The sequence below is a fragment of the Amphritea sp. genome, assembly GCF_016744155.1.
Lineage (GTDB): Bacteria > Pseudomonadota > Gammaproteobacteria > Pseudomonadales > Balneatricaceae > Amphritea.
Genome location: NZ_JADGEW010000013.1, coordinates 1 through 57,671 on the forward strand (window position 1 = coordinate 1; position 57,671 = coordinate 57,671).

53 protein-coding genes are annotated in these 57,671 nt (G+C 48.4%); 12 read left to right on the plus strand and 41 right to left on the minus strand.

The genetic code is table 11. The features are described from left to right. Nucleotides 1-553, plus strand: a 553-nt coding sequence (locus QZZ54_RS11250) for an alpha/beta fold hydrolase (RefSeq protein WP_290702782.1), incomplete at its 5' end; no start/stop codon positions are given. A gap of 6 nt (nt 554-559) precedes the next feature. On the opposite strand, the gene QZZ54_RS11255 is transcribed toward QZZ54_RS11250, so the two are convergent. Further along, a complete protein-coding gene (locus QZZ54_RS11255) occupies nt 560-1,504 on the minus strand; it encodes a LysR family transcriptional regulator (RefSeq protein ID WP_290702783.1) in 945 nt (314 codons plus the stop codon). Between the two features lie 178 nt (nt 1,505-1,682). Between QZZ54_RS11255 and QZZ54_RS11260 the strand changes: the two genes are divergently transcribed. After that, nucleotides 1,683-3,002 carry an aminotransferase class III-fold pyridoxal phosphate-dependent enzyme gene (locus QZZ54_RS11260; RefSeq protein ID WP_290702784.1) on the plus strand — a complete coding sequence of 440 codons (1,320 nt, stop codon included), beginning with the start codon at nt 1,683-1,685 and terminating at the stop codon, nt 3,000-3,002. 159 nt (nt 3,003-3,161) lie between these two features. On the opposite strand, the gene QZZ54_RS11265 is transcribed toward QZZ54_RS11260, so the two are convergent. The 4 genes from QZZ54_RS11265 to QZZ54_RS11280 all read right to left on the minus strand — a co-directional run bounded on the left by QZZ54_RS11265 (nt 3,162) and on the right by QZZ54_RS11280 (nt 8,197). Further along, nucleotides 3,162-3,704: a cupin domain-containing protein gene (locus QZZ54_RS11265; protein ID WP_290702871.1), complete on the minus strand. Its 543-nt coding sequence runs from the start codon at nt 3,702-3,704 to the stop codon at nt 3,162-3,164. A gap of 493 nt (nt 3,705-4,197) precedes the next feature. Beyond that, on the minus strand, nt 4,198-5,655 hold the full coding sequence (locus QZZ54_RS11270; RefSeq protein ID WP_290702785.1) for an NAD-dependent succinate-semialdehyde dehydrogenase: 1,458 nt from the start codon (nt 5,653-5,655) through the stop codon (nt 4,198-4,200). Between the two features lie 149 nt (nt 5,656-5,804). Then, nucleotides 5,805-7,010, minus strand: coding sequence for a CaiB/BaiF CoA-transferase family protein (locus QZZ54_RS11275; RefSeq protein WP_290702786.1), 1,206 nt, complete (start codon nt 7,008-7,010; stop codon nt 5,805-5,807). Then, nucleotides 7,010-8,197: an acyl-CoA dehydrogenase gene (locus tag QZZ54_RS11280; RefSeq protein WP_290702787.1), complete on the minus strand. Its 1,188-nt coding sequence runs from the start codon at nt 8,195-8,197 to the stop codon at nt 7,010-7,012. Before QZZ54_RS11280 ends, QZZ54_RS11275 begins: the two co-directional genes overlap by 1 nt. Before the next feature lie 321 nt (nt 8,198-8,518). On the opposite strand from QZZ54_RS11280, the gene QZZ54_RS11285 reads away from it, so the two are divergent. From QZZ54_RS11285 to QZZ54_RS11295, 3 genes are all read left to right on the plus strand, one after another. Continuing rightward, nucleotides 8,519-8,914 (plus strand): YbaN family protein, encoded by a 396-nt coding sequence (locus tag QZZ54_RS11285; protein WP_290702788.1) that lies wholly within the window; start codon nt 8,519-8,521, stop codon nt 8,912-8,914. 188 nt (nt 8,915-9,102) lie between these two features. Further along, nucleotides 9,103-11,400 (plus strand): 5-methyltetrahydropteroyltriglutamate--homocysteine S-methyltransferase, encoded by a 2,298-nt coding sequence (metE, locus tag QZZ54_RS11290; protein WP_290702789.1) that lies wholly within the window; start codon nt 9,103-9,105, stop codon nt 11,398-11,400. Nucleotides 11,401-11,530: 130 nt separating this feature from the next. Then, entirely contained in the window at nt 11,531-12,100 is a 570-nt protein-coding gene (locus tag QZZ54_RS11295) for a pyridoxamine 5'-phosphate oxidase family protein (protein ID WP_290702790.1), read from the plus strand. Nucleotides 12,101-12,102: 2 nt separating this feature from the next. Here QZZ54_RS11295 and murI read toward each other — a convergent pair whose 3' ends face one another. Then, nucleotides 12,103-12,894, minus strand: coding sequence for a glutamate racemase (gene murI, locus QZZ54_RS11300; protein WP_290702791.1), 792 nt, complete (start codon nt 12,892-12,894; stop codon nt 12,103-12,105). Nucleotides 12,895-13,257: 363 nt separating this feature from the next. Here murI and QZZ54_RS11305 point away from each other — a divergent pair, with 363 nt between their 5' ends. Together QZZ54_RS11305 and QZZ54_RS11310 are read left to right on the plus strand one after the other, a co-directional pair. Next, nucleotides 13,258-13,599, plus strand: coding sequence for a 5-carboxymethyl-2-hydroxymuconate Delta-isomerase (locus QZZ54_RS11305; protein ID WP_290702792.1), 342 nt, complete (start codon nt 13,258-13,260; stop codon nt 13,597-13,599). 9 nt (nt 13,600-13,608) lie between these two features. Beyond that, on the plus strand, nt 13,609-14,277 hold the full coding sequence (locus QZZ54_RS11310) for a hypothetical protein (RefSeq protein ID WP_290702793.1): 669 nt from the start codon (nt 13,609-13,611) through the stop codon (nt 14,275-14,277). Between the two features lie 88 nt (nt 14,278-14,365). Here QZZ54_RS11310 and QZZ54_RS11315 read toward each other — a convergent pair whose 3' ends face one another. The 7 genes from QZZ54_RS11315 to QZZ54_RS11345 form a co-directional block, all read right to left on the minus strand. Continuing rightward, nucleotides 14,366-14,716, minus strand: coding sequence for a RidA family protein (locus QZZ54_RS11315; RefSeq protein WP_290702794.1), 351 nt, complete (start codon nt 14,714-14,716; stop codon nt 14,366-14,368). Between the two features lie 28 nt (nt 14,717-14,744). Then, a complete protein-coding gene (locus tag QZZ54_RS11320) occupies nt 14,745-16,154 on the minus strand; it encodes an FAD/NAD(P)-binding oxidoreductase (RefSeq protein ID WP_290702795.1) in 1,410 nt (469 codons plus the stop codon). Then, entirely contained in the window at nt 16,151-16,471 is a 321-nt protein-coding gene (locus QZZ54_RS11325; RefSeq protein WP_290702796.1) for a (2Fe-2S)-binding protein, read from the minus strand. Before QZZ54_RS11325 ends, QZZ54_RS11320 begins: the two co-directional genes overlap by 4 nt. After that, nucleotides 16,449-17,579, minus strand: coding sequence for an FAD-dependent oxidoreductase (locus tag QZZ54_RS11330; RefSeq protein ID WP_290702797.1), 1,131 nt, complete (start codon nt 17,577-17,579; stop codon nt 16,449-16,451). The genes QZZ54_RS11325 and QZZ54_RS11330 overlap by 23 nt, the downstream gene beginning before the upstream one ends. Nucleotides 17,580-17,653: 74 nt before the next feature. Beyond that, nucleotides 17,654-18,655, minus strand: a complete 1,002-nt coding sequence (dctP, locus tag QZZ54_RS11335) for a TRAP transporter substrate-binding protein DctP (RefSeq protein ID WP_290702798.1) — start codon at nt 18,653-18,655, stop codon at nt 17,654-17,656. 58 nt (nt 18,656-18,713) lie between these two features. Then, nucleotides 18,714-20,012: a TRAP transporter large permease gene (locus tag QZZ54_RS11340; protein WP_290702799.1), complete on the minus strand. Its 1,299-nt coding sequence runs from the start codon at nt 20,010-20,012 to the stop codon at nt 18,714-18,716. Beyond that, entirely contained in the window at nt 20,005-20,592 is a 588-nt protein-coding gene (locus QZZ54_RS11345; RefSeq protein WP_290702800.1) for a TRAP transporter small permease subunit, read from the minus strand. Before QZZ54_RS11345 ends, QZZ54_RS11340 begins: the two co-directional genes overlap by 8 nt. Nucleotides 20,593-20,727: 135 nt before the next feature. Between QZZ54_RS11345 and QZZ54_RS11350 the strand changes: the two genes are divergently transcribed. Further along, a complete protein-coding gene (locus QZZ54_RS11350) occupies nt 20,728-21,660 on the plus strand; it encodes a LysR family transcriptional regulator (RefSeq protein WP_290702801.1) in 933 nt (310 codons plus the stop codon). A 58-nt stretch (nt 21,661-21,718) separates the two neighbouring features. On the opposite strand, the gene QZZ54_RS11355 is transcribed toward QZZ54_RS11350, so the two are convergent. The 14 genes from QZZ54_RS11355 to QZZ54_RS11420 form a co-directional block, all read right to left on the minus strand. Beyond that, the gene (locus tag QZZ54_RS11355) at nt 21,719-22,300 is read right to left on the minus strand and encodes a HupE/UreJ family protein (protein ID WP_290702802.1); all 582 of its coding nucleotides are present in this window, start codon (nt 22,298-22,300) and stop codon (nt 21,719-21,721) included. Between the two features lie 28 nt (nt 22,301-22,328). Continuing rightward, a complete protein-coding gene (gene ureG, locus QZZ54_RS11360) occupies nt 22,329-23,000 on the minus strand; it encodes an urease accessory protein UreG (protein ID WP_290702803.1) in 672 nt (223 codons plus the stop codon). A gap of 37 nt (nt 23,001-23,037) precedes the next feature. Next, nucleotides 23,038-23,718, minus strand: coding sequence for an urease accessory UreF family protein (locus tag QZZ54_RS11365; RefSeq protein WP_290702804.1), 681 nt, complete (start codon nt 23,716-23,718; stop codon nt 23,038-23,040). Next, nucleotides 23,696-24,142, minus strand: a complete 447-nt coding sequence (locus tag QZZ54_RS11370; RefSeq protein WP_290702805.1) for an urease accessory protein UreE — start codon at nt 24,140-24,142, stop codon at nt 23,696-23,698. Before QZZ54_RS11370 ends, QZZ54_RS11365 begins: the two co-directional genes overlap by 23 nt. Nucleotides 24,143-24,155: 13 nt before the next feature. Next, nucleotides 24,156-25,862, minus strand: a complete 1,707-nt coding sequence (ureC, locus tag QZZ54_RS11375; RefSeq protein ID WP_290702806.1) for an urease subunit alpha — start codon at nt 25,860-25,862, stop codon at nt 24,156-24,158. Next, nucleotides 25,859-26,185, minus strand: coding sequence for an urease subunit beta (locus QZZ54_RS11380; RefSeq protein ID WP_290702807.1), 327 nt, complete (start codon nt 26,183-26,185; stop codon nt 25,859-25,861). Before QZZ54_RS11380 ends, ureC begins: the two co-directional genes overlap by 4 nt. 12 nt (nt 26,186-26,197) lie before the next feature. Then, the gene (locus tag QZZ54_RS11385) at nt 26,198-26,500 is read right to left on the minus strand and encodes an urease subunit gamma (protein ID WP_019620281.1); all 303 of its coding nucleotides are present in this window, start codon (nt 26,498-26,500) and stop codon (nt 26,198-26,200) included. 105 nt (nt 26,501-26,605) lie between these two features. Continuing rightward, on the minus strand, nt 26,606-27,532 hold the full coding sequence (locus QZZ54_RS11390) for an urease accessory protein UreD (RefSeq protein ID WP_290702808.1): 927 nt from the start codon (nt 27,530-27,532) through the stop codon (nt 26,606-26,608). 3 nt (nt 27,533-27,535) lie between these two features. Continuing rightward, complete coding sequence (urtE, locus tag QZZ54_RS11395; protein ID WP_290702809.1) at nt 27,536-28,231, minus strand: urea ABC transporter ATP-binding subunit UrtE; 696 nt, start codon at nt 28,229-28,231, stop codon at nt 27,536-27,538. Then, nucleotides 28,228-29,061: an urea ABC transporter ATP-binding protein UrtD gene (gene urtD, locus QZZ54_RS11400; RefSeq protein WP_290702810.1), complete on the minus strand. Its 834-nt coding sequence runs from the start codon at nt 29,059-29,061 to the stop codon at nt 28,228-28,230. The genes urtE and urtD overlap by 4 nt, the downstream gene beginning before the upstream one ends. Further along, nucleotides 29,058-30,230 carry an urea ABC transporter permease subunit UrtC gene (urtC, locus tag QZZ54_RS11405; RefSeq protein ID WP_290702811.1) on the minus strand — a complete coding sequence of 391 codons (1,173 nt, stop codon included), beginning with the start codon at nt 30,228-30,230 and terminating at the stop codon, nt 29,058-29,060. Before urtC ends, urtD begins: the two co-directional genes overlap by 4 nt. 8 nt (nt 30,231-30,238) lie before the next feature. Further along, nucleotides 30,239-31,846 carry an urea ABC transporter permease subunit UrtB gene (gene urtB, locus QZZ54_RS11410; RefSeq protein ID WP_290702812.1) on the minus strand — a complete coding sequence of 536 codons (1,608 nt, stop codon included), beginning with the start codon at nt 31,844-31,846 and terminating at the stop codon, nt 30,239-30,241. A gap of 153 nt (nt 31,847-31,999) precedes the next feature. Next, the gene (gene urtA / locus QZZ54_RS11415; RefSeq protein WP_290702813.1) at nt 32,000-33,286 is read right to left on the minus strand and encodes an urea ABC transporter substrate-binding protein; all 1,287 of its coding nucleotides are present in this window, start codon (nt 33,284-33,286) and stop codon (nt 32,000-32,002) included. A gap of 280 nt (nt 33,287-33,566) precedes the next feature. Further along, nucleotides 33,567-34,043, minus strand: a complete 477-nt coding sequence (locus tag QZZ54_RS11420; protein ID WP_290702814.1) for a YHS domain-containing (seleno)protein — start codon at nt 34,041-34,043, stop codon at nt 33,567-33,569. Nucleotides 34,044-34,178: 135 nt separating this feature from the next. Between QZZ54_RS11420 and QZZ54_RS11425 the strand changes: the two genes are divergently transcribed. Together QZZ54_RS11425 and QZZ54_RS11430 are read left to right on the plus strand one after the other, a co-directional pair. Continuing rightward, nucleotides 34,179-35,060, plus strand: coding sequence for an AraC family transcriptional regulator (locus QZZ54_RS11425; RefSeq protein WP_290702815.1), 882 nt, complete (start codon nt 34,179-34,181; stop codon nt 35,058-35,060). Nucleotides 35,061-35,182: 122 nt separating this feature from the next. Continuing rightward, the gene (locus QZZ54_RS11430) at nt 35,183-36,049 is read left to right on the plus strand and encodes a DMT family transporter (RefSeq protein WP_290702816.1); all 867 of its coding nucleotides are present in this window, start codon (nt 35,183-35,185) and stop codon (nt 36,047-36,049) included. A gap of 654 nt (nt 36,050-36,703) precedes the next feature. Here QZZ54_RS11430 and nadS read toward each other — a convergent pair. From nadS to QZZ54_RS11465, 7 genes are all read right to left on the minus strand, one after another. Continuing rightward, nucleotides 36,704-36,994, minus strand: a complete 291-nt coding sequence (gene nadS / locus QZZ54_RS11435) for a NadS family protein (protein ID WP_290702817.1) — start codon at nt 36,992-36,994, stop codon at nt 36,704-36,706. Then, on the minus strand, nt 36,991-37,308 hold the full coding sequence (locus QZZ54_RS11440) for a type II toxin-antitoxin system RelE/ParE family toxin (RefSeq protein ID WP_290702818.1): 318 nt from the start codon (nt 37,306-37,308) through the stop codon (nt 36,991-36,993). Before QZZ54_RS11440 ends, nadS begins: the two co-directional genes overlap by 4 nt. A gap of 470 nt (nt 37,309-37,778) precedes the next feature. Next, nucleotides 37,779-39,260 carry a GGDEF domain-containing protein gene (locus QZZ54_RS11445; protein WP_290702819.1) on the minus strand — a complete coding sequence of 494 codons (1,482 nt, stop codon included), beginning with the start codon at nt 39,258-39,260 and terminating at the stop codon, nt 37,779-37,781. A gap of 533 nt (nt 39,261-39,793) precedes the next feature. Beyond that, on the minus strand, nt 39,794-40,714 hold the full coding sequence (locus tag QZZ54_RS11450; protein WP_290702820.1) for a DNA-binding response regulator: 921 nt from the start codon (nt 40,712-40,714) through the stop codon (nt 39,794-39,796). A gap of 13 nt (nt 40,715-40,727) precedes the next feature. Next, nucleotides 40,728-44,201, minus strand: a complete 3,474-nt coding sequence (locus QZZ54_RS11455; RefSeq protein WP_290702821.1) for an ATP-binding protein — start codon at nt 44,199-44,201, stop codon at nt 40,728-40,730. Nucleotides 44,202-44,792: 591 nt separating this feature from the next. Further along, entirely contained in the window at nt 44,793-47,645 is a 2,853-nt protein-coding gene (locus QZZ54_RS11460) for an EAL domain-containing protein (RefSeq protein ID WP_290702822.1), read from the minus strand. A gap of 9 nt (nt 47,646-47,654) precedes the next feature. Further along, nucleotides 47,655-48,650, minus strand: a complete 996-nt coding sequence (locus QZZ54_RS11465; protein WP_290702823.1) for a substrate-binding domain-containing protein — start codon at nt 48,648-48,650, stop codon at nt 47,655-47,657. Between the two features lie 277 nt (nt 48,651-48,927). Here QZZ54_RS11465 and QZZ54_RS11470 point away from each other — a divergent pair, with 277 nt between their 5' ends. Then, nucleotides 48,928-49,215 carry a DUF1330 domain-containing protein gene (locus tag QZZ54_RS11470; RefSeq protein WP_290702824.1) on the plus strand — a complete coding sequence of 96 codons (288 nt, stop codon included), beginning with the start codon at nt 48,928-48,930 and terminating at the stop codon, nt 49,213-49,215. 194 nt (nt 49,216-49,409) lie between these two features. Here QZZ54_RS11470 and QZZ54_RS11475 read toward each other — a convergent pair whose 3' ends face one another. The 7 genes from QZZ54_RS11475 to QZZ54_RS11505 form a co-directional block, all read right to left on the minus strand. After that, nucleotides 49,410-50,297 carry a LysR substrate-binding domain-containing protein gene (locus QZZ54_RS11475; RefSeq protein WP_290702825.1) on the minus strand — a complete coding sequence of 296 codons (888 nt, stop codon included), beginning with the start codon at nt 50,295-50,297 and terminating at the stop codon, nt 49,410-49,412. 11 nt (nt 50,298-50,308) lie between these two features. Beyond that, the gene (locus QZZ54_RS11480; protein WP_290702826.1) at nt 50,309-51,610 is read right to left on the minus strand and encodes an amidase; all 1,302 of its coding nucleotides are present in this window, start codon (nt 51,608-51,610) and stop codon (nt 50,309-50,311) included. After that, nucleotides 51,607-52,791, minus strand: a complete 1,185-nt coding sequence (locus QZZ54_RS11485; protein WP_290702827.1) for a DUF1116 domain-containing protein — start codon at nt 52,789-52,791, stop codon at nt 51,607-51,609. The genes QZZ54_RS11480 and QZZ54_RS11485 overlap by 4 nt, the downstream gene beginning before the upstream one ends. 113 nt (nt 52,792-52,904) lie before the next feature. Next, on the minus strand, nt 52,905-53,516 hold the full coding sequence (locus tag QZZ54_RS11490) for an NAD-dependent dehydratase (protein WP_290702828.1): 612 nt from the start codon (nt 53,514-53,516) through the stop codon (nt 52,905-52,907). 54 nt (nt 53,517-53,570) lie between these two features. Next, nucleotides 53,571-54,440: an NAD(P)-dependent oxidoreductase gene (locus tag QZZ54_RS11495; RefSeq protein ID WP_290702829.1), complete on the minus strand. Its 870-nt coding sequence runs from the start codon at nt 54,438-54,440 to the stop codon at nt 53,571-53,573. Between the two features lie 78 nt (nt 54,441-54,518). Beyond that, nucleotides 54,519-55,508 carry a PDR/VanB family oxidoreductase gene (locus tag QZZ54_RS11500; RefSeq protein ID WP_290702830.1) on the minus strand — a complete coding sequence of 330 codons (990 nt, stop codon included), beginning with the start codon at nt 55,506-55,508 and terminating at the stop codon, nt 54,519-54,521. 137 nt (nt 55,509-55,645) lie between these two features. Beyond that, nucleotides 55,646-56,854, minus strand: coding sequence for an aromatic ring-hydroxylating dioxygenase subunit alpha (locus tag QZZ54_RS11505; protein ID WP_290702831.1), 1,209 nt, complete (start codon nt 56,852-56,854; stop codon nt 55,646-55,648). Nucleotides 56,855-57,197: 343 nt separating this feature from the next. Between QZZ54_RS11505 and gloA the strand changes: the two genes are divergently transcribed. Continuing rightward, nucleotides 57,198-57,608, plus strand: a complete 411-nt coding sequence (gene gloA, locus QZZ54_RS11510) for a lactoylglutathione lyase (protein ID WP_290702832.1) — start codon at nt 57,198-57,200, stop codon at nt 57,606-57,608. Nucleotides 57,609-57,671: the final 63 nt, after the last annotated feature.

A 57,671-nucleotide genomic window follows, 5' to 3' on the forward strand; every position in this document is an offset into this window, starting at 1 on the left:
TCGTCGTCATCGACCTGAACAACCAGTCTACCTGCTCGGCTTATCTATGGGAGGGATCATCGCATACCACTGGATGCAGGAGTACCCGGATGACCTACAAGGCATTGTTATGGTCAACAGCAGCCTCTCCCCCTGGAACAAACCACACATGCGCTTGCAACCCGGCGCGATGCCAAAACTATTTCGAGCAATGCTCAGTAGCGGCTATCAACGAGAAGCGGCTATTTACGATCTAACCTGCACGGAGCAAAGCCATAGGGAAGAGACCCTCTCTTTTTGGCAGATGTATCAACTAGAATACCCGGTTAGCTTCAGCAATTTCCGCCTCCAGTTACAATTAGCCATGAAGTGTGGCGGACAGCCCTATCCACCAAAGAAACCATTATTATTGGCCAGTAGCGCGAAGGATCAGCTGGTCAACCCACGCTGCTCTCAACAGTTGGCAGAAGCCTGGAATATGCCACATATCCAACATGCTGATGCGGGGCATGATCTACCCCATGACCAACCCGAATGGCTGATCCAACAGATAAGCCAGTGGTTAAAAGATTAAAGCTGTCTACTCCTGCTCCTTATCCGTTGCTTCAATATGCTGGGTCAACAACTCCATAAACAGGTCTCTGGGTTTATTCAGCGGCCCTGATCGACGACTGATGGCAGCAACCTGCAGGTTATAGGAGCGGGTCTCGGGTAATAATGCTCGCATCCGACCTCTATCCACCCACTGCTGAGCAAACTTCTCCGCCATAAAGCCCACATACACTCCAGATAGAATCATCGTTGCACGGGTCTCATAGTAATACGCTTCCGCTGCTTTATTCATCTCAGCCAGCTGCAGAATTGACTCTGGACTGGTCTGCACACCTGCATGAACCAGCTTACACTCTTTCAATGTGTCATTAATGAGCTGCTCATCCTGCTCGTTAAATAGCGGATGACGATCACCACAATAGAGCAGTGATTTATCTTTATACATCAGCAGAAAATTCAGCCCCTCAAGGTCCCGGTGGTGAGGTATAAATCCCACATCTGCATCGCCGTTAATTACCCGCCGCTCGATCTCCCCCAGAGGAGCTGTATCAAAACTGATATAGACGTCTGGAGCCAACGCCGCAAACTCTGCCAGCACCTCATCCATGCCGCAACGCTCATCCAAACTAATGGTATCCGAGGTCAGAATCCGAACCTCTCCGGTCATCTGCTGATGCAAGGCATTAACAGTAGAACGAAACTCAGCCAACCGGGAAAACAGCTGGCGAGTGGCGTTATAGATGGTCAACCCCTCCTCTGTCAGCGAAAAACCAGAGCGTCCACGCTGACAAAGCTTAAGTTTCAACCGCGCTTCCAGATTAGACATATGTACAGAGATAGTTGAGCGACTGATATTCAGTTCAACCTCAGCGGCCGAAAAACCACCGCACTCAACAACGGTTTTAAATACCCGCAGCAGGCGAATCTCGTAATCCCCTACTTTGCCCATGCTTTGCAACGCTTTACTGACCATATCATGACCTTGCATTAAGTTTGATGAACATCAAAGTAAGCATTCAATGTTTGTTATTTATAAGACTTTAACACTAGCGCTAATATGAGGCTATAAGGCCACTTACTTAAAAGTAAGAATTCTATGCTGACCTGACTGTACAGCAGGCCATTACTAATAACTTAAACAAGGTTTTCTCATGAGCACAAACATAAATATGGATGCGTTCTGGATGCCATATACGGCTAACCGGGACTTTAAAAGCGATCCACGAATCATCGAGCGCGCTGAAGGTGTTATGTACTACACCAAAGAAGGCCAGGAGATTCTGGACGCCACCGCTGGCCTCTGGTGTGTAAATGCGGGTCACGGTCGTAGCGAAATCGCCGATGCGGTTAGCAAACAGTTACGTGAACTGGATTACGCTTCACCTTTTAACTTTGGCCATGATATCGGTTTTGAATTTGCCAACCGACTGATTAAGCACACCCCTGCGCAATTAAATAAAGTGTTCTTTACTAACTCCGGTTCTGAAGCCGTTGAGACAGCACTAAAGATCGCTCTGCAATACCAGAATTCACGCGGTAAAGCAGGTAAAACAAAATTCCTCGGCCGGGAACTGGCTTACCACGGCGTTAACTTCGGTGGTATCTCAGTGGGTGGCCTGACACCAAACCGGGTCGGTTTTGGCCCACTGTTACCGGTTGACCATCTACCCCATACGCTGGATATCGCGAACAACGCATTCAGCAAAGGCCTGCCAGAACAGGGAATAGATAAAGCTGAAGCCTTAGAGCAGCTGATCCACTTCCACGGTGCAGACAGCATCGCGGCAGTTATTATCGAGCCGATGAGTGGCGCGGGTGGTGTTATCATGCCTCCTCAGGGCTACCTGAAGCGTATGCGTGAGATCTGTGACCAGCACGATATCCTGCTAATTTTTGATGAAGTTATTACTGGCTGGGGCCGTCTTGGCGCAGCCTTTGCTTCTGAAGAGTTTGATGTCGTACCAGACATGATCACTTCCGCTAAAGGTATCACCAACGGCGTTATCCCACTGGGCGCGGTATTTGTTAAGGACGAGATCCACGATCAGATCGTTAATAATGTTGCTGTCGGCGGTATCGAGTTTTACCACGGCTATACCTACTCTGCCCACCCAGTTGCTTGTGCAGCCGGTTTGGCAACCCTGGATATTTATGAAAAGGAAGGTCTGCTGACCCGCGCAGCTGGCGACATCGGCACTCACTTCGAGACCTCGTTGCATAACCTGAAAGACGCACCTAAAGTGATCGATGTCCGTAACTACGGCCTAGTCGGCGCAATCCAGTTTGATGCCTCTGTCGCAGCCAACGGACCAATAGGTCTGGACTTCCAGAAGGGCTGTTACAAACGTGGTGTTATGGTGCGAACTATGGGCAACATCGTCGCCTTCTCTCCACCGTTGACGATTGAAGCGAATCATATTGATCGTCTGGTAAACGTACTGCGCGAAACCGCTGAAGACATGTTCGGCTAAACCGAACCCTGATGCCTGCAAAAACCGGGTAACCCGCCCCCCAGCGAGCCCGGCCATTTTATACGGACCTTAAATACATGCTTTAAGGTCCGTTTTTTTTTGCGCGTAAATCTAGTCACCGAAGCTCTGTCAGAGGGGAAATTAAGCCGAATCTACATTTTAAACAGAAGGGTTAGCGCTGATTATTTCGCACACTTCATCTGAAATATTACGAAACCGGTGAGGCCGATTACTATTAAAATAGTAACCATCACCCGTCTTGAGCTGATAAACCTGAAAGCCAACCGTCAATTCAATCTCGCCACTGACGACAACCCCACCCTCTTCACCCGGATGTTGCAGCATCTCAGGACCTGTTTCTGCGCCTGGCGCATAACACTCTTTCAACAGATCCATAGAGCGCCCCTTACTACGAGCTCCAATCAAATAAAGACTGAGGTTATTAGAGCCAATATCCGGCATATCTTCAGGCTTGTAGACCACGCTCTCCGTCTCGATTTCCTCAGTTTCCATGGTAAAAAAATCACCGATGGAGATAGGTATACCAGACAAAACTTTTTTCAGAGAACTGACCGATGGGCTGACATTATTCTTCTCGATCATTGATATTGTACTATTGGTAACCCCGACACGCTTAGCCAGCTCTCGTTGCGAAAGCCCCTTCATCTTGCGAATCATTTGTAACCGCCCGCCAACATCCATATTTTCCACAGTACTTCCCGCCGTCTGATGTTCAGTTAATAAAATAACCACCCGCTTAACAGAACCAAAACAGGACGCAAGGTGTGCAGAATATTTTATACAAAGAACAAAGGAAGGGAAAGAGAGGGGGTTACTCGTTACTCGTTGCTCGTTGCTCGTTGCTCGTTGCTCGTTGCTCGTTGCTCGTTGCTCGTTGCTCGTTGCTCGTTGCTCGTTGCTCGTTGCTCGTTGCTCGTTGCTCAGAATTATCAGCCCCTGCTCAACCAACACGACAACTTCCTTACAAAGTCATAAACTCTCTAATTATCAATCACTAATAAAAGAAGGCTTTTAGCGAGCAACGAGCAAGTCACGCCTTTTGTGACGTTCGAACCACGAACAACGGCTCTTATACGTTCGAACAACGAGCTACGGCTTTTAAAGCTTTTTTGCCACGAACAAAAAAAAACGCATCTATATAGATGCGTTTTTAGACTAAATTCGCTTCGCGGCTTTATAGCCCACCAATCAACGTATATTTAATCTCTAGATAATCATCCATTCCGTATTTGGAACCTTCACGGCCGGTACCTGACTCTTTTATACCGCCGAAAGGTGCTACTTCAGTGGAGAGTATACCGTCATTCACCGCTACCATACCGTACTCAAGCGCTTCAGATACGCGGAACACACGAGCATAGTCACGGGTAAAGAAGTACGCCGCAAGACCAGACTCGGTATCGTTTGCAATCTGCACCGCTTCCTCTTCAGTTTCAAAACGGAACAGAGGTGCTACCGGGCCGAAGATCTCTTCACGGGCCAGACGCATATCATTAGTGATGTCAGCAACAATCGTTGGCTGATAGAAGTTACCACCCAGCTCGTGAGGCTTACCACCAGCAATAATACGGGCACCTTTAGCAACCGCATCGTCAACCATTAAGGTTACCTTCTCTACTGCGGCACGATTGATCAGTGGCCCTTGCTGGAACTCACCTTCCGAACAGTTACCTACTTCCAACTTCGCCACTTCTGCTGCGTAACGCTGTGCGAACTCTTCGAAAATACCACTCTGAATCAGCAGACGATTAGCACAGACACAAGTCTGACCTGAGTTACGATATTTTGAAGCCATCGCTGCTGGAATTGCTTTATCCAGATCCGCATCATCAAAGATGATCAACGGGGCGTTACCACCAAGCTCCATAGAGGTCTTCTTAACAGTATCCGCACACTGACGCATCAACTGCTTACCCACCGGCGTCGAACCGGTAAAGGAGAGCTTGCGAACAATCGAGCTATCGGTCAGCGTCTTACCAACTTCAATCGGACGCTTAGTTGTCACTACGCTGATAACACCAGCGGGAATACCCGCTCGATCAGCCAGTTCCATTAAGGCCAGGGCAGACAACGGCGTATCTTCAGCAGGCTTAATGATCATTGTGCAACCTACCGCTAGTGCCGGAGCACATTTACGGGTGATCATCGCATTAGGGAAGTTCCAAGGCGTTATCGCCGCGGTCACACCGATAGGCTCTTTCGTCACAATAATACGCTTATCAGCGGCGTGAGTAGGTATCACATCACCATAAGCCCGCTTACCTTCTTCTGCATACCATTCAATAAAGGAAGCGCCATAAAGCACTTCACCTGCAGATTCAGCAATAGGTTTGCCCTGCTCTGCAGTCATCAGAATAGCCAGATCATCTTTATTGGCAACAATCAGCTCAAACCACTTACGTAACAGTACGGAGCGTTCTTTCGCCGTTTTCTTTTTCCAACTTTTGAAAGCGACCTCAGCGGCAGCGATGGCAGCTTCAGTTTCCTCTGCTCCCAGATCTGGCACCGTGGCGATCTGCTCACCTGTTGCCGGATTGAGTACCGGATTAGTTTCACCGTTCAGTGCATCTATCCACTGACCATTTACGTAGGCTTGTTGCTTTAACAGGGAGGGATCTTTCAGGGTAATCATGTGTGACTCCAAAAACAGCATTACCGCCCGTTTAAAACTAAACCAGGCGGTAACTATTCAGTAGAACAATTCAGTAGAACTTTTTAGTAGCGTTTTTTAGTATAACGTTTTCGCGGGGCAGATATGCCTCACAAAGACTGCTGCCTATTTCAGGCAACAACCTTTTCTGCTTTCAGCTGGGCAATCTCTTCTTCACTCAATCCAATACCTGCGAGCACACCATCAGTATGCTGCCCCAACATTGGAGGTGCAGAGCTATATTCGATCGGAGTTTCTGAAAACTTAACCGGGTTTGCCACCGACGGGACAGTGCCCGCTTTGGGATGAGGCAATTCGATCTGCATCTTCCGATGCTTTACCTGCTGGTCATCAAAGACTTTATCCAGAGTATTTATTGGGCCACAGGGCACTCCACACTCAGACAAATTTTCCAGCCACCAATCACTACGTTGGCCTTTCATCAACTCTGCCACCAAGGGTGTCAGGTCATCACGGTTTTCAACCCGTAGTGAATTAGTTGCAAAAGCCGGGTTATCAGCTAGATCAGAAACACCCGCCAGCTTACAGAATCGTGCAAACTGCCCATCATTACCCACCGCCAGAATGATGTGACCATCGGCAGTAGGAAAAGCTTCATAAGGAACGATATTAGGATGAGCATTACCCAAACGAGCCGGAGGCTTGCCGCCTACCAGGTAGTTCATCGCCTGATTAGCCAGGGTTGCCACCTGAACATCCAGCAGCGCCATATCAATATGCTGGCCTATACCTGTTTCAGTACGGTGCAGCAGCGCAGCCTGAATCGCATTACAGGCATAGAGCCCGGTCATTACATCCACCAGGGCGACGCCTACTTTCATCGGCTGACCATCCGGGTCACCGGTAACACTCATCAAGCCACCCATGGCCTGAATCATGAAGTCATAACCAGCACGTTCCGCGTAGGGGCCATCCTGACCAAAACCAGTTACAGAGCAGTAGACCAATCCAGGATTAACCGATTTGAGGCTATCGTAGTCGAGGTCATACTTCTTCAGACCGCCGACTTTATAGTTTTCAATAACCACATCAACATCTGCAACAAGGCGCTTGATCAACTCCTGCCCTGCTGCTGTCGTCATATCGATGGCAATCGATTGCTTACCCCGATTTGCAGAGTGAAAGTACGCTGCATCGGTGGGGTTACCTTCTTCGTCTTTAACAAAGGGAGGCCCCCAGCCACGGGTATCATCACCGCAGCCAGGACGTTCCACCTTAATCACTTCAGCACCAAAATCTGCCAGCATCTGACCGGCCCAGGGGCCCGCCAGAATACGACTCAGATCTAGTACTTTGATGTGAGACAAGGCACCCATCAGAAGAACGCCTGAATGCCCGTCATCGCACGACCCAAAATCAGAGCGTGAATATCATGGGTTCCTTCGTAGGTGTTAACCGCTTCAAGGTTCATCACGTGGCGGATAACGCCAAACTCATCGGAGATACCGTTGCCGCCATGCATATCACGTGCAACACGAGCGATATCCAGAGACTTACCACAGTTGTTTCGCTTCATCAGAGAGATTAGCTCAACAGGACAACGATTATCATCCATAAGACGACCCATCTGCAGACAACCCTGCAAGCCCAGAGAGATCTCGGTTTGCATATCTGCCAGTTTCTTCTGTACCAGCTGATTAGCCGCCAGAGGACGCTGGAACTGGATACGATCTAAAGTGTACTGACGAGCAGAGGTCCAGCAGTATTCAGCGGCACCTAAAGCACCCCAAGCGATACCGTAACGAGCTTTGTTAAGGCAGCCGAAAGGACCCGCAAGACCCTCAACACCTGGCAACAGGTTTTCGTCTGGAACAAATACATCTTCCATTACGATCTCACCCGTCACAGAAGCACGTAGCGAGAACTTACCTTCAATCTTCGGTGCGCTCAGGCCTTTCATTCCTTTTTCAAGAACAAAGCCGCGAACAACGCCGTCCAGTTTCGCCCAAACAACAAAGACGTCTGCTACCGGTGAATTGGTAATCCACATCTTCGCGCCCTTAACGATGTAACCACCGTCAACTTTGGTCGCGCGAGTTTTCATATTATTTGGATCAGAACCAACATCAGGCTCAGTCAGACCGAAACAACCGATCCACTCACCGGACGCCAGCTTAGGCAGGTACTTCATTCGCTGCTCTTCGCTACCATATGCATAGATAGGGTGCATAACCAAAGAGGACTGTACTGACATAGCAGAACGGTAACCACTATCAACACGCTCAACCTCACGGGCAACCAGACCGTAACAAACGTAATTTACTTCAGAACCACCGTACTGCTCTGGCAGAGTTGAACCCAACAGGCCCAGTTCACCCAGCTCCTGCATGATCTCAGTGTGGAAAATTTCGTGACGGTTTGCTTCCAATACCCGCGGTAGCAACTTGTCCTGACAGTATTCGTGAGCAGCGTCACGTACCATCCGCTCTTCTTCTGTCAGTTGAGTTTCAAGGGAAAAAGGATCTTCCCAGTTAAATGCAGGCTTAGTAGAAGATTTGCTCATAGAACAGGCCTCTTGCTTCTCAGGTTATATGCAATTACCGCCGACAGGTAATGATTATCAGCAGCACATTGTTCATTATTTTTTACAAAACCAAGGAACCAGCAACTTAAAAACTGGCCCAATTTCGTCCTAAGCAGATAATAAACTCTCGCTTCACTAATCGTATATGCCCCTTCGGGGGGAGTTCATCACAGTATCACTAATCAAAGCGACTCCGTCGCTCATCATTTCAAACTAATTCTTAGCCTTAAAAGATGTCCACCTGGCAGTAACCTATCTGCTAGGATAGAAACATTAGAATAACCATAAAAGGATGACTTAGTGCGTAGCACATTGATACGGGCACTCTATCTCACCGCAGGTCTGCTGTTTGTTCTGCTAGCAATCATCGGTGTGGTCCTTCCTCTGTTACCCACAACCCCTTTTCTCCTGGTGGCTGCTTTCTGTTTCTCCCGCAGTTCCGAAACACTACATCAATATCTGCTTAACCACCGTCTGTTCGGTCATCTTATTCGGGACTGGGAAGCATACGGTGTCATCCCGCTTAAAATCAAAATTCTCTCCACAACCCTGATGCTCATCATGATTAGCTACCCGCTATTCTTCCTCCCTTTTCATCCTGGACTCAAAGCGCTGGCAGCTGGCTCTGTTATATTTGCGCTTTGGTATATCTGGAGCCGGCCATCAGAGCCCCTTATTTCTTCGGACAATAACTAATAACCGCATCAGTTAACTCTTGGCATCATCTTAAATTCAGATCAAGTTGAGAATGTAGTTAACACATCACTATTAATTTAATTCAACAAAATTTGATTTAATATCAATTTACCTCATACAGATTCATCACCATAATCCTCTCCTCTTTCGGGACAACACTTGTCTCACTTACCTATTAATTGGAGAAAATGGTGAAAACACATATTCCGGGCTTTCCCCGTATCGGCGCCCAGCGTGAGTTGAAATTCACACTGGAAAGTTACTGGCATGGAAAATCCAGCCGCGAACAGCTGGTAGAAACGGCAAAGACACTGCGAATGCAAAACTGGAATATACAGGCCGAAAGCGGCATGGATCTGGTCACCGTTAACGATTTCTCTCTGTATGATCAGGTGCTTGATCATTCTGTATTACTCGGCGCTATCCCCGAACGATTCAACGATGGTAGTTGCGATAGCTTTGATAACTATTTCCGTATGGCCCGGGGTCGTGCCCCCTCTGGTGAAGCTACCCGAGCCTGCGAAATGACCAAATGGTTCGATACCAACTATCACTATATGGTGCCTGAACTTTCTCCAAACCAGAGCTTTATCCTCAACCCGGAGAAGCTGCTGGCAGAGATCGCCGAAGCCCAACAACTGGGCCACCAGGTTAAACCTGTTATTCTTGGCCCGGTTAGCTATCTGTGGCTGGCCAAATCCGCTGGCGATGAGTTCGACAGATTAAGTCTGCTGCCTGCATTACTTGATAGCTATAAAGGTTTGTTGAAACTGCTTGCCCGCAAAAATATCGACTGGGTACAAATTGACGAACCCGCTCTGGTATTAGAACTTGATACTCGCTGGCAGGAAGCTTACCGCGAGACTTACCAGTCACTAAGCAGTTGCGGCGCCGACCTGAAAATCCTGCTGACCACATACTTCGGTGCATTAGAAAAGAACTTCGACCTGACCAACTACCTACCGGTCGATGGCTTTCATCTGGATGCGGTACGTGGCGGAGATGAATTTATCCGTTTCAGCGAATGCCTGAGGTCTGATCAGGTGCTGTCCGTTGGTGCCATTGATGGTCGTAATATCTGGAAAGCTGATATTACAGCACTGAAAGAAAGACTAGCGCCGGTTGCTGAACGGTTAGGAGATAACCTCTGGCTTTCCAGTAGCTGCTCTCTGCTACATGTACCGGTCGATCTGGAACAGGAAAACGGGTTTGACTCAGAGCTCTGCAGCTGGCTGGCCTTTGCCCGTCAAAAACTAGCTGAGATAGCCCTACTGAAACAAGTACTGTTAACTCAACCACAGCTAGCTGATACCGCTGAACGTCTGGCCCAAAACCTGCGCGATGTTACCGCTCGAACTCAATCTCAACGGGTGCACCGTATCGAAGTTAAAAGCCGGGTACACACTCTGACGCCGGAAGATGGTGAGCGCGGACTAGCCTATGCGGAGCGCGCCGTAAAACAGCAGCAAAAATTGCAGCTCCCCGCCTTTCCAACCACCACCATCGGCTCCTTTCCACAGACAGCAGATATACGCTCTACCCGCGCCCGCTATCGCAAAGGTGAAATCGACAGCAGCGCCTATAACGCCATCATGCAAGCAGAGATCAAAGACTGTATCGAACGCCAGGAGCGCTATGGTTTAGATATGCTGGTACACGGTGAGCCTGAACGTAACGATATGGTTGAATACTTTGGAGAGCAACTCGAAGGCTATACCACCAGTCAGCTAGGCTGGGTCCAGTCCTATGGCTCTCGCTGCGTTAAACCACCCATTATCTATGGTGATATTCTGCGTAAAGAGGCGATGACCGTCGGCTGGAGTCGTTATGCCCAATCACTGAGTAATAAACCCGTTAAGGGAATGCTGACCGGCCCGGTTACCATGCTTCAGTGGGCCTTTGTCCGTGATGACCAACCCCGCTCTGAAACTTGTCTGCAGATCGCCCTGGCGTTGCGGGATGAAGTGGTTGATCTTGAGCAGGCCGGTATCGCCGCTATTCAGATCGATGAACCCGCGATTCGTGAAGGCCTGCCGCTGAAACGGTCAGAATGGGATTTCTATCTACAGTGGGCAGTCTATGCTTTTCGGGTATCAGCCAGTGGTGTGAATCCAGAAACTCAGATCCATACCCATATGTGTTATGCCGAGTTCAACGATATCATTCAGGCCATCGCTGATATGGATGCTGATGTCATCACTATCGAAACCAGTCGTTCAAATATGGAGCTACTGGAGGTTTTCACCGGTTTTGATTACCCCAACGAGATCGGGCCTGGCGTCTATGATATTCACAGCCCGAATACGCCAAGGGTAGAGCAGATTCTGTCTCTGATTGATAAAGCGGCTACTCAGATTCCTGCGGAGCGACTCTGGGTCAATCCGGACTGCGGCCTGAAAACCCGTGGTTGGGATGAAGTAGCCACCAGCCTCATCAATATGGTGGCTGCCGCTAAAATTCTGCGGGAACAGAGCCTGGCGGCTTAACCTCTATAAAGTAACAACCAATGGCCGATGGATAAAACCACCGGCCATTTTTATTTCACGCGATGGCAATTATTTTTGGGTAAACTATAGAAAATGCTCCGGCAATAAACCCTTAAGTATGGATGACCCAATGGGTAAGCAATTTTCAGAACTCTCAGATAGGCACATCAAGTTCATCGGCAATCAGAAGATCTACTTCGTCGGCACCGCCGCGGCAACCGGCCATGTGAATCTCTCACCCAAAGGCGGTGATTCTTTGCGGGTTATTAATTCCACCACCATTGCCTGGTTAAACCTTACCGGCAGCGGCAATGAATCCGCAGCCCACGTGATTCAAAATCCACGAATGACTATCATGTTTAGCGATTTTGACCGCGCGCCTCTGATTCTCAGAGCCTATGGCAATGCCCGGGTACTGCACCAACAAGATGCCGATTGGGGTCAATATTGTGAGCTATTTCCAGCCAGCATCGCCACCCGACAGATCTTCATACTGGATATCAGTATGGTTCAGTCATCCTGTGGAATGTCAGTGCCCAACTTTGAATACCAAGGTGACCGTAGTGAACTAGAACGATGGACTGAAAAACAGGGTACGTCAGGCATTAAGAAATACTGGCTTAATAAAAACCAGCATAGCATCGATGGCTTCGAAACTGAGATTGTAAAACGTTCAGGAATAACCGGGCCGGAGGATTAAACTCAGAGATGGGGAATGATCGAAACCGTCACCTCATGACCCAGTAACAAGCTAACCGAGCCTGATATGTTATCTGAAGTATTACTACTCCAGACATTAAATGAACCGGGGTCATCCTGAGGGTTTAATAGATTCAGCTCTGACAATTTTCTCTTTACCTGCGCAGCCACAGGCAAAGCGGTATCTATAATGTCAGCCCTATCCTGAAGCACGTATTCAATAACCGGTTTCAAGAATGGATAATGAGTACAACCCAGAACAATCTGATCCGCCCCTTTATCCAGTAAAGGCATGACATAACGCTCAACCACTTTGAAGGTTTCAGGGCTGTTAAGATCCCCCTCTTCAACTAACTCAACAAAACGAGGGCAAGCCTGAACAACAATTTTTGCCTGATCCGAAAATCGGGCCTGAAGCTGTTGAAATGAGCGACTGTTCAAGGTTTGCTCTGTCGCAAGCACACCTATTATCCCCGCTTTGCTCTGCATAACGGCTGGTTTAATGCCCGGCTCTACACCAATCACCGGGATTTTAAATTTGCTACGTAAGATTTCGATCGAATTTACTGTGGCTGTATTACAAGCGACAACGATCGCTTTGCAGTTCTGGTTACTCAAAAACTGTGACACCGTTTCGGCGCGATCTTCAATAACATCCTGAGACTGAGAGCCATAGGGTGAAAATGCCTGATCCGCAACATAGATCAGATTCTCTGAAGGAAGCTCTGCTCTGATAGCCCGGGCGATTGATATGCCACCCACACCGGAGTCAAAAATGCCTATGGGTCTTTCCACTGTTATATCCGCATTGATTAAGTTGAATCACGATAAAAAGCGTTGATGCTGGTTCTTTATCATTTACTCTGTGCACAAAGAATATCACTGTTTTAAACCCCGCATACAGCGACAAACCCGCCAAAACACCTACCCAGATCAATACAGACTCAAATCATTTGTAAACAACCCATGAAGAACGGTTTAACTGCGCTTACGGATCGTTATCAGCGATGATAGAAATCACTGACAACCTTTACCCTACTCAAGCCGCTGTTCAAGCATCAGTATTGATACAATCACTGACCGGTTGTATTTTGAACAGACCTGAACATAACGAAACTCACAGAAAACTACTCCATTTAGAGTTTCAAGGAGCAACAATTGCCACACTGTATCCTCGAGTACGCAAAGCCTTTAGAGGCTCAACTTAATCCAACTAAGTTGGTACAAGCCGTTTATGAAGGCGCATACAGTTCCGGGCTATTTGAAGGCCCTGATATTAAAACCCGTGCGATCGCTTACCAAGAGTATCTGACAGGTGCCGACAAGACGGCCTTTATCCATGTAACGGTGAAGCTCCTAAAGGGTAGAACTGATGAGCAAAAACAAAGATTATCTTCTACAGTAATTAAGAGGTTAATTTCTTTACAGCTTTCAGATATTTCAATAACCGTAGAAATCGTTGATATGGAAAGCAATAGCTACGCTAAGCATCTGACTTAAGGAGTAGGAATGTTCGCAGGACATATAGGAGCTGCGTTAGCCATCGGTAGATTAGACAGAGATGTGGGTTTAGGCAGCCTGATAGCCGCCTCGCTTTTTATCGATCTGCTACTCTGGTCTTTTATTTTACTGGGATGGGAGTCTGTCGCTATTCCTGAAAACTTTACTGATACCCACCAGCCTGCCTTTATCTTCCCGTTTTCTCACAGTCTCTCTGCCGCCATTATATGGTCGACACTCGCAGGAGCCGTTGTTTTTCTATGGTATTCAGAACGAAAAGGGTTGAGTTTACGTGCGGTTTTTATGATCTCAGTTGCGGTCTTATCTCACTGGTTACTCGACTTTACCGTCCATAATTCCCAAATCCCTCTCTTGGCAGGTACCTCATTCAAAGTAGGTCTCGGTCTCTGGGACAACATGACCCTCGCACTGCTGTTTGAAAGCTTTATCATGCTTGCAGGCCTTTACCTGTTTCTGGACGGTGCTAATACATCCCTGCCAAAGAAAATTGCATTGAGCATTCTGTGCCTGCTTATTCTTAGCTTTACTATCATCGGCATGACCATCGCCCCTCCCCCACCTTCGGCAATGGCGATGGCAGAAAGCTCGATCATTATGATCCTGATTATCTGTGTGCTTGCAGGGTGGCTGGGAAAGGAAAATCAGGATAATCGTTAGTTAGAAACAAGTAGCTGGCCCCAGAACAGGACGCGAGCAATCAAAAGCCATTTACATAATTCAAGCAAATATAAATGGCTTCAATAAATTAATCCGCTGCAGCAATGACTGATATTTCAACCAGTAATTCAGGACTTGCCATCGCAGCCTCGACACAGGCCCTTGCTGGTGCATAGCCTTCAGGAACCCAGCTATCCCAAACGGAATTCATCTCGGAAAAAAGCGCCATATCCTTTATATAGATAGTCGCTGAAAGGATCTTTTCCGGGCTACTGCCCACAGATAACAGCAGATCAGATACTTTTTCCAGCATTGTCCGGGTCTGTTCAGCAATACCCGCCGAACGGTCTTCAGCGACCTGACCGCAGAGGTAAATGGTATTATTATGAATCACTACTTTACTCATGCGAGTCGCAGTCTGGTGGCGTTCAATCGTCATTGTTTGTTTTCTCAATATTCAATTATTTTTACTTTACGGTTCCGTCCTGAGCGGGCTGGCTAAGAGAAGCCAGTTCGCCCAATGTGACCGGTTTTATAGGGAAGCGAATGTTGTAATAGCCGACGTCCGAAGGATTACTACCTAGCTCATCTGCCAGTAAAGCAGTGACTGTAGAACCACACTGACGCCCCTGACAAGGCCCCATACCCGAACGGCAAAACGCCTTGGTCTGATTCGGTCCAACGCAGCCCTGTTTCACAAGCCCACGAATTTCAGTAGCACTAACTTCCTCACAACGGCACACGATAGTCTCCCCCTGAGGTCTGAGGAACATATCCAATGGACGGTAGAGATAATCCAGGAAAGGACGGATAGCAAGCTGATCAGCCAACTCTTTTCGTAGTGAATCTATCTCCGAATCCTTTTTCCCTTTCAGCCCTAACTGTTGAACGATTTCATTAGTAACAGTACGCCCCTGAATCTCTGCGACGATAGCGCCTCCAATACCGGCAGAGTCACCGGCAATAAAGATATCGGGATGGCTGCTGCAGCCATTTTCTAACAGAGTGGGTTTCCAGCACTGCTGTACTTCATCCCATTGGTGCTCAAGCCCGATAGCACGGCCTAGTTGGGTATTGGGAATCACCCCCTGATGTACCAGTAGTGTTTGGCATTCCAGTTGATGCAGGGTACTACCCTTGCGAAAGCTAACCGAAGCTAGATTACCGTCACTCCCCGGTTCAGCACGCAACTCAGTCGCACACTTATAAAATTTCACTCCACTACGGCGGATCTCATTGAGCATCCGCATACCTTTAAGCAGATGACGCCAACCTTTAATGGCCCCGCCAATCTCCTTTAACGCACGGCCGTAGTTAGCCGTCGGGGTCGTTTCAACAATCCCCTCAACCCTGACACCCGCCCTGATCAGCTGGCAAGCGATCAACAATAACAATGGGCCACTGCCGGCAATCACTAAGGGTTCTACCGGTGTCAGACCCGATGATTTCAATAATATCTGGGCGGCACCACAGGTCATCACACCGGGAAGTGTCCAACCTGGAAAAGGTACCGGACGCTCCTGTGCTCCGGTCGCCAGTAATAGCTTTTTAAAACCCACCTGACGACTCATACCCTCCGCTGAAAAGCACAGAGTATTATCACCGGTTACTTCCCATACTGTAGCATTCGATATATGCGTCAGCGAAGCCTGAGCCAAACCCGCCAGCAACGATTCACCTACATAATAATCTTCACCCAGAATAGAGCGATTTTGCAGTATTGGACGACCAATATTTCTGTATATCTGCCCACCCGCCCGTGGCTGTTCATCCAGTATCAGCGTATTGAGTCCGGCTTCACTCGCTTCTTTAGCTGAAGCCATGCCAGCAGGTCCTGCACCGAGAATCACCAGATCATATTGCTGCAAACCTGTCATAACCTGTCTCCGCCTATCTCTCGGGCACCTTGCTGCACAGTGATCACCATCCCTTCGCTAACCTCTGTCATGCAGGCTTGAGTATTGGGCTTACCGTCGATATTCATCAGACACTCAAAGCACACACCCATCATGCAATATGGCGCCCGGCCAGTACCGCTAACAGCTGTCGTACGGGTAGGTCTCAAGCCTGAATGCATAACCGCAGCGGCAACAGTCTCACCTTCCAGAGCGATAACCTTGTGCCCCTCAATAGTGATCTCTACCTCTGCTCTTTCATTACAGGGCAAACGGTTAAAGCTGAAATCTGCTGCCATGAAACTTCTCCAAATCTATAGCCGAATCGGCGCTACCAGTCGAAATCCAGTCAGCGATAGGCCCCGCGTGTGCAGCCGCCAGCGTGACACCACTGTGGCAGGTAACCAGGTACGCCCCGGGGTATTGTTTCGACTGCTGATATATAGGATTGCCATCCGGAGTCATGATGCGTAAAGCCCCCCAGGAACGGATCAGATTCACCTCTTTCAACAGGGGAAACATCGTTGTTGCACGCTGTGCGATCTGCGCAAGAACCTCAGTTGTAGTGCCAGTATCAAAGCCAACATCTTCTTTTGAATCACCGCACTGAACTGTGCCCTCTTCGGTCTGACGCACATGTCCAGTTGGATAGTGCAAAAACGGACGCACCCGTTCTGCGATTAAAACCTGCCCCCGGTTCGGAAAAACCGGCGCATCTATGCCGACCATCGGCCCCAGCTCTTTATTACCCAAGCCAGCAGCCAGTACCACTTTATTGCAACTAAAATCACCCTGCTCGGTCTGCAATACAAACTGCCCCTGCTGCGGGATAATATTGCTAACCCGGCCTGCGTTGACCAGTTTGCCACCGAGTGACTCAAACCGTGCGACCAGCGCTCGCATCAGATAAAGCGGATTTACATGACCATCTTCAGGCCCCCAGGTTGCGCCTGCCACTTCGGGCCCGATATCCGGGATCATCTCACGCAATTGTTGCAGATCGAGTACCTCGTAGGGGTAACCCTCAGGGTGCTCAATCGCCATCTGTTCCAATATCACCTGACGCTTTTGCAGTTCAGACTCACTCAGGCAGACAAACAGCCCACCCCGCTGCTGCAACTGAATATCGATACCGGTATGTTGTGTCAGGTCATCTGCCAGACCAGCCCAGAGCTGAGCTGAAAGACGGGTAATTCGTGCATACTCAGGCAGGTTATCACCCTTGCCCTGCACCCAGACCAAGCCAAAATTGCCCCGTGACGCCCGTAGAGCGACATCACCTTCATCATATACTGTGACTTGCTGACCCTGCTTTTGAATCCCCAGCGCAATACAAAGTCCTACCAGGCCACCGCCAATAACAGCTACGTCAGAGCTGCCACGGTTTAGCCGCACACTCTCCGTCATATGCTTTCTCCAGTATAAAGAGGATTAATCGGTGAAAGGACCGGTCAGGCCTGTGCCTGACCGGTGGTTCAATATTATTCAGCCAGTGCAGCTTCAAGAATCTTATCAGCCCACTCTTTACCGATATCATTGATGATTTCAGGCCATACGTTCTGCTTAATCTTTGCAGCAGTCGCGGCTAGCTGTTCAGGCGTTACCTCAACGATAGTTGCGCCGGCTTCAACCAGACGTTGCTCGTTAGCTGCCTGATCTGTTTCGGCGGTTGCCCAGCGGCTGTTTTCAAAATCCAGAGCAGCTTGGGAAAGTGCTTCCTGTTGATTAGCTTTAAGACCATCGAAACGCTCTTCATTGATCATCAGGTACCAAACTTCAAAGTGAGTATTGATCGGTACGTAGTACTTAGTCACATCACGGAATGAGGCGTAGTAACCTTCAGCACCTGAGCCGATAACACCATCAACAACACCGGTTTGAACAGCGGTAAAGGCTTCAGAGAACGGCAGAGGTGAGCCGATATAACCTAAATTATCCGCAAGAAGTTGAAACACCTTAATTGGTGGCACACGAACTTTCGCTGACTTACTAACACTGGAATCCGCTGCACCTTCAACATCTGTATTAAGCGCAACACCGCCAAAGTAAACAGGCCAAGCACCCAGAACTTTAATACCCTGCTGCTTATACAGATCAGATACGGTATTTCGCATCACTGAACCTGGGCCAAATTTCTTCTGTGCATCCGCCCAGTCCTGTGCCATATATGGCAGTGAAACGATCTGGAAACGTTTATCAACGCTAGATGCGATCGGCTGAACAGCCATATCAACTGCACCCAGGCCAACACGCTCTTGAACCACCGTATAGTCACCCAGAGCATTTGCCGGATACAGCTTAACTTTTAGCTTTCCATCTGTTGCCGCTTTAACTGCCTCAGCAAATTTTGTGGCGTCTATATCAATCGCAGTACCCTGCGGGCGAACATGGGACAGCTTAAGGGATGCAGCTTCGACAGCACCCATAGTTACTAGCGATAAAGAAGCCGCCAGAACCAGATTTTTAGAAAGTGAAGTAAACATCGATTTTCCTCATTTTTGTTTTTTTGTCCTTGCGGACCGTTTTTTATGTTTAACGTACTTAGTAACCCATCATTGCTGGGATATATTCAGACAGTCCAGGCCAGATCAGCACCAGTATTACCACTGGCAGATAACCGAACAAAAGCAGGATCATGGCGGGTTTGATTACCTCGGTAAATTTCACTTTACCGATCCGCGCACCCAGATAAAGGATGCTGGCATAAGGCGGCGTAACGCCTCCCATCGCCGTGGTCACGCCCATAATTGCTGCAAATTGAATCGGACTTACACCCAGCGCGCTCATCAATGGCATTAGCAACGGTGCGGTAAGAATGATCGCAGTGATATCGTTAACCACCATGCCGATGGCGAACAAAAACAGCGTTACCATAATCAGCAGAGTTGTTTTGTCCTGGGTGATCTCAAAGATAGATTCCACCAGCGCCTGGGGAATATCTTCCATAACGAAGAGCTGACTCAACATCAGACTGAAAAGAATCATGATCAGAATGGCACCCACCGCAGTGGCAGATTCCTTACCGGCTTCAAGAAACTTTTTCCAGGTGAGTCCCCTGTAGATCATGAAACCTACAGGTAGAGCATAGATAACAGCGACCGCAGCGGCTTCTGTCGGCGTCATGATTCCGCCATAGATACCGCCAAGGATAATGACTGGCATCAGCAACGCAGGAATAGCATGAACCGTATTGTTTCCCGCCAGCTTCAGGGTCTCGCTGAAAGAGACTTCCTCATCCAGCACCAGTGGAAACTTTCGCGCCATCACAAGGTTAACAATGGCAAAATTGAGCATGATCAGCAGGCCCGGACCCAAGGTCGCTAGAAAGCTTGCCAGAATAGATGTTTCTGTTACCCAACCATAGACAATCATGGTGACGCTGGGCGGGATTAACAGCCCCAGAATAGAGGAGTTAGCAATCAATGCAGTGGCATAAGCGCGGGGATACCCTTTACGTTCCATCTCTGGAATCAGCAATGGACCGATTGCCGCAATGCCCGTCAAACCACTTCCTGAGATAGCCCCGATAATTGCGCAGCTAATAGAAGCAACGACGCCCAAACCACCCCGGACGCGCCCAACAAAGATATTAACAAACTTAAGTAAGCTCGCCGCGATACCACTGACACTCATGATAGTGCCAGCAAAAACAAACAGCGGTATGGCTAGCAGTATCGGGTTAGTCAGCTGACTAAAGCCCCACAGCATCATCCCTTTAAAAGTGACTTCACCAACCAGGGCCATCACCATCAGACCTGCGCCAAAACAGTATGGCAGTGGAACCCCAAGACTCAACAGAATAACCAATACGGCAAACGCTAACAGTGCTATCTCAACCATTGTTACGATCCTCCTTCGGTGACAGCAACTGGAACTCATCAAGCTCATCCGTATGCGGATGCTCATGATCAATCAATTTATCGACTTCAGCCCCGCCTGCCAGCAAGACTCGAACATGTCTGGACAGATGCAGCAGAACATAAAGCGTCATCAGTAACAGACCGATAAACAGAGCAGATTCATAGATAAGTGTGGGCAGATAAAGGGTCGGGGTCTCTTTCGATACCCGCACCGCATATTGGAAGTAGTCCCAGGCCCAATAGGTCAGCCAGCCGGAGATAACCAGACTGATGGACTCAGAAACAACCAGCAAAATATGCCGTGCCCGTTCTGTTTTGAGGAAGATCTCGAGAACATTCGCCCGGATCTGAGTATCTTCCCGGGAGGCATTGACTGCACCGAGAATATAAAGCCATAAGGTAGGAATAACGGCTACCTCTTCAAGCCCCATAATAGGAGTCTCGAAAACATAGCGGGTTATCACCTGTACGAACTGCATACCTGCAACCGTACTGATCAATATCGCCAAAGTGTATCTAAAAAATGTCTCCATAATTATTATCTCTATGTCGGAGCTCATAATTAGTGCCTCCTGAGAAGCACCCTTGATGTGGTATTTACATGATCATAAATCGAGCAAATAATATCAAATCATGAATATTACATACTTGATAACATGGTGTTATATTATAGATCACTCAGGAGACTATCATCTATGGCTCAGTTAAGTTTCAGACAGGTCGAGGCATTTCGCGCGGTAATGATTGCCGGCACCACAACAGGCGCAGCAGAAATACTTTTCATTTCACAGCCTGCAGTGAGTCGATTATTAAGTGATTTTGAAGACTCGGTAAAGGTACCGCTGTTTGATCGGGTGAAAAAAAGATTAGTCCCTACACCGGAAGCGCTGATTCTGTTTGAAGAGGTAGAACGATCCTTCGTTGGCATAGAAAAACTGGCGCGTACTGCTGAAGAATTAAGAACATTTCATCGGGGAACGCTGCGAATAGCTTGTATGCCAGCCCTTGCTCAAGCGTTTTTACCACAGGTTTCCCGAGAGTTTATGGAACTGAATCAGGGGGTTTCGATGACCCTACAGGTACGTAGTTCTCAACAGGTCGCAGACTGGATCTCTACCCAACATTTCGATATCGGCTTTGCTGCCGTTGCAGTGACAGACCCATCCATACAAACAGAATCACTGGCACGCAGCGAAATGGTCTGCATCCTGCCCCCCGGGCACCCTCTTGAGCATAAAGAACTCATCGAGCCGCAAGATCTTAAAGATGATGTTTTTATTTCGTTGGGAACCGAGCATCGCTACAAAGTAGATGACGCTTTCGAGACCGCTGAGGTAAAAAGGAAAATGCTTTTTGATACCCAGGTATCCCATATCGCCTGTAGTTATGTACTTTCAGGCTCAGGGGTTTCACTGGTCGACCCAGTCACTGCTATTAATTTTATAAAGCAGGGCCTTGTAGTCAAACCCTTCTCTGTCTCAATACCCTTTAATTACAATCTAATCTACCCGGCAACCCGTCCCGTTTCGCAGCTGGCGCTTGATTTTTGCAAACTACTAAAAACCCGTTTAAAAGAGTTGGCTGAGGGTTCCGATAACCTATTCAAAATATTAGTAAAGAATGAATAGTAAAAGCGTCCTATGAAGAAGCCCCGGTAGCCAACATAGTAACCGGGGGCAATTCATTTTATACCGCTGCCAGTACGCCAAACGCCGCTACGGCTACACCTGCAATACGGGAGGTCATGCCCATACTGTAGCTGTCTGCGAGCTGTCCCAGTCGAGTGCCTGCCATCAGTAACACTGATGTCATGATCAGGAAGCCTGCAACATAAGCAACCGGATTTACTGCCAATGGCAGTTCAGCACCGTGAGCTAAACCGTGGAATAGTGCGAAGCCTGCGGCAAGCGCGATTCCGGTAACCAGCGTAAAACGTACCGCCAGTGCCAGCAGTACGCCTGCTGTGACCACTGACACAACGATTCCCTGCTCAACAAAAGGTACGGTCAGTCCGGCAACCGCCAATAGAGTACCAACGGCCATCGCCAGCAGAAATGCTGCAGGCACTGCTGTTCCTACCCTGCTTTTACTACGGCCCGCAGCCATAAGCCCGACCGCCAGCATCACCAGCAGATGATCTGCCCCCGACAGTGGATGCAGCATGCCCTGGAAAAAGCCGGCCACTTCATGCCCGGTATGCGCCATCGCAGAAAGCGGAGCCAGTGCACCGACAAGGGTTAACAGACGTAACTGATTGCGTTTATTCATTATGTGCTCCTGAAAGTCCTAATAATTATTAAACCACTGCCTTAACCGGTGGTAGCTGTTTAGATTCCAGCATCCCTTCGGATACGATAAATTCGAGAATATCTTCCAAACCTTCGGCCTTCTTCAGGTTGGAGAAGACAAAAGGCCGGTCGCCGCGCATGCGTTTGGCATCCACATCCATCACTTCAAGGGACGCACCGACCAAGGGTGCCAGGTCAGTCTTGTTGATAATCAACAGATCGGAGCGGGTGATGCCCGGCCCACCTTTACGGGGAATCTTATCGCCCGCAGAGACATCGATGACATAGATGGTCAGATCTGAAAGTTCTGGGCTGAAAGTGGCGCTGAGGTTATCGCCGCCACTTTCAACGAATACCACATCCAACTCACCATGACGGGCGATCAGCTGATCAATCGCCGCCAGATTCATCGAAGCATCTTCACGTATTGCCGTATGCGGACAACCACCGGTTTCCACACCAATGATGCGGTCGGCATCCAGAGCTTCGTGCTCGGTCAGAAACTTAGCGTCTTCCTTGGTATAGATATCGTTAGTGACCACGGCAATATCATAATGCTCCCGCATCGCTGAACAGAGTGAGCGTAGCAGTGCTGTTTTACCCGACCCTACCGGGCCACCTACACCGATCCGCAGTGTCTGTTTTTGCGGGCTCGTCTGGCTGTGTGTTGTTGTGCTCAAAATAACTCTCCTGAATTCTGTCGTTTCTGCCCGAAGGTCAGGAACGGAATAATCTTGAATACTGTGTTTCATGGCCTGCACTGGCGATTGCCAGCCCCTGCAAACCATTACCAATCTCATCTTCTGCAATCTGTTCTGCCCGAGTGATCGCCTGGGGCAACAGTGGTTGCAGCTCACCCAGCAGCAGCTGAGCCTGGGTCTGCCCTAGCGGCACCAGTTTAGTCGCTGCCGCAACCTGGTTTTCTAACCATGACCAGAGGAATCCCAGTACAGCGGTCGAGTAATCTATCCGCCAGTGTTGTGCAGCAATACCGAACAGAACGACAAAACTTAACTCGCCTGATGTGGGTAATGGCTGTGAAATGCCAAGACTCACCAACAACCGGTTCATCGCCTCACCCATCGCGCTATCCGTTAGCCGTAACTCACGGGTTTCGCGGCAAGCCAACGCCAGATCATTACACCGTATCAACCGCTTCTCATCGCCGGCTTCAGCCGCGGCCATCGCCAACTTCAACAGCGGCAGATCGGTCTGGGCAACTGAATAGAGCAACTGCTGTTCCAGCCACTCTGACACCTGCTGTGATTTTTTAATCCAACCGGTTTCAATGGCATGCTCTAGCCCCTGAGAGAATGCATAACCGCCTATCGGCAGGCTCACACTACTGAGCTGCATCAACCTTAAGAGAGCTGTATCAGTGGTGGTGATGGCCGCCATTACTGTAGGCTCCCGATTCCGGTACAAATACTGTTTCCTGATGGGTCAGTGTCAGACCTAACAGCTCAAGCATCTCTTCCAGCACATGATCCGGTTGCATCCGTAACCAGCACTCACCCACCTGCAGCTTCACGTGACGGTTACCTAAGTGATAGCAAGCGCGGGCAAAGGTCTGCCAATCTTCACACTCGGCATAGGTCACCGCTTCAACCGCCCCTTCAACCTGAACATATTTCCCACAGGTTGTTTTAAGGTATTCACCCACCAGCAACGGCTTACCCCGTTCCAAAAACAGGCGCACCTCTTCACCATTCTCACCGGTGAGTTTCAACCGACCCCGGTCGCGTTGCTCTTGACTCAAAACCACCGTTGTATAAACAACACCGTGACAGTGATCGCCTAAACGTTCATAAACTTCCAACATCAGATGCCCTCTCTTAAAACAAGTTATATAGCTGAGCCAGTGGTAACACTTCTGCCGGCTCACAGGTAAGTAGCTCGCCATCTGCCCGCACCTCGTAGGTCTGCGGGTCGACCGTGATATCAGGCATCCAGCTGTTGTGTACCATGTCTTTCTTGCCGATATTACGGGTGTTCGAACAGGCGACTAACCGACGATTCAGCCCCAGCTGACCACCGATATCATTGTCCAGTGCGGCCGCAGAGACAAAGGTCACCGCGGTCTTAGCCGGTGCCTGGCCGTAGGAGCCAAACATTGGGCGGTAGTGCACCGGTTGCGGCGTTGGGATAGATGCATTCGGGTCACCCATCGGCGCGGCGGCAATCATCCCTCCTTTAATAATCAGGGATGGTTTAACGCCAAAGAACGCTGGCTTCCACAACACCAGGTCCGCCAGTTTACCTGGCTCAATAGAGCCGACTTCGTGGGAGATACCGTGGGCGACAGCCGGGTTAATGGTGTATTTTGCGATGTAACGACGGGCGCGGAAATTATCACTACCCAGGGTTTCATCTTCAGGCAGCAGACCAAACTGAGTCTTCATCTTATGGGCAGTCTGCCAGGTACGGGTAATCACCTCTCCAACACGTCCCATCGCCTGAGAGTCAGACGAGATCATGCTAAAGGCACCCCGATCGTGAAAAAGGTCTTCCGCGGCAATCGTCTCTTTGCGAATCCGGGAATCGGCAAAGGCGACATCCTCGGGGATATTACTGTCCAGGTGATGACAGACCATCAGCATATCCAGATGTTCATCCACCGTATTGCGGGTATAGGGACGGGTTGGGTTGGTCGAAGATGGCAGTACATTCGGGTAGGCACAGGCGCGGATGATATCCGGTGCATGACCTCCCCCCGCCCCTTCGGTGTGATAGGTGTGGATAACCCGGTCTTTAAAGGCACCCAGGGTGTCATCAACAAATCCGGACTCGTTCAGCGTATCGGTATGAATCGCCACCTGAACATCATATTTTTCAGCTACGGACAAACAGGTATCGATAGATGCCGGCGTCGTACCCCAGTCTTCATGGAGTTTCAGACCGCAAGCGCCGGCTTCCAATTGATCTTCCAGGGGCTTAGGCAGACTCCCGTTACCTTTGCCAAGGAAGCCAAAGTTCATCGGCATAGAATCAGTAGCCTGAAGCATCTTACCGATATTCCAGGGCCCCGGAGTACAGGTAGTCGCATTGGTACCGGTTGCAGGCCCGGTACCACCGCCGATCATAGTGGTCACACCGGACATTAGCGCTTCATCTATCTGTTGTGGACAGATGAAATGGATATGCGCATCGATTCCGCCGGCGGTGAGAATACTACCCTCACCGGCTATGACTTCGGTACCCGGGCCGATAACGATATCGACATTATCCTGAGTATCCGGATTACCCGCTTTACCGACTTTAAAAATACGGCCTTCACGAATACCCACATCACCTTTAACGATCCCCCAGTGGTCCAGCACCAGCGCGTTAGTGATAACCAGATCAACACAGATATCATTACCGCACTGACTCTGGCCCTGACCATCCCGGATAACCTTACCGCCCCCAAACTTAACTTCGTCGCCATAATCAGTGAAGTCTTTCTCAACTTCGATCCAGAGTTCGGTATCACCGAGTCGCACCCGGTCACCGGTGGTAGGGCCGAACATCTGTGCATAAGCGGCACGATCTATCTTGCTCATAGGGTTTCCTCCCCGCTATCCAGCTTACCCATCACATCACCACGGAAGCCGTAGATAGTCCGACTACCCGCATATTCAACCAGCTCGACTTCGCGGCCCTGTCCCGGCTCGAAACGAATCGCCGTCCCTGAAACGATATTCAGCCGGTAACCGCGGGTTTTTGCACGGTCGAATTCCAGTGCCGGATTAACTTCATAAAAATGATAGTGAGAGCCGATCTGAACCGGGCGATCACCACGATTTTCAACCCGCAGAGAGACTGTCTTACGCCCCTCATTAAGCAGAATCTCGCCTTTTGCAGGCTGAATTTCTCCGGGAATCATAGTCATCTCCTCTCAACAGATCGGGTTATGGACGGTGACCAATTTGGTACCATCGGGAAAAGTCGCTTCTACCTGTACTTCATGAATCAGTTCGATAACCCCGGGCATTACCTGGTCTGCCGTTAATAGGGTTTTACCGAAGCCCATTAGTTCAGCGACGGTTTTCCCATCGCGGGCGCCTTCGATAATTTCCATGCTCAAATACGCCATCGCTTCAGGGTAATTCAACTTCAGCCCCCGATTGAGGCGACGTTCAGCCAGCAGAGCCGCCGTAAATACCAGTAATTTATCTTTTTCTCTTGGAAGCAGTTCCATCACTTACCTCTTCACTATGTTTAGCGCTTATCGTCTGAGCCGGTGTGTGCTGAGCGCGAAATTTCATCTGGTCTGACAGACCGTCTAGCAACCCATAGTCAAACATCAAGTTGCCCAGATACGGGGCTCACAGGCTGGCCGACCTAGCAGTTCCGGGCGAATCTCATGCCAACAACGAACAAAGAGTTTCATCGCCTGATCAGTCTGATCGCCCAGATAGCGAACAGTTAGAAACTCCCCCACCAGACTGACAGCCGCTAACGCGCCACAATCATCGGCATGCAACCGCAGCTTTTTAATCAAAGGTTCAATCGAATGTTCAGTGTTTTCATCGGCGGCGAGATCAAAGGGGCCTGCCACCATCAGTCCGGTGACAGGCTTACCACGTAACCCGGCACTGCCGTCCAGCAACGCCCGGTTACCATCATCAATCTGTAACCGCTCCCGCAACAAAATGCGCTCTCCCCGATTGATTTGCAGGGTCTGAGACAGGTTACCGCTACTGAAAGGCAGACCCCGGTTGGGCAATCCAAGGCTGGTAATTTCCCAGCCGATAAAATGTGAGTTCTCGGCCAGATGAACCCGCGTATCAAGGCGGGTGCAGGCATCGGGATAGAGGATAGTTTCCAACGGCAGCCACTCAATTGAGCTGCCGGCACTCAGATGCAGAGTATTAATTTGATGTTGCAAAGTCCGGTCGGGGCGCGCCCGGTAAACCCGTCCGGCACCGGGAGTCGTCAGTAATGCATGGCTGTCATAGCCCGTATTAACGGAGATCTCAAGACGGTCCCCGGAGACCATTCCCCCCGGAGGATGCAGCAGATAAACCTGGGCCAGATCAGGCCCCTCGGGGTAGAACGCTTTCTGGACGTAGAGCGGGCCCTTATGATCAGCCCGTTGCAACACAGAGCCTCGGGACGTGCGGCCAAACTGTAAAAACAGTTCAGCATTCCAGGCAGAGGCTTTTTTTTGCTGCGCCGGGGTGCGAGTCGGCTCTGGGGCACGCGGTATCGGCTGTGACAGGCTGGTCATCGTTTATACCGCCAGGTACTGACGAATCAGATCTTCACTGAGGTTATCCATCCGGTCGCTGGCCACGACACGGCCTCTTTCTACCAGTCGAAACTCCTCGCCTACTCGACGCGCAAAACCCAGTTTTTGTTCGACCAGAATCACGGTAAGCCCCTCCTCCTTGTTGAGCTTTAAAATGACATCTCCGATCTGTTGAACAATGTTCGGCTGAATCCCTTCGTTGGGCTCATCCAAAATCAAGACTTTCGGCTCCAGCACTAGTGCGCGACCAATCGCCAACTGCTGTTGCTGCCCACCCGACAGGTCGCCCCCACGACGCTGAAGCATCTCTTTTAAGACGGGAAACAGTTCGAAAATCTTTTCCGGTATCTCTTTTGCGCCATCCTTGCGGATGGGTAAACCTACCTTAAGATTTTCTTCAACGGTCAGCAGCGGAAAGATATCCCGCCCTTGGGGCACATAACCGATGCCAGCAGGTGCCCGAAACTCAGCTTTCTTGTTCTGCAACGGCTCACCTTCCAGCAGAATTTCGCCATTCTTGACCGGTAACAGACCCATGATGCATTTCAGCAAGGTGGTTTTACCGACCCCGTTACGCCCCATAATGCAGGTACAAGACCCCGGCTTAATATCCAGATTGAGATCCCAGAGAATCTGCGTGCCACCATAAAACTGATTAACGTTTTTAATACTGATCATGGTGCTTCTCCCAGATACACTTCAATCACATCCTGATTATTCTGTATCTCATCCATCGAGCCTTCCGCCAGAACAGCCCCCTGATGCAATACCGTCACGGTTTGGGCGATACTGCGGACGAACTCCATATCATGCTCGACCACCACCACCGTGCGTTCACCGGCCAACGAGGTCAGCAGTTCAGCGGTGCGTTCGCCTTCCTGTACCGTCATGCCCGCCACTGGCTCATCCACCAGCAGCAAACGAGGGTTAGCCATCAGCAGCATGCCTATCTCTAACCACTGTTTCTGCCCGTGGGACAGCGAACCGGCCAGCATCATCCGCTCGCCTTTCAGACCAATAGTTTCCAGCACTTCATCGATACGGTCATACTCTTCACCGTTGAGTACCGCCAGCAGCGTTGGCAATACCGACTTATTACTCTTCAGTGACAGCTCAAGGTTATCCATCACCGTGTGGGCTTCAAATACCGTCGGTTTTTGGAATTTACGCCCGATGCCCAGTTGAGCGATCTCCGCTTCGTCTTTATCCAGCAGGTTGATCGACTGACCAAAATAGACGGAACCACTATCGCACTGAGTTTTACCGGTAATCACATCCATCAGGGTGGTTTTACCCGCCCCGTTGGCGCCGATCAGGCAGCGCAGTTCACCGTCATTGATATAGAGATTCAGATCATTCAATGCCTTAAAACCATCGAAGCTAAGATTAAGCCCTTCAACATAAAGCAGTACCTGGTGGGAGATATCTACCTTCTGCTCAGGCTCCTGCAGAAACGACCAAACCTGATCACGACGCATCACATCACGGGTGCTATCTAAAATACTCATGCGTGGCCCTCCTCAGCTTTTTCATTAGGACTGTCATTTCCGCTCTGATTTTTAGACTGCTGTTGTTTCTCTTTAAGTTGCTCCTGGAGTTGCGCAAATAGCCCCATCAAACCTTTTGGCAGATAGAGAGTCACCAGTACAAACATCGCGCCCAGTGCGAACAACCAACCATCCGGCATAATCGCCGTAAATTTAGTTTTGGCGTAGTTCACCAAAATCGCGCCAATAATCGCGCCGATCAGCGTTCCCCTACCCCCCACAGCCACCCAGATAACCATCTCAATAGAGTTGATCGGTGAGAATTCTCCCGGATTAATGATGCCCACCTGGGGGACATAAAGTGCACCGGCAATACCGGCAATCATCGCCGAGTAAACAAACAACCAAACTTTGTAGTTCTCCGTTTTGTAGCCGATGAAGCGAGCCCGGCTTTCACCGTCACGCACTGCGATAATCACTTTGCCGAAGCGGGTCTGCATGATCTTCTTGCTCAATATCAGCAGCCCGCACAACAGCAACGCCGTAATGATAAAGAGCGAGACCCGGGTGCTATCCGCTTGCAGATCAAAACCCAGAATATCTTTAAAGTCAGTCAGCCCGTTGTTGCCACCGAAACCCATCTCGTTACGGAAGAAAGCCAGTAACAGTGCATAAGTCAGTGCCTGAGTCATAATCGACAGATATACACCGGTTACCCGGGAGCGAAATGCCAGCCAACCAAACACAAAGGCCAGTAAGCCCGGCACCAGCAACACCATCAGCATGGCGATCCAGAACTGATCCATGCCATGCCAGAACCAGGGCATTTCACTCCAGTTGAGGAACACCATAAAGTCTGGAAGGTCAGGGTTTCCGTAGACACCCCGATCACCGATCTGACGCATCAGGTACATGCCCATGGCGTAACCACCTAACGCAAAGAAGGCGCCGTGCCCCAGGCTAAGAATGCCGCAGTAACCCCAGATAACATCCACCGCCAGCGCCAGCATGGCGTAACAGAGGTACTTACCTAACAGGGTGATCGTATAGGTGGACACATAGAATATTGAGTCCGATGGCAGCAGCAGATTACAGGCCGATGCCAGCACCGTTACCGTCAGAAGCAGCACCACAAAAGGGGCTACCTTACTGTCACCATTGATACGTGAAAAGCTCATAAACTTGCTCATAAAGCCGCTCATTCTGCCGCCCTCCCTTTCTGCGGAAACAGCCCTTTAGGACGCTTCTGAATAAACAGAATGATAAATACCAATACCAGAATACTGGCCAGTACCGCGCCGGTAACCGGCTCGATAAACTTGTTCGCAATACCCAGAGTAAAGGCGGCGACCAACGTACCCCAAAGGTTACCCACACCGCCGAACACCACCACCATAAATGAGTCGATAATGTACGCCTGCCCCAGGTTAGGGCCCACGTTCGTCAGCTGACTCAGGGCGACACCGGCGATACCGGCAATACCCGAGCCCAGACCAAAGGTCATGGCATCCACCCGATCGGTACGGATACCCATCGCTTTAGCCATATCCCGGTTTTGAGACACGGCGCGAACATTCAGACCCAGCGAGGTTTTCTTCAACACGATTAACAGAATCATGAAGACCAACAGCGCAAAGGCGACAATATATAAACGGTTAAGGGTTAGACTGAGTAGCGGATTGATCTCAATAGAGCCGCTCATCCAGTCAGGGGTTGCCACCTGACGGTTGAGGGGAGAAAACACCGTACGCACCAGCTGCTGCAGAATCAGACTGATACCGAAGGTCGCCAACAACGTTTCCAGTGGCCGGCCATGCAGATGGCGAATCACCAGACGTTCAATCAGAATCCCGACAGTACCTGACACAATAAAGGCGGCTGGCACCGCGATCCAAAGGGAGTATTCAATCATCTCGGGCAATAACAGCTGCACCACATAGGTGGTGTAAGCACCCAGCATAATCATCTCGCCGTGGGCCATGTTGATAACCCCCATTACGCCGAAAGTAATCGCCAGGCCAATGGCCGCTAACAGTAATACCGAGCCAAGGCTCAGACCGAAAAACAGCTGATTCACAAAGCTATACTTCTCGGCCTGCTTGGCAATTTTATCTACACCTTTCTGTGCCGCTTTACGCACACTGCGGGAAGGGTCGTTCTCAGCCAGTTTCGTTAACTGGTTACGCACCGAAGGTTCAAGACTGCCCTGCAGATCTTTCACCGCCTGCAGTCGCTCAGTTGCATCGTCCGAATTATCAGCCCTGTACAGTGCCAGCGCGACATCCATCACTTCCTGAACCGAACGACTCTGTTCATCCAGGCGTGCAGTGCGAATCAATTCAATAGTATTTGCATCCAGATCAGAGAAGAGTGAACGTACCGCTTCGGCTCTTACGTCAGAATCTTTGTTACTCAGTTGAATCCGGGCGATAGCCTCACCCAGATAGCCGCGCAATCTGTTATTAACTTTGATCTTCTTCACTTGCTTCTTAGTCAGATCGGCAAGCTTTTCACCGGTAAAAAGATCGGCATAGAGAGTCGCACCTTGCGCTTTATACTTCCCCAGCAGACGGCCATCTTCTTTAACGAAATAGAGGTTGCCGCCTAACAGCGTCTTAAACAGGGGCAGCATATCCGCCCCTTCACTAGCTTCCAGCTGGTGTAAAACGGGCAATGTTTTGCTCAGCTTCACCGTTGTCAGCTCTTGCAAGAGCGGTTGCTGTGCGGCAGAAGGCAGTTCAGCCAGCGCACTGCTGCTGATCAACAAAGCCAACAGGCAGCTACAGATCTTAATAAAATAATTCACGGGGGATCTCCGTTCGGGTAAGGCAGATAAGCGCTTGCTAAAACACTTTATTCAAAGCGTTTTATGAAGAACTCTTTAGATGAATCTTGGCCTATGAGTAATGCAGGCTTCCGAATAGAAGCCTGCTTTATAAAAAGCCTAAGCAATCAAGCCTTAGAAATTTTGACCAGAACAGGTCTTAGTGACTGTGTTGTAGTTACCGCAAGAGATAGGCGCAGTCCAATCTGCAATCAGATCTTTTGAACCTGGCAGGAAGTCAGACCAAGCATCACCGGGCACAACACCTTCAGTTTCCCAAACCACTTCAAGCTGACCATCTTCCTGAATCTCACCGATCAGTACCGGCTTGCTCAGGTGGTGGTTCTTGTTCATGTAAGCCATACCACCGGTCAGGTTTTCAGCTTCCTGGCCAATCATCGCCTGCTCAACCGCATCAACTTCAGTAGAACCAGCTTTTTCAACTGCCTGAGTCCACATCTGGAAACCGATGTAAGTCGCTTCCATAGGGTCGTTAGTTACACGATCAGGGTTACCAGTGAACTCTTTCCACTTAGCGATAAAGGCGGTGTTCGCATCGCTTTCAACACTTTGAAAGTAGTTCCAGGCAGCCAGATGACCGACCAGAGGCTTAGTATCAAGACCAGACAACTCTTCCTCACCTACAGAGAAAGCAACCACTGGAATATCTTCAGCAGAGATACCCTGGTTACCCAGCTCTTTGTAGAAAGGAATGTTAGCGTCACCGTTAATCGTCGACACTACCGCCGTCTTCTTGCCTTCAGCGCCAAACTTTTTGATATCAGAAACGATAGACTGCCAGTCAGAATGACCGAAAGGTGTGTAGTTGATCATGATATCTTCAGGGGCTACACCTTTAGCGACCAGGTAAGCTTCAAGAATCTTGTTAGTGGTACGTGGGTAAACATAGTCAGTACCCGCCAGTACCCAACGCTCAACACCGATATCATTCATCAGGTAATCAACCGCAGGAACCGCCTGCTGGTTTGGCGCAGCACCGGTATAGAATACGTTTTTAGAAGACTCTTCACCCTCATACTGAACCGGGTAGAACATCAGACCGTTCAGTTCTTCAAGCACCGGCAACGCAGACTTACGTGATACGGAAGTCCAGCAGCCGAAAATAACATCAACCTCATCTTTAGTTAGCAACTCACGGGTCTTTTCCGCAAACAGAGGCCAGTTTGAAGCAGGGTCAACAACCACAGCTTCAAGCTGCTTTCCTAACAAACCACCCTTCTTGTTCTGCTCTTCAATCATCATCAGAACAGTATCTTTCAGAGTCGTTTCTGAAATCGCCATCGTGCCGGAAAGAGAGTGCAGTACACCTACTTTGATGGTATCGCCAGCCATCGCGCTAGCGCTCAGTACCGACGCACTCAACGCAAGCGCCATACCTGAAACCAGATGTTTTATCTTCATATCTATTTCCCTTCTTGAGGTTAAGTTTCAATTCTTTAGCCGGGTTGAAATAAGCCCTAGGCATTAATGAAATTCACTCAATCATTATTGGGAAATGTGCTGCACTGCGGTATGGGGTGATTGACGCATCGGTGTACGTCAAATGACGTATACGGATCGTTCGTGGCTCGTTGCGAGTTCCAACCACGAGCTATAGCTTTTCTAGCCACAGAAAAAAAGCGGCATACGATAATTACCGTATGCCGCTTAGGTTCAGCTGATCTATAAGAAGTTTATGAGCTTATAGTTTATCAGCGGCTATACCTTTAATTTTAGGCCAGTTTTTATTAGCGGCGGCTAAGTTAGCCTGGGTATTTTCGGACCAAACCTCTTGCACAACTTCGCTTTTTTGAACGTACAATTTACCATCGATCAGTTCAAACGCTTTACCATCGATAGCAAACTTTTTACCCAATGATGTGCCGTATGCACAGTAGCCGCCAAATTGTGGCGCATACTTCTCTGGGTTAGCATTGAAGGTATCGCGGTTTGCTGCTGTTGAGAAATGATAGATTGCACCGTTATGAACCGCACTGATATTTGCATCACCTTCAACCGGGGCATTCTCAGTGAAATAAGCCACAGCATCATGGCCTGCCAGTGTTACGTTGTTTTCGTCGGTTTGCACCTCTACGCCTGCAAAACTAAGGCTGCTGAAAGAGAAAGCCGCTAGCAATGCGAGTGTTTTAAGTGGCGATAAAATCGATAAGATTTTCATTGTTGTAGTCCTATTTTGCATTGTAAGTTACAGTTAGTTTTTCCTAAACAAGCACAGAGTCTTGATGTGTTATATCTTAAAGAAGCCCCTATTAATCGATAGGTTCGAATTACCGGGAATTATGTCTGATCGTCTATGAATGCAATTAATCAATTACTCGACAGCTTAAAAATAGAAGCCAATGTGCACCACAATGGCCAATATTGTGGCAATTGGGCGGTGGATACCTCAGGTTCGCGCCAAATGACGTTTCATGTGGTCTCCAGGGGCAAGTGCTTTTTTAAGTTTGACGGCGAAGCCATCGAGCTAAACGAAGGTGATGCTGTGTTTATGCCTTCTGACGCAAAGCACTGCATCACTAATTTGCTGAATAACAACCCGGCCGTTAATCAGGTCGAAGCATTACCTATGACCCATAGCGTGGAGGAAGAATCCACCGGGTTGGTATGCGGCAACTTTGCTCACCAACATCCAATATTTGAAAAGCTTGTTGCGCAGATGCCTAAGTTAATTGTCGTGCGACACAGCGACCAGGGTGCAACTCGCCGTATTATTGATTTAATTCTGGAAGAATCTCAAACATCGGGCCAACACACGAATGTATTATTAAATCGTTTAGCCGACTGCCTGTTTTATCTACTGGTAAGGGGTAGCCTTGATACCGCCACCGGCGTGTTTGCCGCGTTATCCCATCCACAATTATGTGCTGCCATGGAGCTCATCCATCAACAGAGCAGCGGCCAACGCCTCAGCTTAGATGAACTCGCCAGTGCTGCTTCGCTGTCCCGTTCTGCATTTTCCAGTTTATTCAAAGAGGTTGTTGAGCAATCGCCGATGGACTACCTGACACAATGGCGTATGACTCAAGCGTATCGCTGGCTAGCTGATGAAGGCATCACCACTCTGGATGCAGCAGTGCGCTGCGGTTATGAAAGTGAATCCTCTTTTTCAAAAGCCTTTAAGCGTGTAATGGGTGTCGGCCCCGGGTTGGTGCGTGCCAAGACTGAAGTTGTATAAGCCGAACCTCGTGATCCACTACAGGGGGAAATAATGCCAACCTGCTAAGGTTTGGTTTTCATGCTCTCTCAGAATAAAAAAATCAAACCCACGGATATAAACATCGATTAAGGATAGGCGGCTTGGAGAAGAGTAAAAATCCCGCATCAATAGCCGCCTTATGGATGGTCGGCACCCTGATTTCATTTATGGCAATGGCCATAGGAGGACGGGAATTATCAGAAGAACTCAGCACCTTTCAGATCTTATTCTTCCGGAGTGTTATCGGGTTGCTGGTGATTTGCTGTCTGTTGCACCGCAGTGGCTGGCACCAGATCCGCACCCCGGTGATATCAATACATTGCTTAAGAAACTTTGCTCATTTCGGCGGCCAGTTTGGTTGGTTTTACGGTCTGGCATTTATACCACTAGCTGAGGTCTTTGCGATTGAGTTCACAGTGCCGGTGTGGACCGCCGTACTGGCCCTGTTTATTTTGGGCGAAAGATTAACTGTCCCCCGGATAATCGCTATTGCACTGGGAATTGCAGGAATGCTAATCATTTTGCGCCCGGGGTTGGAAGTGATGAAACCCGCTTCACTGGCCGTGCTGGGAGGCGCTATATGTTATGCGGTAGCCCACACAATGACTAAAAAGTTAGCCCATATAGACAGTCCGCTTTGTATCCTGTTTTACATGACCGTTATCCAGCTGCCGTTAGGGCTAATCCCAGCACTGTATGACTGGAGAACTCCCTCCTTTGACGCCTGGCCTTGGATTGTGGTTGTTGGAGTGACCGCCATGAGTGCCCACTACTGCATAACACGCGCGATGCAGCTGATTGATGCCACGGTTGTCATACCCATGGATTTTTTGAGGTTGCCTCTGATAGCCGGAGTCGGCTTCTTGCTTTACTCAGAACCGCTGGAGTGGGCCGTTTTAATAGGCGCGTTAGTCATGTTTACGGGGAACTATATAAGCATTCGCGCTGAAAAAAAGAAGTTAACTTAAAGCGGTCACGACACAGATTTATTTTCCCGGAAACGTTCTCTAGCCTTCCCCCTCTGTGTTCTCTGTGGCCTCAGTGGTAAAGCTGCTTTTTAAACCTCATGCACCACAGAGGACACCGAGGTCACAGAGAAAAACCAAGAGTTCAAAGCCTGAATCTATAAATAGGTCAGAGTGATTGATTTAAGCCAATACCCTCTCTCCCGGCAGCTTAACGCTTTTTCGAACAAGCGACGCAGCCGCGTCGAGCTACGAATAACGAGCGACGGCTTCTTTGGGACAAATATATTTTTCCAAAAGCATTCTCTGGCCTTCCCCCTCTGTGTTCTCTGTGGCCTCAGTGGTAAAGCTGCTTTTTAAACCTCATGCACCACAGAGGACACCGAAGTCACAGAGAAAAACCAAGGGTTCAAAGCCCTTATTGATATCCCTCTGTTTTCTGATGTTTTGCAAACAAAATAGCTAAGCGGTAAAACACGCCTTATCTAACGATAAAACCAGCATGATCGCTGAACTGAAGAAAATAAACTGCAAAAACAAACAACTGTCTTACAAAGCACTTAACTTAAACGCTTACCCATAAATCTAATAAGAAGGCTTTGAGCGAGCAACAAACAAGTCACGCTCTTTGTGATGTTCGAACGACGAGCTACGGCTTTATGCACTCAGTGCTTTAAGCGCATGTTCTGGATCCGCTTCGACAATCCGCAAAAGTGATCGCGCTGCTCCCGTGGGGTGTCGACGCCCTTGCTCCCAGTTTTCTATTGTGCGTTTACTCACACCGAGAATGAATGCAAACCTTTCCTGAGAAACTCCCAGACGCTCGCGAATAGCCTTAACTTCAGGGTCAGGAAAATCAAAGGTCCGAGATGCTTTTTTATTTTCTTTTACAATCTCATCCATCTGCTGAACGCTTTCTAAAAGCTCATCAAACATTTCATTATTCATTGTTGCCACCTTTCAACTATGGCTTTCAATTGTGCCACTTGTGCTTTAGTTAAGTTGTCTTGCTTGCCCTTAGGATATACATACAACATGCGAATATGATGGTCATCAACTACCCAATAGTAGATTACGCGTATACCACCACTTTTCCCCGTCCCTTGTACACTCCAGCGGATTTTCCGAAGCCCGCCGGATTCTTTTATCAGATCCCCTGAAGCTGGACGACTTATAAGCACTTCCTGGAGGTTTTTATATTCGTCATCACTCAGCATCTCTTTAATGAGCTTTGTGAATACAGCGGTTTCTACAATAACCATTTATTCTCCATTTATTATACGCCAATGGCGTACCACTATCCATGCTCGAAAGTCGACAGGGTAAGAGTCATTGATTTAATCGTAAACAAGCGTATAGACATGCCTGGCAATACTTACAAAAGGCATAGTAGAGATGAGACAGTAAAGTAAAAGTTGTGAACATCGCGATCTCCCTTAAGACAAAAACGAGAATGCCCAATGCACCCTTAGCAGGGTGTCGTAGCGCACCAACGTTTCTTACAAATCCCTTTGTTTCTAATGTTTTGCACTGAACTGCAAAACACGCCTTATCTAACGATAAACCAGCATAACTGCTGGGATTGAAAAATAAAACTATATACAAACAACCCTCTTACAAAGCATTTAACTTAAACGCTTGCCGTTAAATGTATTAAGAAAGTTCTTGCGAGCAACGGGCAAGTCATGTTTTTTTTTGTGACGTTCGAACTACGAGCTACGGCTTTTAAAAACTAACCCGCCTCAACCCGATTACGCCCCTGCTCCTTCGCGCGATAAAGCGCTTTATCAACACGGGCGATAACCGCATCTGCTTTTTCAGTATCTTCATGAACCACGACACCTAAGCTGGCATTGAGCTGCTGTTTTTCAGGAAATTCGTATTCCTCAACTCGCTTTCTTAGTTGCTCCGCCAGTTTCTTACCACCCTGCAGATCGGTATCAGGGCAGATGATGAGAAACTCTTCGCCGCCCCAGCGCCCGACAATATCAGTTTCACGAATAGCACTGGCTATCAAAGAAGAGAACGCTTTTAGTACTTCATCACCAACAAGATGACCAAAGCGGTCATTCACTAGTTTGAAGTTGTCGATATCTAACAAGATAATGGAAAAGTCATTTTTCGTGCGTTTAGATCGTTTGATGGCATAAGACAGATCTTCATCCAGCTTAAGGCGATTGTAAATTCCCGTGAGAGCGTCAGTGATCGACTGCCGCTTGAACATCTTATTCTGTTCTTCAAGTTGCGCCTTCACATCATTTAAATCTTTAAGCGTATCGAGAATTTTCCTGTTCGCTTTGGCTAGATAACGGTTCCAATACAGCGAGACAACCAGCACTGTTCCTAGTATCAATAAAGTCAGCCATAGCAAAGTATAGTCTGTGACCTTCTCAATCGTAATGGCTATCCATTTATCACGAATGCTTTGCCCTTCTTTCGGATCGAGATGCAGAACCGCCTTTTCAAACGCGCTACCCAGTAACGGCTCATCATTACGCGTGGCAACCGATAACTCATATCGAAGGGGTAAGCTGCCGGTAACCGCCAGTTTATTCAGATTAAGAGACTGTATGGCAAAAGCTACGGCACCTTGTGCGCCGATATAGCCAAAGACCTCACCTTCATACACAAGCTCCATCGCCTGGATATTATTTTTGACTTCGACCAGCACAACACTGGGGTAACGCTGCCTGAGTTTATCGATCGCGATATCACCTTTTATCACCGCAAACTGAGTCCCTGCGCCCTCTAGGCTCTCCTCAACAAAAATCCGGTCATAACGGGTAACAACCGCTAAAGGCAGATAAAAATAGGGAGTCGTAAAATCCAGAAATGATTTACGTTTTTCACTGGCATTAATCTGAGAAACCACATCACATTCGCGACTCTTTGCCTTACTGATCAGGTCATTCCAGTCCTGAACTTCAGGCACAACCATCTCGACAGCCAGCATGCGTGAAAAAATATCAAAGTAATCTTTCGATAGCCCAGCATGTTGCCTGTCTCCATCCACCCCATCAAAAGGTAGGCGATCTGGGTCAACACAAACACGTAGCACTTTCTTAGTTTTTAAGTAGTCTCGTTCGGCCTGGGTCAGCCCAATATCATCAGTAGTCTGGGCAGCAGTCGCGTTCATGGCTAATAAGAACACGCCCGCAAATAAGGTAATGAAAAGCCCTTTAGCGGCTTTCCTTGGGCGAATGTTTATGTACAAAACTGTTCCTTTGACCTGTATTCCAGGTCCTAGTTTGTAAATTAGCATTAGAGGAGTGTAACAATTATCGTTTAGTTTTTTTGAGCTTTGAACCTCATTCTAGGCAGTAGATAGAAACCATTGAGTAGAACCACGATTTCCCTACAACGCATTTAACTTAAACGCTTATCATTAGGCTTTGAGCGAGCCGCGAGCAAGTCACGCTCTTTGTGACGTTCGAACTACGAGCTACGGCTTTATATACTCAGTGCTTTAAGCGCATGTTCTGGCTTCTTTGGGACAGATCTATTTTCCCAAAAACATTCTCTGGTCTTCCCCCTCTGTGTTCTCTGTGGCCTCAGTGGTAAAACTGCTTTTTAAACATCATGCACCACAGAGGACACCGAGGTCACAGAGAAAAACCAAGGATTCAAAGCCTGAATAAATAAGTCAGAGTAATTGATGTAAGCCAACACTTTTCTCCCGGCAACTTTAACGCTTTTTCAAGCAAGCGACGCAGTCGCATCAAGCTACGAACAACAAGCTACGGCTGTTTATTCGTGACTGGCAATCAGCCTTAACGCCACCCCCGCCGCCGCGGTTCGGTTCTCTACAGAAAGTTTAGGGAAGATCTGTTCCAGGTGTTTATTGATTGTCCGCGGGCTGATTTCCAGAATCTCGGCGATCTCTCGGTTGGTTTTACCGTTCGCCAGCCAGAACAGCACTTCGGCTTCCCGTTCGGTCAGGTCCAGTTCCTGTTTTAACAGTTCAGCACCGGTGGGCTTTTTGCCATCGATAAGCTGCATCAAGACTTCACCGTTGCTCTGATAGCCGATGAGTTTAAGTGTCAGTGGGTATTGCAGATCTCGCACCAACATCCGGTCTTGTTCAGCGGGGGTATGAGCCAGCCAGCTACGGATCTGGGGTAACAGGCACTCAGCCTGAATCTGCTCAGTCACCTCAGCTCGGGTGAGTAGAGAGTAGGCTCTCGGCGTCGCCCAGCGAATCTGCCCCTCTCCTACCGTCAGCAGATGCTGACCTGTACTGTCTAAAGCGCTGTGAACACTGCTGGTTTGGCGGGCATTACTCAGATGAACACGGATGCGGGCCAGTAACTCATTTGGGCTGATCGGCTTCGTCAGGTAATCTACACCGCCGGAATCCAGCCCCCGGACAATATCGTCGGTATCGGTCAGGCCGGTCATAAAGACGACCGGAATGGTCGCCAGGTCTGGGTCGGCTTTAAGCTGTTTACAGGTTTCAAAGCCATCCATCACCGGCATGACCGCATCCATCAGAATAATATCGGGTCGGATTCGCTTACAGATCGTCAACGCCTGACGCCCCTCAAGTGCCACCAGAATATCCAGCCCGGCACCTTCCAGCACATCGTTAATCAAACTCAGTGCATTAGGCGAATCATCCACCACCAGCACCACATCATTTCGCACCGATCCTTTCTCTCTCATATTCATAGGTTCTCACTCATTAGCCCTGAGCCTCCAGATAGGTCACAAGCTTATCAAACAGGAAGTTTTCACTGAGCTCTCGCAGATGAGCCAACGCCCCTGTGGATAGTATTTCCAGCCCTTCAATCTCTTTCAGACACTGCATCACGCCTTTGCGATAACCCAGTTCGGCGCAGTTTTTTAGCTCAAGTATCAGCGGATGGTCCGGCTGGCTGATCGCCATGTCCTCTTTAAGAAACACTTCAACCGCATCCTCAGCTATCTTGTCAGTCCGGCGTTCACCCGATGCCAGCTTGTCTGGCACAATCGCTTTCAGCGGTTCCGACTCGCCCCGGTAGATCCACTTCAGTTCCAAATACTTGCCTAAGGTTTCCAGCAGATGATGGTTAGCCACCGGCTTCACCAGATAGTCATCGTAACTATCGTGCCCCTCATCTTTAGCCGACAGCTCACGGGCATCGGCCGACAACATCACAATCTTGCCGGGTACTTTGCGCTGACGAAGAATACTCGCCAACTGCAAACCGGACATGCCCGGCATGGAGATATCCAGCAGGAACAGATCTGGTTCCGTCTTTTGCAACAAAACTAAACAGCTATCCGCATCCGGGGCTTCCATAATATTGAACCCAAGCGGCATCAGAATATCAGCCAACAAGCCACGCAATACCGGGTCATCATCCACCAGGCAGAGCGTCCGCTTATAGCCTTCGTAACCGATGATGCGACGTTCTTGCAACAGCGGAGTTAACTCTTCGCTACTCACCCAGGGCAGCATCATCGAGACCTTGAAACAACTCCCCTGCCCCGGCTTACTCTCAACCTGCAGGTCGCCCCCCATAATCTCGGTCAGCAGTTTAACAATGGTCAGCCCCAGGCCTGTGCCCGGAAGGTGGGCAGTGTCTCGGTTACGAATTCGTTCAAAGGGCGCAAAGATCCGCTGCATCTGATACTCATCGATACCCGGGCCGGTGTCCCGGATGGCAAACTCCGCCACCTGATTCCGATAATGAATGTCAAAATCAACCCGGCCACTCGGGGTATATTTGATCGCGTTGGAAAGTAGATTAATCAGAATCTGCCGCAAGCGCTTCTCATCGGTGACGATACGTTGCGGCAAAGGGTTGGCGATGTGACAGTTAAATTCAATGCCTTTCTGTAACGCCTGCATACGGAACATCTCTGCCAGCTGTTCGATCAACTCCGGCAGGTTTACCTGATTACGATAGAGATCTAAGCGCCCCGCTTCGATCTTAGAGATATCCAGCAAACCCTCGATCAAGTCCGTTAGATAAAGACCACTGCGATGGATAATATCCAGGCCCCGCTGTTCATCTTCCTGTAACTCTGTACGTTCACGCAACAACTGTGCATAACCCAGTATCGATTGCAGCGGCGTACGCAATTCATGACTAATACCCGACAGATAGCGACTTTTAGCAGCATTAGCCCGCTCAGCCAACTCTTTTGCCTGCTGCAATTCAAGGTCGGTTTTCTCGTGGGCATCGATCTCTCGAGTCAGCTTCATGGTCTGCCGGTTGGATTCCTGCTGGGCCACTACCCGACTTTCATGAGTCAGCAAAAACAGCCAGGTCACTACCCCAGAGGCGATAAACAGGGTGAAAAACAGTGTCCAGATTGTTTGTAACACCAGCGCCGTTTCCTCCGGGGTTTCCGGTGCTAATTGACGGAATATCACCGCCAGTAAGGCACCCAACACCAGATTCACCACCAGCAACAAGGCCACGAATTTTCCCAAACGGGAACTGACCAGTTTCACCGCCCGCCGAGGTAGAAGCAGATGAAGCATCTCCATTACCTGTCGGGAAAGCCGCGCCTTAGGTTTGCAGTTATCCAGACAGCGCACATCCAGCGAACAACAGAGGGAGCAGATCGGCAGATCATAGGCGGGACAATAGCTCATATCCTCCCGCTCAAAATCATTCTCACAGATACCACAGGTGACGATACTGACACCGCCGGTGTGGCCAGTAACCGGCACCAGACGAATATACCGGTTCAAGTCTTCGTTGGTACGGGCAATATAGTAACGCCCACCGGTCAGCCAGGCGATCAGCGGCACACAAACAAAACAGCTCGTCAGGCTAACAAAATGACAAAGATTGCGGGCTTCTTCGCCAAACAGGCCCAGATAACTCAACATTCCCAGTGTCGTTGAGATCACCATCGACCCCATACCGACCGGGTTGATGTCATACAGATGGCCCCGTTTAAACTCGATGCCGGGCGGGCTCAGCCCCAGCGGCTTATTGATCAACAGGTCCGCCGACAATGACGCCAGCCAACTGATCGCAATAATGGCGAATATGCCCAGAATCGCTTCCAATGCCTGATAGATGCCCAGTTCCATCAGTATCAGGGCGATGGTCACATTAAACACCAGCCAGACCACCCGCCCCGGGTGGCTGTGGGTCAGTCGGGAAAAGAAGTTCGACCAGGCGATTGATCCAGCATAGGCGTTGGTGACATTGATCTTCATCTGACAGACCACCACCATCAATGCCGCCAACAACAGTGCGATCTCGGGTGAACCGGTCATCAGCTGAAACACCCGCTGATACATATAGGTGGGATCTGATGCTTCCTGAACACTCATTCCCTGGGTGATTGCCAGATAGGCGAGAAAGGAACCCAAGAGCATTTTGATCATCCCGGTAAACACCCAACCAGGGCCGGCCATAATCAGCCAGAACCACCACTGACGCTTATTCTCTTCGGTTTTCTCCGGCATAAATCGCAGATAATCCACCTGCTCGCCTATCTGTGCAAACAGCGCAAAGAACACCGATACCGCGGCGCCAAACATAATGATGTCAAACTCACCGCTGGCGGTTGCAGCCATACCCGGGCTAAACTCAGTCCAGCCCTGCAAACTATCAAATTCGTACCAGAGCACCACCACTATTGCCGCCAGTTGCAACGCCACCCAGAGATTATGTGTCCCCACCTGGAACCGGCTAATCGCCGTTATACCGTGGGTAACGATAGGGATAACCGCCACGGCACAAAGCAGATAACCCACCGCCAGTGGAATACCAAACAACGCTTTCAGCGCAGAGGCCAAAATCGCCGCCTCAATGGCAAAGAAGATAAAGGTGAACGAGGCGTAAATCAGAGACGTCAGCGTAGAACCCAGATAACCAAACCCCGCGCCCCGGGTCAGCAGGTCGATATCCAACCCGTGTTTGGCAGAGTAGTAAGCGATAGGAAACCCGGTGATAAACAACACCACACAGACCGCCAGCATCGCAATCACAGTATTCGTAAAGCCATAACTCAGGGTGACCGCTGCTGCCAACCCCTCAAGTGCCAGAAATGAAGCCGCCCCCAGCGCGGTTTTACCCACCCGGGAGATACTCATATGACGCCCTTTACGCGCGGTGAAACGAAGCGCGTAATCCTCCAGCGTCTGATCAGCAACCCACTTATTATAATGGCGTCGCACTTTAAGGATTTTCTGGAAAGCTGGCATAAACTCCTGACTTCATCCTTTAAAACAATTACATCTAATCGCACAAATTTAGTGCGAATAAATCCCGGCAGTGCACATCTGCGCACCACAACAGAGCCTATATAACTGTTTTTCCGTAAACCGGGCTTTAATAAGGGTTTAGATTGCAGGGTTTGTGCCAGACGGAGGGGAAAGGCTGAGAAGTGGCTCGACGCGACTGCGTCGCTTGCTCGAAAAAGCGTGAAGAGCCGACCTAGGACGGGGCAAATTTTGTAGGAGTGACGCTGGCATGCCCTTTGGTTGCTCGACACAATAGATCACCGCTCTAATTAATCTCGGTGCCCTCGGTGTTCTCTGTGGTGACATTCTTTTTAAAGATCATTCCTACCACTGAGGACACCGAGAACACGAAGGTAAAACTGAGACGTTACTCGTTGTTCGTGGCTAGACGCGACTGCGTCGCTTGCTCGAAAAGGAGGGGCTAGTTCAACTTGAGTTAGCGTTTAGGGGATGGGCCTGAGGCTATTACTGACTTAAACAGATCATTTTATAAATCAATTCTGACCCGAGTCATCAAGGACAACAAAAATCGATAAATATTGAGTAGACAGATTAGTCTACTTCTAACGAGTTTTTTATTATTGAAGAATGACTTAAGGCTTTTTGCATTTCCGCAGCGGGCAAAGGCTTATCAAAATAAAAACCTTGACCAAATTCACATCCAAGCTTTTTAGTAATATTAAGCTGTTCAATATTTTCAATCCCCTCGGCGATACAACTCAATTCCAGCTCATGTGCCAAGTATAGGATGCCGTTCACTATGCGCCTATGCTTCTGTGAATCTGTGCATTTCATTACAAAGGACTTATCAATTTTAATCTTATCAATTGTAAAGTCAGTCAGGTGTTTCAGCGATGAAAAGCCCGTGCCGAAATCATCGAGGTGAATATTAATGCCCTCTTTTTTCAACTGTTCAATCACATTAACCGCATGTTGTGTATCTCGTATTAACGCGGTTTCAGTAATCTCGACAGCTAGCTCTCCTCGATTGAAGCCATATTGATGCGTCATCTTTTTTGCAAAGGTTAGCAGATGATTGTCATAGAACTGAATGGTTGAGACGTTTATAGACAGACATTTACCAGCGATGTCAGGGGTATTTTTTCTCCACTCACTCCATTGCTTGCACGCTGTTTCGAAAACCCAGATTCCGAGTGCATGCATGAGATTACTATTTTCAGCAATCGGAATAAACTCACCAGGCAGTAGTATCCCTCTCGTTGGATGGTTCCAGCGAATAAGGGCCTCACAGCCAACAACATGGCCCGATTGAAGCTCAACGATCGGCTGATAGTAAAGGATAAACTGATTATCTTGTAAGGCAGTTCTCAGCTCTTGTTCTACTTGAACATCCTCAACCAAATGTCTTCGCATATCCTGATCAAACACTACATAACAGTTCTTACCAGAAAGCTTAGCTTGATACATCGCTATATCGGCATCACGAATAATCTGCTCTGAGTTAGCGTATTCATCATTACTCAGGGCGATACCAATACTCGCTCCGCTCTTCAACTCCTGCTTGGCAATATAAAAAGGGGTATTTAGCCCATTAATAATTCTTTCAGCGACTCTGGTAAAATATGAAACATCTCTGCTTTCCAGCAACATTACAAACTCATCACCACCTAATCGAGCCAAAATATCCGCACTGCGTAAACAGCCCTTCAGTCTCTCAGAGACTTCTCTTAGTAATTGATCTCCAACAGAGTGCCCTAACGTGTCGTTGACTATTTTAAATTTATCTAAGTCTATGAATAATACTGCAAACTGCTGATCGGGTTGGCGAGAGAAACTTTCAAGCTTTTGATCAAGATAACTTATAAACCAAGACCTATTGTGTAGCCCTGTTAAATTATCGTAGAAAGCATCATGAGAAAGGCGTAATTCAGCTATTTTTCGATCATTAATATCCGTATGAGAACCGGCCATTCTTTTGGGTTTACTTTCATTATTGAGCTCAGCAAGACCATGACTCAGTATCCATTTATAGCTACCATCTACTTGCCTGATACGATATTCAGATTCAAAAAAAGGCGAGCTACCTTGTAAATGTGACTCAAGCTTCATCTCCAGTAAGCTTTTATCTTCTGGATGTATTCTATCCAGCCAAACTGATGGTTTTACAGTTTCACCAAGCGAAGAAGAAACGTCATGGCCAAGTAAAAGTCGAAATCGCGGAGAAAGGTAAAGCATATTCTCTTCAAGGTTCCAGTCCCACAATGATTCGTGAGAAGCATTGACCGCAAGTTCATAACGCTTCTGACTCTCGGCTAATGCTTTATCGGACGCTGTACGAGCGGATAAAGTATCAAGAAAAGTATTAAACCAGATCACAAGCTGTGACAGTTCATTCGATCCCTTAACGGGTAATCGATGAGTCAAATCATAATTATTTTTCTCTAATAGCTTAAACCCATCTATAACTGATTTTACTGGATCAAGAATCTTTCTCAGAAATAGCCAACCTAAAAACACAACTAAAATTAGCCCTATAATGACTAAGCTAACAGTAGAGTCTTTTATCTTTATTACACCCGATAGTAATGCTACTTCAGGTACGACATTAACCATATGCCAGCGATAGGGGGCAATATCCATATGCTGAACAAGATATCGTTGACTACCTTGTTGTATTACATCGCTTATTGTCCTGTCTAAGTGCAAGGACTTAATAAACGACAAACTAACGTCAGAGGAGTTCTGATAAATTACATTCTGAAACTGATCTAATAGGACAAACTGGCTTCCTGGCAAGAGGTTGATGTGCTCAAACTGATTAGCTATATGGTCCAGACTATATGAGACAACAATTGTCGCAACAGGACGTTGCTTCAGTGTTTTTCGATCAAGTACATGAATTATTCTTGACGCCGTCAGAACCTTATCTTGTCGTGATGTTACATTCACATTAGACACAACGCCTGCCCAATAAACCTGATGATCTGACTTTCGTGTATTCTCTTTAATGAAAGTTACAACATCCTCACGAATCGAGCTAATATCTAGCGTTTCTCCCACTTGATAGTGCGCATCCCCTTCCGTAAAAATATCTATTGAAATAAGGCCTTCGAGATTCAAGTAACCATTCAAGATATAACCGATGCGGGCTTGAGTAGATAGCTGAGTATAGTTGTCAGGAACGGTCCCCATATCATCTAAAGCATCAACTATTTCTTCAACACCTGAGATGTTTGCAATCAGACTCTCTACCTGTTGAAGCTGAATTAGCAGTTGCTCGCTCTTACTTTCCAAAAGGGTTCGAGCATAGCGATACTCAGCATTCTTAATAGCTTCGCTACCCGTCTGAAAAGAGATATACCCCACGACAATGAGCGGAATAATTGAAATGAAAATCATCAACCCTATAAAGGAAACTAAGATGTTTTTTTGTGGATGAAACATCTTGTTTCCTTAGTACGAGGAATTTTTTGTTATTAAGCGAGTATCAATTAAAATTACTGCGGGGAGGCGTTCACCTATTAACGCCCTATATGCAAAAAGTACTCCCTGATAGCCTTGCTCTGCGGCCTGCTGATCAACTGTAGCGATCATTTCTCCATTTTTGACTGCAATCAATGCTTGATCTAATGCATCGTAACCCGCTACTTTAACTTTTTTATGCCCATTATCTTTCAGGTATTTGACAGCTCCGAGAGCCATCATGTCATTCGCGCAAAATATAGCTTCTATATTAGGATGCTGTTCCAGAAGAGTCTTTGTTACCTCATATGCCTCATCAATTTTCCAATGAGCTGTTTCACTGGCGACAATCGTTACAAATTCTGATTCGTTGAATGCTCTCATCGCCCCATTCTTTCGATCTTTAGCATTTTCAGCGGCTCTGATGCCCTCTAGAATTGCAACTTCAGTCGGCTTTTTCAACGGTGTTACGAGCGTTTTAGCAGAGTCATATGCAGCTTGTTCGTTGTCTACGCTAATAAAAGGTACGCCTGCTAAGCCTGATGCTTTGGAGTATTCACGATCTAAACGATTATCGATGTTAACCACGATAATGCCTGCATCCTGCGCTTGTTTTAAAACAGGTATAAGCCCTATCGAATCGCCAGGTGCAATTACTATAGCGTCGACTTTGGCTCTTATAAGCCCCTCAACTATTCCAATTTGTTGCTGAATAGAGGTCTCTTGCGCTGCTGTTTTAACGATCAGTTCTACCTCTAACTCCTCTTCGGCTTGTCGGGCACCTTGTTCCATCTTAATGAAGAATGGATTAGTTAAGGTTTTCATAACCAGGGCAATTTTTTTCGGAGGTGGCAAACTAGCAGCATCTTCTTTCTCAGCTGCAGGCGGAGATTGGCGAGTGACAGGCTCTGATTCACTGCAACCGGCAAGGCCAAAGACAAAAAGTAAAACGAATATAAGTGAAGACGCCGGGGTTGAATACTTCATATCATGCTCCATTTGCACAAAAATCAAACCACTTACGACCTATCTCACAGCGTGTGTGTGTACATAAGCACTCGTAACCAACTTTATAATTATTACTATTCAGATTTAAAAGGTTTCTGTCCAGCTTAATTCCTGTAATACATGAAATTACCCATAAGAACATGACCTACAGCGCAATAGGATTGATAGCAGTGCTCAATTCTTCATTTATTTTGTTCTATCCACTCGCTATGCTCAGTTTATCGCTTTAGAGAAGCCCCTCAGTAAGGAGTTAGATATGACTGCGTACGCAATTTTTGATGTTGAGATACAGGATCCCGAGCGCTACCAAGATTTCATGACGCTAGTAAAACCTGCACTTGAAGCGGCGGGTGCCAAGTATCTTTCTCGAGGAGGGCCCCACAAAGTTTACGAGGGTGATTGGATTCCGCGGCGGATCGTACTGCTCGAATTTGCTTCAGTGGATGCTTTTGAAGCCTTCTATTACGGAGAGGTTTACCAAAACCTTATATCGATACGAGATGAGTGTAGCTCTGCTCGACTGGTTAGCGTTGAAGGGCTGTGATAACTAGTGTGAGCACTTACGCAGAAATCAATTACTCTGCTTCTTTTAATGTTATCTGTGGTGACACTCTTTATAGAGATCATTTCTACCACTGAGGAACAGCAAAGATAATCGCCGTGAGGGCATGACTTCTACTGAAAGCTAAACGAGCCAGCTGCAAAGCTGCGATCTGGCGACTAACATAAACGCAATTATCAGCGAATCAACAACTCTGCTTCTTTGCTAATCCAGTCGATAAACGTGGCGGTTTTTCTATCGGGTTCTTTGAAATCGGGCCAGGCTATGTAGTAGGCATAGTCGGTTAACTCCAGATCAAACAATCTTACCAGCGACCCCTCCTTTAATTCTTTCTGCAGTAGCAGCGGACAGCCGAGCATAATACCTTGTCCATTCAAAATGGCCTGCAAACGCACATTGGTATCATCGTATATCAAGCCGCTTTCACAACGTATTTTCTCCACTCCGGCCAGATCCAGCCACTCACGCCAGGGGGCATAATCCGTGTCATGAATGAAGGTGTGTCCCGCCAGATCTTCGGGGTGGTGAATCCTGCCGGCCTCTTTAAGAAAAGCAGGACTGCAGACGGGCGTCAGATCCCCAGGAATAAGCCTCTGCGCTTCTGCACCTGGCCACTCCCCTTTACCCCAGAGAATAGCCGCATCAATATTCTCAGCGCTGAAATCAGGGGCGCTATTTCGATGAATAAGATCCACCTGTATTTCAGAATTTTTAACCCAGAAATTTTTCAGCCGCGGTGCGAGCCATGAAACTGAAAAAAACGGCCGCAATGCGATATGCAGATTGGCCTGTTGTTTCACTTCCATCACATTACGCACGGCACTGGCAATGGCCTTAAAAGGCTCATCCAGAGAGGTATAAAGACGATAACCCTCATCAGTGAGTAACATACTACGGCTGGTACGACTAAACAGCCGTACTTCCAAGTACTCTTCCAAGGTTTTGATCTGATGGCTTACCGCTGAAGGTGATACCAATAATTCCTCAGCAGCTTTGGTAAAGTTAAGATATTTGCCCGCCACCACAAAGGTTTTCAGGGCATTCATCAGCGGAATATAAGCCATCAAGCTACTCCTTAACTCATTGTTGTCTCAGCCCAACGGGCCAACGTTAGTAACTGGTCGTCTTCACGGGGGCGGCCAATAAACTGTAGTCCCAGTGGTAAACCTTGCTCATCGGTCATCCCCGGCAATGTCACTACGGGCAAACCTAGCACCTGCCAGGGCCGACTCATATGCGGCTGTCCCGTCGCAGTTTGACCGCAAGGTGCAACACCCGGTGCAGCCGGTGCCAAGATGGCATCAACATCCAGATGATCAGGGTTGGACCAGAGCCAGTTACCGATCTTAGATACTGTCTGTAAGGAATCCAGATAGGTCTCGCGCGCCATGCCCCGGCCTAACTCAAACAGCTGTTGTAAGGCTTCAGATAGCTGTTCGGGATGGCCCGCTTCGTACGTCAGGTTACGGGTCGCTTCCCAGGCCATGATTTTATGATGATGCTCGACTAAGCGGCGAATAAGGTCGCAGCTATGCATTTCGATGATCTCAGCACCCTGTTGCTGCAGACGACTACTGAATTGTTCTAGTGCCTGATCCATCGCCGGGTCACTATCTCCTACCGAACTACCCTTACACACCAGAATCCGATAGGGGCGATCGGGTACCGTTGATGAGACAAGCGGTTGCTGCAATAAAACACTACGCAACAACTCGATGTCTTCCACCTGGCGGGCAAAGAGCCCTAAGGAATCCAGTGACTGGGCCAGCGGCTGTACACCCCGCAGGGAATATTCGCCACGGCTGCCGACATAGCCAACCACGCCACAATAAGCGGCCGGACGAATAACCGATGCCGCCGTTTGTGAACCTACAGCAGCCGGTACCATAAAATCTGCAACCGCCGCGGCAGAACCACTGGATGATCCACCGGGTGTTCGCCCCAGATCTCTAGGGTTACAGGTTTTACCCGGTTTGAAATAAGCAAACTCAGTAGTGACCGTTTTACCCGGCACCATCGCCCCGGCCTTGGTTAACAAATTAACGCAGCTGGCATTATCTACCGGCTGACGGCCCCGATGGATAGTCGACCCCATCTCGGTAGCCATGCCCGCCGTATCGATAATATCTTTGATGCCTACAGGTAAACCCTGCAACAGGCTAGCGGTATAGAAATCTTGCCGATCAAAATACTGTTGCAGATACTGTTCCCGGGGTAGCAGATAATGCCAGGCCCCAACCTCAGCCTCCCGGGCATCGATCCGGTCATAATAGGCATTGATCAGATCAACAGGGGAAACTTCTCCCTCGGCGATCATATCGAGAGCACGGCGTAAACTTAACGTCTTCAGGTCGGTGTTCAGCGTCGGGCTACTCATAGCCCGGCCTCATCCAATACATTACGGAAGAAGCTCACAGGAACATCCACCACACCCCCTCCGATACGACCGGACTCGCCTCTATCTTCAATCATTCCCAGCAACACCATAGGGCCGCCTTGGTTTTCTACCACCTGACGGGCAGACGTCATCGCCGGACGAGAACCAAAACCTATCAGAGTCCCTGACAATGCTTTTTCTGGACGACTCAGTGCATCCTCAGGCAGATACGCTTTAAGGCCTTCATAGGATGCAGTCGCCGTATTCAAAACCTGACCACCCAGGCCAATGAAATCCACCACCGCACTATCACCTATCGCGCCAACAGCACGTCGACCGGTATGGGCTGCATCAATAGCCCCTTTAACTTCTGGCGCGGCCATCGTAATCCAAAGCCCCGGCTTAGCAGCAACCTGAACACCAAACTCATAACCATTACCTGCTGCCTTGGTAATCAAAGACGCACCTTCGATACCTTCTGCCGCCGACATCATCAGGCTACTGGAAGCCATCCAGATATTCAGTGCGAACGCCATCGCCCCATTCAAAAAGACTTCAATATCTTCAGGAATATCGTCACTAGTGGCCTTAAATAGCTGATCTGCGATCAACGCAGAGCCGGCTATTGTGCGTCCATGGCAGTCATCACCATCACCCAACGCAGCCGCTATCACGGGTAACAGATCAATAGGTTGCTCTAAACGGTTAACTATCCAGTCACTCAGTTCGCCATTCAGCCAGCTTAAGTGCGTTTGCAGTTCAGGATCTAACTTGCCTAAACGGGTACAGTGCACCATTCCTTCATTTAGGACTGAATATTTTCTGGCGGCAGGCTTATTCTTATCGCAGATGACCATTAGCTGCATCGACGGTGAAACCGCGCCCGCCAACGGTACCACTATGTTGTGATCCTGCGCTGCTTCGACCCGGATCAATCCCTGATTAATCATCTGTCTGGCCTGATCATAGCTATCAGCCCACCCTTCCCACACCGCGCCTACACAAAGCGAATTCATCACCGGTGCTGGAATCGTATCCACAGCGCTAAAAGGAGGCCCCGCATGCAGCAACAATTTAGCTTCATCAGCGATAACATCGCTTACCCGACACATTCCGGTCCATTGAGGATGGCATTCAGAGACCCGATCAAACGCGGTCTGATCAGCAGCAGATAACAACATAGAAATACTCTCCTGACGGGTTATGCCATCCCACGGATGGCACCCCTTTTTATTATGATACGAGGCAGGACTTACTTAACGATTACTCGGCAGATGCCGATATGGCCGGAGCCTTATTCAGCACGAACCCAGCTTTCACTATTCGCCAACGCTGCTGATTGAGCCACCCGGTTGAGGAAGTCACGCTCGACTGTCGTACCCGGTAGTGGAGTACCATTGACTTCAACAACAGCACCACCTGCTGGCTGAAAAATAGCAAACATCTCATGTTCACCGGTCTGAGTTTCTTCAGGCGGTAAAGCCACCGCAAAAGGCTCAGCCAGATCTTTCCAGATCATGCTCAGCGTTGTACCCGTACTCTCAGAATGGGCGATGCAGGCTTGCTGCTTCGGATAATCAGCTTCGGTCTTGAAACTGGCATCGGCGATATATTCCAGGTTATCCAACGCCACTGCAGGACGGAACAAACCGAAGCGACGGACAAAGTTTTCCACCAGGTACTGAGCCAGCTCAAGATTATCGGTCAGGCACTTACGCACGGCGCTGCCATCCTCTTTCTGGTATGGATTTTCCAGCACCAGAATCGCTTCACCACGACCGTAATCAGACGCGGCTATTCGGAAGTACAGCGACAAAGAAGACCAGTCGCCTTCAGAATCAGTTTTCAGATAGATAAATGGGTTATCACCGGTCCAGTCGACCTTACCTGTACGGATAGAATTCATAGCATAGATCCTTTAGTCATATTTCTTGTTATTTGCAGGTTGATGATGCGGCTATCAGGCACGCGCTTTAGCTTTAGCCCGCATTTGTTCAAAATTAGAAGTTGGCTGCCAGCCAAGCAGTTCTTTGGCCGCTGAACTAGAAAACACAGAGGCGCGCGGGTTTTCTTGAAAACGCCTTGGAATTGTTACCTCTGGCAGATCACCTATCACATCCGCATACCACTCCAGCGTTGGTTTAGGGTGCGAAGTATCATCCGCGCTGAGGAAGAACGTCCCGAAGCGCAAACCGTCTGCTTTCAGAGCACAATCAAATGCTGTTGCTACATCTTCAGCGGTTACGTAGTAGAACAACCAGTGACGATCAGGTGCATCAACAAACTCGATATATTGTTCAAGACTTTCATCCAACACGACCGCCAGTGGGCGCAGACAGATCACATCCATATCGGTGCCATCAACAAAACTCTTTGCCATCTGCTCCATAACGATCTTGGAAACGCTGTAAGCCTGAACCGGTTTATTCTCATGGTTTTCATCTATCGGCAGAGACACTGGCTGCCAATCCGAACGCATCTCGCTCAGACCGCAGGCCGAGACACTGGAACAGAGCACTACTTTCTGTACCTTCATCTCTGACGCCGCTTGCAGAACATGCCAGGTACCGCGCACATTGACGTCGATATATTCTTCGGGTGCACAGTTCCAGTCATAGTCCAGTGCCGCCAGGTGTACTACCGCATCAGCACCCTCAAACGCTTTACGTAACTGCGGTAGATCCATCACATTAGCTTCTATATATTCAACACCGCTATCTCCCGCAACCAGATCGGCGATGACAACCTCATAACTTTTCAATAACTGGCGGACAACATAGCCCCCCACACGACCAGCACCACCGGTCACAACAACACGCTTAATAGACATAAAGTTACCTAATTTTTTGCTCAGCACTGCAGGGCGGACAATATTTTCCCGCCAGCTCTTTCGATCAAACAGCTCAGCTTAAAGATCCAGAATCAGTTCAGGAGAGATCGCCCGCGAAACACACAGCATCATGAAGTCGTTATCAGCCCTTTCATCTTCCGAAAGGATAGAATCACGATGATCAGGCACGCCAGATAGCACACCGGTTTCACAGGAACCACAGATACCATCACCACAGGAAGTGGGGATTTTAATACCCGCTTCACGCAATACCGTCAGTGCCGATGCACCTTCAGGTATACGGATACGCTGTCCGGTACTGTTAATCACCACATCAAACGCAGCTCCGGAGCTGTCCACCGGCCCCGCCGCAAAGCGTTCAATATCCAGACTCCAGCTGTCACTGGACTGCTCTGCATATTGCTGCTCTAGCGTATCCAGAAGTCGTTGAGGACCACAGGAGTAGACCGATGTATCAGCATCGCAGGTGGCTAATAGCCCTGGCAGATCAATGTAACCATCCTCTTTATCACCGTTGAGGGTGATGCGGGACTGATCATAATGCGCCAGTTTTTCCAGACAGGACATGCGACTACGTTCGCGAGACAGATACACAAGACGCCAATCTAACCCGTTGGTTTCAGCTTCTTGAATCATCGGCAACATAGGTGTGATACCAATACCACCAGCGATGAATAGACATTTTTTGCGGGGTTTAAAAGGAAAATGATTACGCGGTTCAGATACTTTCAGCGTATCGCCCTGCTGAATCTGGTTATGGATAAACAGCGAGCCACCCCGGCCACCTTCTTCGCGCAAAACCGCCACCTGCCACTGACTAGTATCGTTACGATCGCTGCACAACGAGTACTGCCGCAATATGACATTATCCACATCAACATTGCCTGCGGCATCAGTACAGGTTTCAAGCGCCAGTTCAATATGTGCACCGGGTTGCCATTGCGGTAATGGTTCACCGTTCACAGCGGCCAGTGTCAGTCCTACCACATCTTCAGTCAGTGGCTGCTTTGCAGTCACTTTTACCAATATTTGATTAGTCGTTGCCATGAGATCACCCTTTAAAAGCCCCCATCTTCAGACAACGCCGAAGACAGGAATCCGTCTCAAAGCTGGGTCGGCCTGACTGGCATAGAACAACCAGACCGCCCATCTTTCTTATTACTGGAATCGAATCAACGACCCGTTTATTCGGCCTCAGCCAGCTGAGCATCCGCACGTTTATCTTCGGCCCGGTACATATCAACTAACCAGTTCTGCAGACGCTGGATAACCTGCTCTTCAGAGGTCAGACGACCACGGGGGGCATGTTTAGAGTGCATACCTTTCTGCATCGCCTTCCAGGCAAACAGATCCTCTTCCATTACCTGCCACAGATCGTCATGTTCCTGCTGAAAGTTTTTCTGGAAATCATCACGTGCAAGGGTCGATTCTGGATACATCCAGGACACTCCATACCAGGATTCGGTCGCACCTTTAGGCAACCAGATGAAAAACTTCACCTTGTCTGGCATCGCCACCAGAAACATATTCGGGGACACTGTTATATAAGACAGTTGCTCACGTTCCTGATCGGTCAGGCCGGTCATCGGTGGCTGTAGGATAGAACCGGTATGCGTTGGCGCAGCGTCTTTGTGCGGGCTGATCAGGTTGTATGCCACCAAACCTTTGTCGACATCATTGTACTTAGCCTTCTCATCGACACTACCTGGTGGCAGCGGATACATCTCACCCCATGAACCACCATGCAGAACTGAACAGTGGTAACATTCGTCATTGAAAATCTTCCAGTTCCAGTCGAACGCTTCCATTTTCAACGGCTCAAATGAGCGCAACTCAGACAACTTATAATTGCCCAGCTGCTCGCCTAAGTTAGCCAAACGATCGCTCAGTGGAGGCAGGCTTTCATCGTAAGTAATAAAGATAAAGCCTTCCCAGATCTCGGTACGAATCTTCGGCAGACAGACATCTTTAATATTAAAATCTTCTTCATCCTTATCGGTCAGGCCCGGTGCCGTGACCAGTTCACCGCTAGTGCTGTAAACCCAGGCATGCAAAGGACAGCGCAGCCGACGGGTATTACCCTGACCTTCAACAATCAACATGCCGCGGTGCTGACATACATTCGAAACGACATTAACTGAGCCACTACGATCACGGATAACGATCAAAGGGTCTTCACCGACATCAATAGTGTAGTAATCACCCGCTTTAGGAATATCATTCGCACGGCCAACACAAAACCACTCATGACCCCATACAGCATTCAGTTCGAACTTATAAAAATCTTCACCCGTAAAACATTCTGGTGGTAATGAATAAACTGGACCACCGTCACTATAACTAGCATCAAATTCCGAAATAGAGATTGGGCTTTTTATTATTTTTTTAGTCATCTCAGCAAGACTCCCGTCGCGATTATTAATATATTAATTGATTAAAAATATTACTTATCAGCTAAAAACTAACTCAGTAAAACTTTAAATCCAGAAACTTAATAGTCTCAAAAAAACAGCACTTTAAGAACAAAGTATATTTCAAAGATCTATGAGCCAAGCTCAAAGAAGAGCCTATCTTAATTGGATCTTTGAATTTCACTCACACCACCAAAGATACACTGCTATTACGGGGCCTTAAAGCAAGTATAATTCAATGATAGTTGAGCACAGCTAAGGGTAAAATCATGCATTTATCTTGTAAAATTCTCATCATTAACAATCGATTTAAACGAGCACAATAATGTCTGAAAAAATTAAATTTAATCTTGACCACACGATGATAAGAGTTGCTGACCTTGAAAAATCTTTAGATTTTTACATTCGCATAATGGGCATGAAAATATTAAGAAAAAACGAATACCCTGATGGAAGGTTTACTAATGTTTTTATTGGATACGGCCCTGAAAATAAAACCACAACAATCGAGATAACAAATAACTGGGATATAAAAACACCTTACGATAAAGGTGAAGCTTATGGCCATATTGCATTCAATGTTGAAGATGTATTAGCAGCGATGAAATATCTGGAAGCTGAAGGCGTAATTATAAAAAGCCCAGCTAAATCGATGAATCACGGCACCCGGATGCTAGGTTTTGTATTCGATCCAGACGGTTACATTATTGAGCTGAACGAACCATTGAACAGCTAGCCTAGCCAAAACGACAAGACAGATACAAAAAAAGCCGGCAAAAGCCGGCTTTTTTAATACTCA

Excerpts from the sequence above, each read along its gene's own strand:
- QZZ54_RS11355 (WP_290702802.1), bottom strand. The coding sequence starts at position 22,300 with ATGAATAAACGCAATCAGTTACGTCTGTTAACCCTTGTCGGTGCACTG.
- QZZ54_RS11475 (WP_290702825.1), bottom strand. The coding sequence starts at position 50,297 with ATGGCTTATATTCCGCTGATGAATGCCCTGAAAACCTTTGTGGTGGCG.
- urtD (WP_290702810.1), bottom strand. The coding sequence starts at position 29,061 with ATGAGTATTTTAGATAGCACCCGTGATGTGATGCGTCGTGATCAGGTT.
- ureC (WP_290702806.1), bottom strand. The coding sequence starts at position 25,862 with ATGAGCAAGATAGATCGTGCCGCTTATGCACAGATGTTCGGCCCTACC.
- QZZ54_RS11365 (WP_290702804.1), bottom strand. The coding sequence starts at position 23,718 with ATGGCGGCCATCACCACCACTGATACAGCTCTCTTAAGGTTGATGCAG.
- QZZ54_RS11295 (WP_290702790.1), top strand. The coding sequence starts at position 11,531 with ATGGGTAAGCAATTTTCAGAACTCTCAGATAGGCACATCAAGTTCATC.
- QZZ54_RS11505 (WP_290702831.1), bottom strand. The coding sequence starts at position 56,854 with ATGACTAAAAAAATAATAAAAAGCCCAATCTCTATTTCGGAATTTGAT.
- urtC (WP_290702811.1), bottom strand. The coding sequence starts at position 30,230 with ATGAGCAAGTTTATGAGCTTTTCACGTATCAATGGTGACAGTAAGGTA.
- QZZ54_RS11265 (WP_290702871.1), bottom strand. The coding sequence starts at position 3,704 with ATGGATGTTGGCGGGCGGTTACAAATGATTCGCAAGATGAAGGGGCTT.
- QZZ54_RS11470 (WP_290702824.1), top strand. The coding sequence starts at position 48,928 with ATGACTGCGTACGCAATTTTTGATGTTGAGATACAGGATCCCGAGCGC.
- QZZ54_RS11440 (WP_290702818.1), bottom strand. The coding sequence starts at position 37,308 with ATGGTTATTGTAGAAACCGCTGTATTCACAAAGCTCATTAAAGAGATG.
- QZZ54_RS11385 (WP_019620281.1), bottom strand. The coding sequence starts at position 26,500 with ATGGAACTGCTTCCAAGAGAAAAAGATAAATTACTGGTATTTACGGCG.
- nadS (WP_290702817.1), bottom strand. The coding sequence starts at position 36,994 with ATGAATAATGAAATGTTTGATGAGCTTTTAGAAAGCGTTCAGCAGATG.
- QZZ54_RS11490 (WP_290702828.1), bottom strand. The coding sequence starts at position 53,516 with ATGAATTCTATCCGTACAGGTAAGGTCGACTGGACCGGTGATAACCCA.
- metE (WP_290702789.1), top strand. The coding sequence starts at position 9,103 with ATGGTGAAAACACATATTCCGGGCTTTCCCCGTATCGGCGCCCAGCGT.
- QZZ54_RS11275 (WP_290702786.1), bottom strand. The coding sequence starts at position 7,010 with ATGGGTGCCTTGTCTCACATCAAAGTACTAGATCTGAGTCGTATTCTG.
- QZZ54_RS11315 (WP_290702794.1), bottom strand. The coding sequence starts at position 14,716 with ATGACGATTGAACGCCACCAGACTGCGACTCGCATGAGTAAAGTAGTG.
- QZZ54_RS11255 (WP_290702783.1), bottom strand. The coding sequence starts at position 1,504 with ATGGTCAGTAAAGCGTTGCAAAGCATGGGCAAAGTAGGGGATTACGAG.
- dctP (WP_290702798.1), bottom strand. The coding sequence starts at position 18,655 with ATGTTTACTTCACTTTCTAAAAATCTGGTTCTGGCGGCTTCTTTATCG.
- QZZ54_RS11310 (WP_290702793.1), top strand. The coding sequence starts at position 13,609 with ATGTTCGCAGGACATATAGGAGCTGCGTTAGCCATCGGTAGATTAGAC.
- QZZ54_RS11390 (WP_290702808.1), bottom strand. The coding sequence starts at position 27,532 with ATGACCAGCCTGTCACAGCCGATACCGCGTGCCCCAGAGCCGACTCGC.
- gloA (WP_290702832.1), top strand. The coding sequence starts at position 57,198 with ATGTCTGAAAAAATTAAATTTAATCTTGACCACACGATGATAAGAGTT.
- QZZ54_RS11500 (WP_290702830.1), bottom strand. The coding sequence starts at position 55,508 with ATGGCAACGACTAATCAAATATTGGTAAAAGTGACTGCAAAGCAGCCA.
- QZZ54_RS11450 (WP_290702820.1), bottom strand. The coding sequence starts at position 40,714 with ATGAATATGAGAGAGAAAGGATCGGTGCGAAATGATGTGGTGCTGGTG.
- QZZ54_RS11455 (WP_290702821.1), bottom strand. The coding sequence starts at position 44,201 with ATGCCAGCTTTCCAGAAAATCCTTAAAGTGCGACGCCATTATAATAAG.
- QZZ54_RS11340 (WP_290702799.1), bottom strand. The coding sequence starts at position 20,012 with ATGGTTGAGATAGCACTGTTAGCGTTTGCCGTATTGGTTATTCTGTTG.
- QZZ54_RS11330 (WP_290702797.1), bottom strand. The coding sequence starts at position 17,579 with ATGACGGAGAGTGTGCGGCTAAACCGTGGCAGCTCTGACGTAGCTGTT.
- QZZ54_RS11485 (WP_290702827.1), bottom strand. The coding sequence starts at position 52,791 with ATGTTGTTATCTGCTGCTGATCAGACCGCGTTTGATCGGGTCTCTGAA.
- QZZ54_RS11495 (WP_290702829.1), bottom strand. The coding sequence starts at position 54,440 with ATGTCTATTAAGCGTGTTGTTGTGACCGGTGGTGCTGGTCGTGTGGGG.
- QZZ54_RS11380 (WP_290702807.1), bottom strand. The coding sequence starts at position 26,185 with ATGATTCCCGGAGAAATTCAGCCTGCAAAAGGCGAGATTCTGCTTAAT.
- QZZ54_RS11460 (WP_290702822.1), bottom strand. The coding sequence starts at position 47,645 with ATGTTTCATCCACAAAAAAACATCTTAGTTTCCTTTATAGGGTTGATG.
- QZZ54_RS11345 (WP_290702800.1), bottom strand. The coding sequence starts at position 20,592 with ATGAGCTCCGACATAGAGATAATAATTATGGAGACATTTTTTAGATAC.
- QZZ54_RS11425 (WP_290702815.1), top strand. The coding sequence starts at position 34,179 with ATGAATGCAATTAATCAATTACTCGACAGCTTAAAAATAGAAGCCAAT.
- QZZ54_RS11350 (WP_290702801.1), top strand. The coding sequence starts at position 20,728 with ATGGCTCAGTTAAGTTTCAGACAGGTCGAGGCATTTCGCGCGGTAATG.
- QZZ54_RS11320 (WP_290702795.1), bottom strand. The coding sequence starts at position 16,154 with ATGACAGGTTTGCAGCAATATGATCTGGTGATTCTCGGTGCAGGACCT.
- urtA (WP_290702813.1), bottom strand. The coding sequence starts at position 33,286 with ATGAAGATAAAACATCTGGTTTCAGGTATGGCGCTTGCGTTGAGTGCG.
- QZZ54_RS11280 (WP_290702787.1), bottom strand. The coding sequence starts at position 8,197 with ATGAGCAAATCTTCTACTAAGCCTGCATTTAACTGGGAAGATCCTTTT.
- QZZ54_RS11325 (WP_290702796.1), bottom strand. The coding sequence starts at position 16,471 with ATGGCAGCAGATTTCAGCTTTAACCGTTTGCCCTGTAATGAAAGAGCA.
- QZZ54_RS11370 (WP_290702805.1), bottom strand. The coding sequence starts at position 24,142 with ATGTTGGAAGTTTATGAACGTTTAGGCGATCACTGTCACGGTGTTGTT.
- QZZ54_RS11480 (WP_290702826.1), bottom strand. The coding sequence starts at position 51,610 with ATGAGTAGCCCGACGCTGAACACCGACCTGAAGACGTTAAGTTTACGC.
- QZZ54_RS11260 (WP_290702784.1), top strand. The coding sequence starts at position 1,683 with ATGAGCACAAACATAAATATGGATGCGTTCTGGATGCCATATACGGCT.
- QZZ54_RS11420 (WP_290702814.1), bottom strand. The coding sequence starts at position 34,043 with ATGAAAATCTTATCGATTTTATCGCCACTTAAAACACTCGCATTGCTA.
- urtE (WP_290702809.1), bottom strand. The coding sequence starts at position 28,231 with ATGATCAGTATTAAAAACGTTAATCAGTTTTATGGTGGCACGCAGATT.
- QZZ54_RS11465 (WP_290702823.1), bottom strand. The coding sequence starts at position 48,650 with ATGAAGTATTCAACCCCGGCGTCTTCACTTATATTCGTTTTACTTTTT.
- QZZ54_RS11270 (WP_290702785.1), bottom strand. The coding sequence starts at position 5,655 with ATGATTACCCTGAAAGATCCCTCCCTGTTAAAGCAACAAGCCTACGTA.